Here is a 51,461-nt window from a genome sequence, read left to right as displayed (position 1 = left end):
GTCTCAGTCCCAGTGTGGCCGGTCACCCTCTCAGGTCGGCTACGCATCGTCGCCTTGGTAGGCCGTTACCCCACCAACTAGCTAATGCGCCGCAGGCCCATCTCCCAGTGACAGCTAAATGCCGCCTTTCCTTTCCGGATCATGCGACCCGAAAACCTATCCGGTATTAGCATAAGTTTCCCTATGTTATCCCGGTCTGAGAGGCAGGTTGCCTACGTGTTACTCACCCGTCCGCCGCTAGCCTCCGAAGAGACTCGCTCGACTTGCATGTATTAGGCACGCCGCCAGCGTTCGTCCTGAGCCAGGATCAAACTCTCCAATAAAGTTTGTTTCTGGTTCATCTCTTTTTCAAGCTGGCAAATCATTAAATGATAGACTCATCAACGCTTTCGCTGTTCAGTTTTCAAAGAACATTTTGTTCACTCGCCCAAAAGGCGACTTTTTAAGTATAACACATCGCATTCGACTTTACAAGAGGTTTTTTCAACCATCCGCGCTGTTCAGCAGCGGCGTGTTCTAATATAACAAATCACTGCACGTAACGTCAAGTACTTATTACGATTTATTGATCATATTTTTCAATGGAGCTCAATAATACGTGGCAGAAATTAAATATAACTGAAGCGCACCAGGAAGTCAACAAGAAACGAATAGGTACGTTCTTTTTATTTCAAACTATCCGGAGGCGATCCATACGCTTGCAGCGACAAAAAGAAAAGGAAGGTGGATCAGCATGGAGCCGCAACCAACCAATGCAGAACATGAAGATGAATATTACAGCGAACTGTCGACAGTAGAATCGCAGCGAAATGAAATCCTGCAGGAAGAGTTTCCCGAAGGGCCCTACGGTTCCGCCACCAACAGGGAAAGGCTCGGAAAATCAACCGACTGGGAGCCCGGGCAGCATTCCACGACGACACGTTTTACTTACGAGACCCGCAACATGCACCAGGACTTGCCTCGCCAAGATCCTTCCGCGCATCCGATCCACGATGATCCGAACGAAAGAGAATGAACGATGTGTCCATCGCTCTAAAATACCAATCCCCCTTCAAATAGGAGGGGGATTGGCGACTGCTGATTTCCTCGCGCTCTTACTCTTCTGCCTGAACCACATGAGTCGCCAGCGTGCCGATTCCTTCGATGGTCACGGAGACCTCATCACCTGGCCGCAGCTCTCCTACACCGGATGGGGTTCCGGTGAGAATGACGTCTCCCGGGAGGAGCGTCATCACCGCGGAGACGGCTTCCACCAGTTGTGGGATGGTGAAGATCATCTGGCTAGTGTTCGCATCCTGGCGCACCTCGCCGTTGACTTTGGTCACAATGCGCAGATTTTGATAATCCAGCTTGGCGGCAATCGCGGGTCCGAGCGGGCAGAAGGTGTCAAACCCTTTGGCGCGCGTCCACTGGCCGTCGCTCATCTGCAAGTCGCGGGCAGTCACATCGATCGCGCATGTAAAGCCGAGGATGTAGTCCTCGGCATCCTCTGCCTTGACCTGCTTCGCCTCTTTTTTGATGACGACTGCCAGCTCTCCTTCATAATGCAGGTTTTGCGTCAGCTTCGGGTAGACAATCGGTTCGCCTGGCCCGACGACAGTCGTGGAAGGCTTGAGGAACATCAGCGGCTCTTCGGGCAGGTCGATGTCCATTTCCGCTGCATGATCGCGGTAATTGATGCCGATGCAAACCACCTTGCTGGGAGCGCTGGGCGCTTTCAATACAATTTCGTCCAGCGGAAGCTCCAGGCCCGTCATGATCGGCTTCGCGGATTGAATCTTGTAAATATCCCCTTCAATGACCCTCACCTTGTTGTCCTCTTCCACCATCCAGCCGTGCTTCACTTTGCCATTTCGTTCATACCGAATAATCATGGCTGTTCCTCTCCCGTCATTGCCATTCTCTAAAACAGATCAGAAACGACTTCGCGCGGCTTCGTCGTAATTTCTTCGATCTCCGTCCGCTTCACTGCATCTTCTACCAATGCTTCCACGTCGAGAGCCTCTTCAAATTTTTCTGCAAGACGTACCTTGGGACGCGTCACCGGATTTTTCGGCGTGAAAATCGTGCAGCAGTCCTCGTACGGCAAAATCGAAAGCTCGTACGTATCAATTTTGCGGGAGATGTCCGTGATCTCGGTTTTATCCATCCCGATCAGCGGGCGCAGCATCGGAATGGAAATCACCTTGTTGATGGTGTCCATGCTCTCCAGCGTTTGCGAAGCGACTTGTCCGAGGCTTTCACCTGTCGCCAGCGCCAGCGCCTTGGTGTTCGCGGCGACTCGTTCGGAAATGCGCATCATGAAACGGCGCATGATCGTAATCAGATAGTCTTCCGGGCACTTTTGGCGAATAGCTGTTTGGATTTCCGTAAACGGCACGACGTGGAGACGGACCGTTCCGCCCCATCTGGCCAGCTTTTGTGCGAGGTCGCGCACTTTTTGCAAAGAACGCTCGCTCGTATACGGATAGCTGTGGAAATGAATCGCTTCGAGCGTCACGCCCCGCTTCATCATCATCCAGCCGGCCACAGGGCTGTCAATCCCGCCAGAGAGCAAAAGCAAGACTTTGCCGCTGACACCGACCGGCAAGCCGCCAGGTCCCGGAATCGTCTCACAGCTGATGTAGGTGCCTTCCGTGCGGATCTCGATGTTCACGATCGCTTCCGGCTCGTGCACATCGACTTTGATCGCCGGGAGCGCGCGCAAAATATGCGTACCGACGATGCGATTGACTTCCATGGAAGGAATCGGATAGCGTTTGTCGGCGCGGCGCGTGACTACCCGGAACGTGCGCGGCTGCGGGTTCATCTGCCGGATCAGCTCCAGTGCCCGGACTTTGATCGTCTCGATGTCCGGCTCCACGTGGATGGTCGGGCTAAATGAAGAAATCCCGAACACGCGCTTCAGCCGCTCCATGACTTCATGCGCGTCCTCCCCGTGCAGCTCTACGTACATTCGGCCGTAGTTGCGGCGAACTTTTATCTTATAGAAGGAACGTAACACGTTTTTTACGCTGCGCACCAATGTTTCTTCAAACATGTCGCGGTTTTTGCCTTTGAGGGCCAACTCTCCATAACGGATCAAAATAACATCGTAGTTCATGATGGGTCTCCTTTATCTTCTGGTTACGCTCTTTTGCTTCATCTTCATTTGACTGCGCAGGCTGCGGACACATTCGCCAAGGGCAGTGACGAATTGCTGGATGTCCTCGCTCGTATTTTCCCTGCCCAGGCTGATGCGCAAAGAGGACAACGCGCAGTCGCGCTCAATCCCGATCGATGTGAGCACGCGGCTTGGCTCATTGCTCTTGGAGGAGCAGGCCGACTTCGTGGAAATCAAAAAGCCACGCTCTTCCAAAGCGTGCAGCAGCACTTCCGCTTTTACTCCCGGAACCGATATATTCATGATGTGCGGCGCAATTCCGCTTCTCGGCGTGTTGATTGTGCAGCCCTCGATCTGGGCGATACCTGCTCGCAGCTGCTCCAATAGCGCGGACAGGCGGGTGCTTTCTCCCGGCCCCATGTCTTCGAGCAGACGGATCGCCTTGGCCATTCCGGCAATCGCCGGCAGGTTCTCCGTCCCGGAACGGACACCGCCTTCCTGACCTCCCCCCATCAGCAGCGGGGAAATGATCAATCCTTCGCGTTTATACAGGATGCCGACGCCACGCGGGCCGTAAAACTTGTGGGCAGATACGCTGAGCAGATCGATCCCCGAATCTTTCAGGCGGAGAGGAACTTTCCCGATGCCCTGCACCGCGTCCACATGGAACAGGACGCGGGGAAACTGCTTGAGCCATTGCCCGATTTCCGCTACCGGCTGTATCGTGCCCAGCTCGTTGTTTACATGCATGACGGAGACGAGAATCGTATCGGGGCGCAGCGCTTTTTGGACGTCCTCCAGCGAAACGCGTCCATCCCGGTCGACCGGCAAAAACGTCGTCGAGAAGCCGAGGTTCTCCAGCTGTTTGCACACGTCGTAGACGGCCGGATGCTCTACCTGTGTCGTAATGATGTGCTTCCCGCGGTTCTGATATTGAAAGGCAACGCCTTTGATCGCTGTATTATTGCTTTCCGTGCCGCCGGATGTGAAAATGACTTCTCCCGGCTTGCAGCCCAGGAACTTCGCCGCCACCTCACGCGCCTGCTTCAACACCGTTTCAGCCTCAACCCCCTTGTGATGCAGGGAGGAGGGATTGCCGTAATAGTTTTCCATCGCTCGTCTCACGGTCTCAACCACTTCGGGATGAGGCCGAGTCGTCGCACTGTTATCCAGGTAAATCACTAGTACACACCTTCCTCAGGGTCAAAATCCCCCATGTCTACGCTACATCATAACACGACTGTTCCACGAACATACAGGGCAAAGCTCTCTTTCATTCCTATTTTCCCCCACTTTACCAGGCAAGATAGCGGAAAGCGGCCATGCCTGAACATTCGTTCACACACTATTCATACTTAAAGCGCTTACATCCAGCGATAGGCTCTTTACACGCCAAAGGGTTTTCGTTAGAATTGTCAGTAAATTTACACAAAACAACCAAGGAGAGAACAACCATGACTACTCAAGCAATGCAAGAGAAAATCACCAAAATGGAAGCAGAACTGAAACGACTGCAGGCTGAACTGGCCAAGATGAGCAAAAGTGCCCCTCCGATCAACCGTTCTGACGTCGCATACCTAAATGAGGTGTACAACGGGTGACCTTTCGCTTAATTTGGATTTTATAGCGTGGACGAGGCGAGTAGCAAACAGCCGCGGCCCACGCTATTTTTGTGTCTGTACGCACTGTCGCAGCCATGCTCTCTCCTGCCTTGGTCACATTTCCCAAAAGAAAAAGGGAGTCGTCCTGAGCACATGTGGAAAATCAATCCAACTGAGGTTTCATTTCCCTGATGAAAGCCTTCCATGCCGCAATTTACAATAGAGGAGAAACATCCCAACCATTACGCTACGGCATCGAGGAGGCTATCATGTTCAAAACAACACGATGGAAACGTCTGACAGCGCAGTCTGTCCTGATCGCTGCGCTGCTCCCTGCCACATCCGCTTTTGCCCAGACCATCACCGTATCCACCGGCGATACGTTGGGAAATCTGGGGTACCGCTACCAGATCCCTGTCGAACAGCTGAAAATTGCCAATCATCTGCAAACAGACACCATCTACTCAGGACAAGCACTGTACATACCGCCGCTGTCCCAAGTCTACACCGTAAAATCCGGCGATGTCCTCTGGAAAATCGCCGCCGACCACCAGACAACGATCCCTGTGCTGATGGAAATAAACCAGCGAACATCGTATGATCTCATCGTCGGGGAAAAGCTGCTGGTCCCGAAAACAGATGCATCAGCGAACGAGTACACGGTAAAAAGCGGCGACGTGCTGTGGAAGCTCGCCAGCCGCTGGGGTGTGTCCATCCAGTCAATCGTGGACGCCAATCACTTGACCTCCACGGAAATCCTCGTCGGTCAAAAGCTGCTGATCCCGCAGGCGGATGGACAAGCCGACACCCAACCACCCAGAGAGGAAGAGCAGGCTACGTCTACGCAGCCCGCCGATACGACCAAGCCTTGGGTCGAAAATATCCGCTACCAGGTCGTGCGAGGCGATACGCCGTGGACCATCTCCATCGATCACGGCATCCCTATGACGGAGCTGCTTTCAGTGAACAGGCTCACCGAAAATTCACAGCTGCAAATCGGACAGACCCTGCTCATCCCGGTGCACCACATCCCCGAAACCAGCGTCAAAAGCGCGAAGTACGGAGAATATCTGGACTGGTTTGAGGCCGTTCAATACTTGTTTCCCATCAATGCCGTAGCGACCGTGACCGACTTTGAGACGGGGAGAAGCTTCCAGGTGAAACGCACGATTGGCGCCTCCCATTCCGATACGGAACCGCTCACCGCTGCTGACGCCGCTACGATCAAGGACATCTGGGGCGGCCAATACTCCTGGAGAGTCAGACCCGTTTTGGTAAACGTCAACGGCAGGCAGATTGCCGCATCGATGACTTCCATGCCGCACAGCATCGAATACATTTTGGACAACGATTTCACCGGCCATTTTGACATTCACTTCCTGAACAGCCGGCGCCACAATGACGACAAGATCGATCCCGACCATCAGGCAGCCGTCAAAATCGCTGCAGGACGTTCGTAATTTTCTTACAAAAAAACGTTCCAGTCTGCTTGCGCGACGGAACGTTTTTTTCTTTCTCTATTTGTAGGGGATCGGACCATGGTAGACGCCTGAAAACACTTCGGTCGCAGGCCCCGTCATGAAGACGCGATTGTCGGACTCTCTCCACTCGATGAGCAAGTCTCCCCCTGCCAGGTGTACGGTCACTTTGCGTTCGGTTCTGCCGCTCACAATCGCTGCGACTGCAGCTGCACATGCGCCGGTACCACACGCCAGTGTAACGCCGGAGCCCCGCTCCCAGACGCGGAACAAAATTTCTTCACGGTCGAGAATCTGGATGAACTCGACATTGGTCCGCTCCGGAAACCATTCGTGAAATTCGATTTTGGGACCGTATTTGAGCACGTCTTCGTCCAGCACCTCGTCCATGAACAAAACCGCGTGCGGATTGCCCATCGATACAGCTGTCATCGTGAAGGCTTCTCCGTCTACCTCGATTGTTTCCTCAAGCGCCTTTTCTTCCGGTATGCCCGTCATCGGGATCGAGGCACGCTCAAATCGCGGCTCGCCCATGTCAATCGTCACCAGATTCACCTTGCCACTCTCATCCAGCGAAACGACTGGCTTGACAATTCCTCCCAGCGTCTCCACGGAAAATGTACGTTGATCCGTCAAGCCGTAATCGAACACGTATTTACTGACACATCGCAAGCCGTTCCCGCAGTTTTTCGCTTCACTTCCGTCGTGGTTGAACACACGCATCCGAAAATCCGCGCGTTCTGAAGGCAGGATCAGTATCAGGCCGTCTCCGCCGATCCCGAAATGGCGATCGCTCACCCGCCTGGCCAGCTCGGGGAGATCCACACCTGTCAGGTCTTCCGCGAAACCGTTGACGTATACGTAATCGTTTCCTAGACCATGCAATTTGGTAAACTTCATGATCCTCTCCTCTTTTTCTCTTAAGATTTCTGTCTCTTGTATAAGCCCTATCTTAACACATCACACTCGTCTGTGGGGAAGTGGTATACTACCACTAGTTTATCGGCGTCAAGGAGGAGTGTCGCATGGATTTTTCCGCATATCGTTATGCGCTGGGCACCACGAACGAGGCCAAAAAGACGGCCGTCCGTCTGGCTACAGGCAGCGAGCCCATCTGCCTGTCTGTCCCGTCAGGCATATCTGCCCAACCGATGTCGGAGGCGGAGACGATCGAAGGGGCGATTCACCGGGCAAAAACGGTGCTCGCCCGTCTGCCCCAGTGCGATATCGGCCTCGGGCTGGAAGGCGGACTCATGTACGACGAGCGGTACACCAGGCAATGGCATCTTATCTCGGTGTGCGCCGCCTGGAACGGGTCAGAGCTGCAATTGGGACGGGGGCTGTCCTTTCCCATTCCCAACCGGGCCGTGGAGCGGATTCGGCAGGAACAGATCGAGCTGCGGGTGATTATCGACGAGTGGAGCGGAACGACAGGGAGCAATCATCAGGGAGGGGCGTACGGTTTGCTCACAAAAGACCGCATCCGTCGCGCTGACGTCTTTCGCGATGCCGTGCTTGCGGCGATCACGCCTTTTTTCTCCACGCTGTACCGTTGACAAGCAGAAAAGCCTCTCCAGTTACACTCTGGAGAGGTTTTTCCGGGAACAGGCTGCCTATCGGGCCGTGTAGAACGGATAGATCACCAGCGCACCCAAAATGGCGATTGCACCGACAATCATCGCCCACGCCCCCAGCGTTCGGGAACCGCGCCGATACGCCAGATAGCCCAGCACCATCCCAACGGGCGCAATGAGATACGGCATTAAAAACAGGGACAGGATGGACAAACCGAGCCCCGTCATCCCGATCCCGCTTGCGCCGCTCTCCCGGCTGTCTTCGTCAGGTGCCTCACGTGCAGTGCGTCGAACCGGAATGGGTTCGGCAATCTCTGCAGCCGTCTCGACGTCGTCATCCCGCACTTCCGAAGCGTGATAGCTCTCTTCGCGCGTGCGGTCGACTCCGTCCAGCCGCTCTGAAAAATCGTCCGCCTCGTCCACCTCGCCTGTATAGCGTTCGGTCCGTGTCAGCGGATCATACTGGATGTTTCGCTTCGCTGTCTGCCCCTCGTGTTCAGCAAAAGCAGCTTCGGTCCATGTCTCGGCAGCGAACTCGGCGTCGTGGGCATCTACTGTCTCGGAAAAGCCGGTATCTTCCTTCCGCTTCGCAGTCATACGTTCGTCTCGGTCCGCCATGGCATGCTCAGCCCCTTTTCACAAAGGATTTGTTAGTGAAGGAAGGTAGCCTTATTCTCTGCCTTCAGTGTACAATTTAAACTGGAGGCGAGAGGATGAAACCTGAGAAAGTCCTAACGATTGGCATTGATATCGACGGCACAGTGACGTCACCCAGCAGTATTGTCCCCCTGATGAACGAGAGCTTTGGCAAAGATTTGCGATACGAAGACTGCTACGAATACAACCTGGCCAACGTGTACCAGATCACGGATGAGGAATTCGACAGATGGCTGGACGAGAACGGGGAACGTTTGTATGACGAAGCGCCTGTCCACGGAAACGCCGATCACATTTTGCGGTCCTGGCACTCCCGGTTCAAGCTGGTCTACATCAGCGCGCGGGAATCCCGCCACCGCGATGTCACCATAAATTGGTTTGTCCGTTATGACATCCCCTATCATGAGATCGATCTGATCGGCTCCCACGACAAGCTGTCAGCAGCAAAAAGATGGGGGGTCGACCTGTTTTTGGAGGATCGGTTGGAAAATGCTCTCCAGCTCTCCGAAGGCTTGCAAATTCCCGTCTTTTTATTTGACACCCCTTACAACCAGGGAGCGCTGCCCCCGCTGATCCACCGTGTCGCTACGTGGAATGAAGTCCAGGAAAAAGTGCAGCTGCTGCAACAGGAGTGGACAAGCGTCTGAAGAGGAACGGCAAAAAGACGTATCGCCTCGACAAGGGATACGTCTTTTTTGCGCCGAATGCCCTACTTGCCGGATTTTTTCGGCCTGAATGTCAGGCAACAGGTTTCAGACGATTTGGTTGCCCGATCTTGGTGGTTGTTGTTCTCGGAAGCAAATTCCGTTTTGTAACCGGCGTTTGCATGTGCGTCGATTTCCACCATGATCTCGTCTGCACTGCACCGGTTGCCGTCCGCCCAATACTCACAATTCGCTACGCTGCATTTGACTGCTGGCATATGTTTTCACCCCCTAGGGGCTATCCTTCACCACTAAAGCATTGGATATACCATTCCGCGCAGAAAAAAGCGATTGGCTAAAATACGTAAGAAAGGACCCTCTCATGACCATGATCGGATCGAGAATTGTTGTCATTACCGGGGCGGCGAGCGGACTCGGCCGAGCGCTGACCCGCCTGCATCTGGAAAAAGGCGACGTGGTCATCGCCACCGGGCGGCGGGCGGAAAGCTTGCAAGCCCTGGATCTGGAGCATCGGCAAAACGAACGGCTGCACACCCGCCTGCTGGATGTCACGGACAATGATGCTGCCCGGCAGCTGGCTGCATGGGTGCAGGTCCGCTTCGGACGCTGCGACCTTTTATACAACAATGCAGGCATTGCTGTCTTTGCGCCTTTGTCCGAAATGCGGCTTGCAGAGCTGGAGGAGATGCTGGCGACCAACATCGACGGCGTCATGTACACGACCCGCGCCTTCTTGCCTGCGATGATGCAGCAGCGCAGCGGGCACATCGTCAACATCGCCTCGCTGGCAGGACATGTCGCTACCTCGAAGGCGGCTGTCTACGCGGCCAGCAAGGCAGCCGTCATCCGCTTCAGCGAAGGCTTGCGGCACGAGCTGTCCGGGCACGGCATTCACGTCACCTGCGCCATGCCAGGACCAATCGATACGCCTTTTCTCGTCCGGGCGGACCGGACAGGCACATATAGGAGCAAAGTAAGCCGCTACCTGCTCACTCCCGAGGAAACCGCCAGGGGAATCGTTCGTGCAGTAGACCGGCGCAAACCGGAAGTGGCGATGCCTTTGCGGCTCCATTCCCTGTCTTTACTCTACGCCCTCCTGCCGAATCGCGTGAAGCGGCTCCTCGCTCCCCTCCTCAACCGCAAGTGATTCGTCTTCGAGCCGCCGCAGCAGCACAAACGCGGCTCCCCCGCAAATCAGGCAGGCGACCGCTCCCGCACCAAACAAGCCTTGCACGCCTAAAAGCGGGATCAACAAGCCGGAGACCGCGGCTCCAATCGGCATGCCTGTACCCGTAATCGTTCGGATGCTGGTCATCACCCGTCCCAGCAGCGAATCGGGGACATGCTTTTGCAAAAAGCTTCGGTACAAAATGTTGTACGGCGCGAAGCTGAAGCCTGCCAGCGCCATAGCCAGCAAGGCGATATCCAGCCGTGAAAACAGAGCGAGCGGAAGCATCGTGATCCCCCACGCAGCGATAATCCCCGCCAGTGTCGCTCCCAGCGGATACTTCCACGTCATGGTCGAGAATAACAGGGAGCCCAGCAAAGCCCCCATCGCCAGAGAAGACCAGAGCATCCCCAGAGCCACTGACCCGCCGTCCAAATCTTGGCCCGCGTAAAGCGGCAAGGCGACCTCCACAGGTCCGTAAGCCATATTGAACAAAAAGGTGAAGATCACGAGCAGCAGCATCGGCCTGCGTCCAAACAGGTAACGGTATCCGGTCCGCATGTCACGTACCAGGGAGCGGACGTACGAGCCGGCTTTTTCCTGCACACCCCCCTCGGCAACTGCGGGCGTGGTCAATGACTTCGGCAGGCGCGAAAAGCAGAGCGCACAGACGAAAAAGCTCACCGCATCGATCAGCAGCACGTACGCTTCCCCGATCCAGCCGATCAAAACGCCAGCCAGAGCAGGCCCAAACATATACACGATCTGCCACTGGCTTTCCATGACCCCGTTTGCCTTGACCAAATGGCGTGGGTCGGGCACCAGCCGCGGCAGCAGCGTCTGCGCCCCGGCTGCACTAAGCGGGGACAATATTCCTGCGATGACGATCAGCAGGTAGATCGCCTCAAGCCGCATCTGCTCGATCTGCAGCAAAACGACGAGGCTGACGAAGATCGTCCCCCGGGCGGCATTGTCGAACATGATCAGTTTTCTCCGGTCGTACCGATCCAGCAGCACACCCGCAACCAGTCCCGAGAAGACAGCTGGCAGCATGTACGCGAGAATCACCCCGCCCATCGCAGCTGAGGACCCAGTCTTTTTCATGACAAACCACGTCAGCCCCATCCAGCCAAACTGATCGCCCAGACTGGACAAAAACATCCCCAGCCAGTACCAGCGAAAGGCGCGTTGTCCCCACAGTTCTCTCATCCGCATCTTCCTGCTCTTTCCATTTTAATTCATTGTATAGTATGTTGTCATACTTTTTCAACAGTTATATTTAGTAATCAGGCATGTGTCTGCGCTTGTGGCTAGAACTGTCCTGTGGCCCAGGCCAAAACGGCACAAACAAAAATCCCTCTGACCGCTGTTTCGGCGGCAAAGGGATATCCTGTTTCCTCGTATTTGTTTGTGGTTAGTAATTTGCTCTCTGTCGTTCCATCCGATGTCCGCTCCATAGCCAGAGCAGCCCTGCCGCCAGCCCAAAGGCGGCCAGCCAGCCGGAGACAACGGCACTCCCCACGTGCTCTGCCCCGTACCCGCTGACGACGAGTGTGCGCTTTTTGCCTTCCTTTTGGTTATTTGGACGGACGATAGCTGGCAGAACGGATGACGTATTTCCCCACCGCCTGCGGGTTGACGGCGTAGCCGATGCCGGGCTGATCCGGTACGGCGAGCTGCCCAGGAGCGACCAGTTCGACGCCAGGCTCGATAATATCCTGCTCCCAGTAGCGGCTCGAAGCGGCTGTATCGCCCGGGATGGTGAAGTTCGGCAGCGAGGTGATGGCGACGTTGTGGGCGCGGCCAACGCCGGACTCGACCATGCCTCCGCACCATACCGGAATGCCATGCGATTGGCAAAGATCGTGGATGCGTTTGGACTCCGTCAGTCCGCCGACGCGGCCGATCTTGATGTTGATGATGCCGCAGCTGCCCAGTTCGATCGCTTTTCTCGCATCTTCGGCGCTGTGGATGCTCTCATCGAGGCAGATCGGCGTTTTCAGCTGCGCCTGCAGCTTGGCGTGGTCGATGATGTCGTCGTGCGCGAGCGGCTGCTCGATCATGATTAGCCCGTACTGGTCCAGCTCCTTCATGATCGCCAGATGCTCCAGCGTATACGCCGAGTTGGCGTCTGCCATCAGCGGGACGTCATCGCCAAAGCGTTTGCGGATTCCTTCGACGACCTGTACGTCGAAGCCCGGCTTGATCTTGACCTTGATTTTTTTGTAGCCGTCCGCGAGCGCCCGCTCCACTCGCTGCAGCACGTCATCGGCGGTCGGCTCGATTCCGATGCTGATGCCCACATCGATCAGCGACCTTGTCCCGCCCAGCGCTTTCGCCAGCGAGATGCCTTTCTGCTTGCTGGAAAGGTCCCAGATCGCGCCTTCCAGGGCTGACTTCGCCATGTTGTTACGCCGGATTGGTGCGAAGAGCTTCTCGACATCTTCCGGAGTCTCAATCGGCTGGGCAAACAGGCGCGGAATGAGAAACTTCTCAAGCATATACCAGACAGTCTCGGTCGTCTCCTCATTGTAAAAAGGATCGGGCATGGCCACGCTCTCGCCGTATCCGACAGCCCCCTCGCCGTATACGGAAATGAGCAGGAAGTCTTTTACAGTTGTAGTGCCGAAGCTGGTCTCAAAGCGAAAGCGCAGCGGCATTTGCAAATGCTGCACTTCAATCCGTTCGATTTTCATGCTTTCACCCTTTCTCGCAGACAAACGGGGATCTTTGCCGACTGGCGACCTGCCTGGGCTCAGTCAAATTAGACTTTGCCGCCAGCCTCTGCTGATTCGTCAGTTTGGGAAAATATTTGCGGATTCTCTCATTTCGTTTCTTATGTATATTTTCCAGTTTTGTCTCTACCTGAAGTATAGTGCTATTTTTCCGAATATTCAACGCAGTTGTAGCCAGTAAACCTGTGTCGACCGTCTATCGGCGCAAAAAAACACCCCTCTTCCGATTCAGAAAAGGAGTGACTCTTTTCCATGGTCAGCTCAGGACGTTTTCCACTTCGCCAGTTCGGCCGGGAATTTGTCGTTCAGCACCTTGATATAGGTGCCTTTCATCCCCAGTGAGCGGGACTCCAGCACGCCGGCGCTCGCCAGTTTGCGCAGCGCGTTGACGATGACTGAGCGGGTGAGACCTGCCTGATCGGCCAACTGGCTGGCGACCAGCAGCCCTTCCTTGGCATCGAGTTGCTCCATAATTTTTTCGATGGCGATCTGTTCGCTGTAGGAGAGGGACGACAAGGCAATCTTCGCAAAAGTTTTGTCACGCACTTCGTTTTCGATCTGCTCCGTGCGCTGACGGACGATTTTCATGCCGATGACAGTCGCGCCGATCTCGCCCAAAATGAGATCCTCGGTTTCAAAGTGACCGTAGGCGCGCTGCAGAACCAATGTGCCAAGACGGCTGCCTCCTGCGTGAATCGGTACGATTGTGGTCATCATCTGCGGGAACAGCGAGCTCATTTCCGCCGGCACCATGCTGTACGGGCTGTTGATCGGCTCGTTCGCCAGCGTCTGGTTCACTTCCAGCAGCCTTTGATGCATGTCTTCCTGCATATAGCTCGCGGATCGTCCTTCCTCGTTCAACGAGATTTCCTGATTCACCCCGCTGCCCAGGATCGTCCCGTCCGCCGTAATGATGTACACATTTGCTGCAATGACCTCCGACAAGAGTCGCGCGAGGTCTTGATAGCCTACGCCGCTGCCGCCCATTGTTTTTTGTAACATCACATTAATTTTTCTTGTTTTTTCCAACAAATTCATGAATCATTTCCTCCTTGGATTCTTCATGGTCACAGTATTGTCAGAAAAATCCAAGGCTATACATGCAAATCAAAAAATTGGAAAGACGCCGCACGGACAGGGAAAAGCCGGAGAGCTGATAGAGCTCGGAAGATGGGTTGACGCCTGGACACCGATGTGTCTATCTGCTAATACCCTATAGGGAAAAGCAGATCAAGTGTCAGTAGGAGGGGAAACGATGGGGTTATTTAATGGCGGAAATGGTATCGCGCTTATTCTCGTCCTGTTCATTCTGTTGGCTATTGTCGGCGTCGGCGATGAGTGATCCCCCAAAAAATGCTGCCTGTGCGAACAAGTCAGGCAGCATTTTTTTGTTTTCGCCCGATCAGCGGAGTTGTTTGCGAATCATCTGTTCGATCGCCCCGGCAATCTCGCTGGCGGTGCGATGCAAATCTTCCTGGTGCAGGCGGAAACGCACGAAACGTTCGTCCAGGCTGAAGGCTTCTTCAAGCGCCCCAAAAAAGCCGCGCGCCCGTTTGTCCAGCTCCATGAATACTTCGAGGCTGTCTTCCCGCAGGAAAAAGACGATCTCCAGCTCTTCCAGACGGCTGCGGTACGAGCCTGTCGGACGGAACTCAAATTCCTGCACGAACGGATACGTTTTGCCCAAATGGCGATTGTATTCGCAATCGACCTTGAACAGCTGAAAGCCGAGCTGCTGAACCGCATCCAGCACCTTCGTCATCAACGGATGCGGACGGACCTCGATGTAATCCGAGTCGCCCGGGTCGATGGCGTTCTTGATATCCAGCCCGGTCCGCAAATACACCGGCTGCCGTCCCATCGTCAGCGGCGTCTCGTACGGGAGACGGAACGCAAAAGGCAGCACGCGGTGTTCCCTGGGGGACAGGACAATCCGCTCCGTCAGGCGATGCTTGAGCAGCACGCACTCTTCCTTTACTTTATTGTTATTCGTCTCCCGTTCGTAATGGGTGATGACGTACATGTAAATCTCGTCGATCTCCTGGGCCACGTCTCCTCCGGTCAAATGGACCTCGCCCGACAATACCTCCCCAGGCGCCAGAGAGTCCTGCTCCAGACGCGTATCCACTTGCGCAGAGCCAATCCCTACGCTGGCCAACAATTTTTTGAACATCGACATGTCCTGCTCTCTCCTTTTCGTTCACCCTGTAAAAAGCGCCTGTCTGCTCATCAGGTGCTTATGTAGAGGTATACGAACCGAGAAAAAGAAAGTTTCGGGCGACCCGCTTGAGCACGTCGTCTTTTTTGACTTCTGCCGTGACGAACAGGTGCAGCGTCCGCCCGATGACGACTGTCTTGACCCGAACCTCCACCATCGTGCGGTCTGGCAGGACGTATTCGCGGCGCCGCAGCATTTCATGCAGCACCTGATGCACTTCGGCGACCTGTTCGACTTTTTTTCCTTTCAAGGAAGCAAGGTCTTTTTCCATCCACTCGACCACCTGCACCTCGATCGTCGGGTGCGGCTTGGGGTCCAGGACCGTTACCCGGACATCCTCGATGCCGACTGTCTGCTTTCTGCGCGCGACGTTCTGGCTTTTTTTCAGCTCGAGGTTTTCCTCGTACAGCTTCTTGTTCTGGAACTCCAGACTTTTCTTTACGAGCATCATCTCTTCCATTTCCTTCCCGTACAAAAACAGCACGACCGTCCCGCCCAAAAGCAGGCCGAGTACCCAGATCGCAATATACCGTTTCCAGTGCTTCCTGCTCATGAGCGCACCTGCACCAGCCACTGCACACAGATCGTCCCGATATGCGCACCCAAAAAGGCGACGACGATCATCACGAGCTGCTTGAAGACGGGAGAGAAGTTGCCCATTAAAATTTTCTCGATTTGCAAAAAGGAATCAAAAGTGCCGCCGAGCGCTCCGACAAGTCCCCAGATTTTCAGCTGGTCCGCAAGCTGGGCCACAGACAGGAGCGGGGGTTTGTCCGTCAGAAAAGCGCCCAATCCTCCCGAGAGCGAACCGCCTACCACGATCCCGAACGCCACAAAAAACGTCAATATGACCTGCGCCATCCTCCATCCTCCAGACTGCGAGAGCTTATGCTTATCCCTACGCGGCTTGTCTGGCAATTATGAACGAGTCATGCTGCCCCCAGCACGTCCGCTGAAACAGACAACGGCATGCTGGATGGGGCATGCCGCTTTCTCTCTCATTTTTTGTTTCGCGCGTGCCTGTGCAGCCTCTTTTCGATCCGGGGCGCATTCATGACCATCAGATCCATGAACAGATTGACCATGTTCGGGTTGCGCAGCAGCTGTTTGAAGACGTTCGGGTTTTCCTTGAACCACTGCTCGTTCGCCTTGATCCACGCCTTGAAGCCCTCATTGGACTTGTAGTATTGGTTTAATCGTCGAATCGGCCGGTACGCGCACATTTCAATCTATCCCTTCGTCAAAGAATATGGAGAGGAGAAAGATGATGATTACGATCCAAATCACCACTTCAAAGCCTTCTTGCCCCAAAAAACCTTTCATTTCCGTCCCCCCTTCATGCGCTCACACTCCTTGCCCACGGTGCTCTTCCTTATAGGTATATGTCGCAGAATTGTCGCTGGATTGGACACTTGCCCGCCATCTCTTTCATTTTCCGCGCACACCCAGTCAGGTGCATAGAGAGGCTCCTGTTGCACTCATACTAATCGGGAGATGGACGGAGAGGAGACGATCATGCAAACCTCGGCAAGTACACTGTGGCGCAACAAACCTTATTTGCTGCTGCTATCTATTGTGTTTTTTATGCACCTGGCCTCTTATCTGGTCATCCCTGTCTTCCCTGTCTTTCTGGAAAAGGCTCGCGCACTCTCGCTCAGTCAGGTAGGGCTGGTGCTCGGGGCAGGGAATATCATGTACCAGCTCGGCAGCCTGCTCGGCGGGCCGTTGTCCGACCGCTTTGGCAGACGCAGCATCCTCATGGCGGGGGCGCTCCTGCAAGGTGCTGCCATGGCCGGCTATCACTACGCCGTCCCGTACTGGCTGTTCCTTGCCCTATCTTCCGTAAATGGCATGGGACTCGGGCTGCTGGCTCCTACGATCAAAGCGATGATCGCCGATGAAGTCGACGAGCGGCAACGGACGTCCGCCTTCTCGTGGCGCGGCATACTCGCTCATTTTGGCATTATTGTGGCTGGCGTGATCATCGCCTGGATGACTGCGCTGCACCACCGCCCCTTTTTGCTGGCGTCGCTCGTCTTTTTCGCACTGGCTGCCCTCACCCGGTTCAGCCTCCCGGACGATCGCTGCATCGGCCCTGACTGTCAGCGCACGCCGCTGTCGGAGTACCGGCAACTGCTGACTCACCGCAGCTTCCTGCTCTTTTCCTTGATTACCCTGGTGATCTGGGCGCTGTACGCACAATTCGCGCTGATTCTCCCGTTGCGGGGAGAGCATGTCCTGCACTCTGCCACGATGATCGGGCTGGTCTGGACGATCAACTCCACCAGTGTTGTGCTGCTGCAAGGCTTGATCGCCCGCTTCGTCCTGCAGCGCGTCAACCCGTATGTCTCTCTGACGGTCGGCACTGCGCTTTTGGGGACCGGTCTGACCGCTATGGGCTGGGCGGAGCAGTTTGTCTCCTTGAGCGGAGCAGCTCTCCTGTTCATTTTGGGAGAAATGTTGTTCATGCCGGTTCAGGACAGCCTCGTCAGCCATTTTGCCAGGGACGAATGGCTCGGTGCCTATTACGGCTTTTCCAATTTCGTATCGGGAATTGGCACGGCGGTCGGAACGAGTCTCGGCGGAGTCATGGTGGAAAAGCTCGGGGGCGTAGGCAGTCCCTCTCCGTGGATCGCCTACGGGGTCATTACGCTGTTTGTCGCCTCTGTGCTCGGCTTGTTCGCCATCTATGCCAGCGCCCGCTACAAACAGCCAGACAGCCGCAATACCGCAGCCAGAACCAGGAAGAAGGAGGGAGCTACATGAACGCGCAGCTTGGGGGGGAACTGCAGGAAAATGCGGACCGGACTGTTCTGTCCCGAAAAATGCCGCTGTCGTCGCTGCTGATTCAACTCGAGGATCTCGCTTGTACGCGGCGATCCCTGCGGTCTGTAAAATCCCCGCAGAATACTTGGCGGTAACGAAAGGAGGAGCGACATGAGCAAGCAAAACACGAACGATACTTCATCCGCCCAGCACAAACAGCGGCATCGCCAGCAAGATGACGTCAAAAACAACGCGCCCGGTTACGGCGACAAGAAGCTGGAAGGTCCCAACCGCCCCTCTACCTGAACGTTTTTCGGGAGGATTCACCATCGTGAATGCTCCCTATTTTCGTTAACCCGACAGCGGTTGAAACTTCGACAATATTCGTAATTTTTCTTGAAGGTTATGTGGAGATCGCCTATTATGAAAGGACAGAAACCCAATTCTCGGAAAGGACGTAGAGCCTTGCCAATCCAATCGACGACCAAATCCCATCTGTATCCGTTGTTCCTCGTTCTCCTTCCCGTACTCTTCACCGTGGTCGTGGTCATCGGGTATTCGCAGGCAAAGCTGATCTACTACGAATCCGGAGTACGCGCGATGGACCGGCAGTTGAACACCGTAACGCAAATCCTCTCCCTGTTCAACAGCCAGGTGAAGGATGGCATTTTAAGCTATACGGAAGCCGAAAATCAAATCCGAGACATGATGGTAGGTCCCAGGCTTGCCAACCAGACTCGCGACCGCTCGCAGGCAAAACTGACTCTCGCCAATGGGGACGAGCTGTTCGCTTTCAACTCCGAGGGCACTCTCATTGTGCACAGCACCCTCGAAGGGCAGAATATGTATAACCTCCCGAATCCGGGCGACCGTTTTCTGGTCAAACAAATCCTGGACGAGGGCAAAACGGTGACGACGTACCGCTGGACGCCGACCGACAGCTCTCCCGGTGTCGAAAAGATTGCTGTGATCCGCTATTTCCCGCAATGGGACTGGTACTTGTGCCTTGTATCGACGGAAGATGACTTTTATGGGCAATTCAGCGAGGTTAAATTCTTTCTGGCAATTATCACTGCCGCGAGCTACCTCATTGCGGTAATCTTGTTCATTCTCACCTATCGAAAAGAAAGGGCACTGCTCTCCTCCACTCTGCGCGGAGAACAGCTGGCTCAAGTCAACAAAAGCATCCTGAAATCGCTTGCCGTCGCTCTCGAGGAGCGCGATGCGTACACATCCGGACACTCGCAGCGGGTCGCCTACTACATGTGCGTCATCGGAAAGCAGTTGGGACTGGATGAACAGACGCTCGACCTGATGTACACGGGCGGGTTGCTCCACGACATCGGCAAAATCGGCATTGAAGACAGCATCCTGCTGAAGCCTGGCAAGCTGACGGATGAGGAATTCCAGATCATCCAATCGCATCCTGTCCGCGGAGAGGCTCTCCTGCGAAAGCTGTACGCCCAGGTAGACAAGCGGGATGCCTACAGTATCCAGTCGATCCTCACCATCACCCGCCATCATCACGAGCGCTACGATGGCAAAGGCTATCCTGATCAGCTGCAGCAGGAAGACATCCCGCTCATTGCCCGTGTGTCGGCTGTGGCTGACGCATTTGATGCCATGACCTCCTCCCGGGCATACCGGAAAGGGCTCTCCTTTTCCAAGGCCTGTGACGAAATCCGCCGCAATGCCGGTACCCAGTTTTGCCCCAAAGTCGTGGAAGCCTTCTTCCAAAGCGTAACGGAAGAGACATTCCACCAGGCCCACCAAATCTCGTGGGAAAACGAGCTCCTCAATCCGCTCGCTGGAGAAAAGCACACGTATCCTGCCTAGCAGTGCGGGAAAAATGCCGTATAAAAAAGCCATGCGCCCCCGGAGAATCGGGAGTTGCATGGCTTTGCTTTTTGGCATGATCTACATAATCGGGACGAGCCGGTATGGCAGGGAAAACGATTCGAGCCTCTCCAGGAACTTGTCGCTTGCAGAACTGTCCGGGGCGATCAGCTGCAGGTAGCGGGTGAAGTAAAAGACGATGCGGTCCGCTTCCCCTTCCTGCAAACGGTAATGGGCCAGTGTCGCAATATCCTTGAGGTTGTAAAAATAGTCGTAGCGCTCCTTTGTCAGCGATGCGCGGAAGGTGCGGCTGAACACCGCGCCGTTGCTGACGTTGTCCCGCGTGTTCTCCCTGGTCGCCCCCAAAAAGCGGAGCAGCTCGCCTGCCCGGCGCACCCCTATTTTATCCGCCATCATGCTGTCGTTGTACTCGATCTCTACATCACTCAGGCATTGCCGGACCGATTCCAGCATCGCCATGAAGACCTTGCGCACGGCCAAATTTTCCGTCGCGAACTGGTTGTCGAACAAATTAAACTCAAAAGATGTGGCTTGACCGATCCTTTTTGTATACAGCGTAATTGCATTCATTCGCGCCACTTCCTCTTATCGCGGCAGGATGGACTCCCACGTCTTCCGGTCCAGCTTGCGGATGACGCTGAAGAGCAGTCGCTTCGCTGCCTCGTAGTCAGCGGTGTCAATGATCGACGCATGGCTGTGAATGTACCGGGACGGGATGCCGATAACGGCGGAAGGAACTCCGATGCCGTGATTTTGCACGACGGCTGCATCCGTGTATCCTTTGGCTACATAAATCTGGTACGGAATGTTTTCTTCTTCGCAGGTTGTGATCAACAGCTCTCTTAGTCCAAGCGGCATGACTTGCATCGGATCGTAGATGCGCATCAGCAGCCCGCCGCCAAGTCTGCCTCCCTCATCGCGCACTCCCGGAATGTCCCCGGCCGGGCTTGCATCCAGTGCCAGAAACAGATCAGGATTAATCAGCTCGGCTGCCGTCTTCGCCCCTCGCGCTCCTGTCAGCTCTTCCTGCACCGTCGCTCCCACGTAAACGACGTTCGGATGTTCGGGATTCTCATGCAGCTCTTTGGCCAGTTCGACTGCCAGGCTGCATCCGTACCGGTTGTCCCATGCCTTTGCCATGATGCGGCGCGGGTTGGCCATCACCTGGAACGGGCAAATCGGCAGGATCGGCTGCCCCGGCCGGATGCCCAGACGCTCGGCTTCTTCCCGGGTGTCTACGCCGATGTCCACGTACATGTTGCGGACATCCATCGGACGATTGCGCTGGTCGTCGCTGAGCACATGCGGCGGAATGGAGCTGATGACGCCCTCGACGATCCCCTGTCCGGTGACGATCTGCACGCGCTGCGCCAAAAGAACCTGCCCCCACCATCCGCCAAGTGTCTGAAAGGAAATAAAGCCTTTATCGGAAATGCGTGTGACCATGAATCCTACTTCATCCATGTGTCCCGCAACCATGATGTGCGGACCGTTCTCGTCGCCGCGCATGATGCCGAACATGCTCCCGAGATTGTCATAGACGATCTCGCTCGTATACTGGCGTATGTATTCCCGCATGATTTCGCGTACCGGCCCTTCAAAGCCCGGTGCACCCGGCGCTTCTGTCAAGCGCTTCCACAACTCGCGCTGAAATTCGCTCGCCATTTCACTCATGCCTCCTCGATCTACAGCCATTTTTTATTCGTACTCTATTATCGGCGAGGGGGCGCAGCGATGCAACCGCCTGAATGCAGGAATGCCCATTGGCAATCCCGAATGCTTACAAATAACCAATGCGCAGGAGGGAACCCGATGTCGATCACGTTTCGCAAACTGACAGAACCTGCCGAGCTGCAGATGCTCGCTGCTCTGGAAGGTGCCGTCTGGAATACGAAGGAAGTCATTCCGTATCATATGACCATTACTGTCGCCAAATTCGGCGGGCTTTTTTTGGGGGCCTTCGATCAAGACCAAATGATCGGCTTCCTCTACAGCTTTCCCGGCTACACCCATGCAGAACCCCATCTGTGCTCGCACATGCTCGGATTTTTGCCGGCCTACCGCAAGCAAGGGCTGGGCATGCAGATGAAGTGGCGGCAGCGCGAGGAAGCACTCACGCTCGGTTATAAAAAAATTACGTGGACGTATGATCCGCTGGAGACCGTCAACGGCATTCTCAACATCGTGAAGCTGGGGGGAATCGTCCGCACCTACTTGCCGGACTGCTACGGCGAGCTGAATGATGAGTTCAACCAAGGGCTTCCGACCGACCGGTTCCTCGTGGAATGGTTTCTGGAGAGCGGTCGCGTAAATTGCCGCCACCCAGGGCCTGCTCCATCGCCGAAGCAGCTCGAACACGCTCCCGAGGCGCTGCACTATGAGCTTGTCGAAGGCGTGCCGCGTCCGCTCTCCACACAGTTGAACCTCGAGTCCCCCGTGCTGCTGGTCCCGGTCCCTGCCCACTTCCAGGAGGTCAAGAAGGCTGACATGGACACTGCGCGCGCCTGGCGGCAGATGACCCGTGACATTTTCCAGACGTATCTGGAACGCGGCTACACCGTGACGCATCTCGTACGCGACCAGGACATCGTCCGTTACGTTCTTGACAAACAGCCGCTGACCGCGATCCTGGGCGACTCTGCCCGCAGCTGACGAGGCACGGGAGCGAAGGAGCGGCAGCTTGTGATACAATGGGTGAGGTCTACCCTATACGAAAAAGGACGAGAACAAGCCATGCACACATCTTCACGCGATTATGATGTCATTGTGATAGGAGGCGGTCCATCCGGGTTGATGGCCGCTGTCGCCGCTTCCAGCCAGGGTGCGCGCGTCTGCCTGGTGGAAAAAGGCGGCAAGCTGGGCCGCAAGCTGATCATCTCCGGCGGCGGCCGCTGCAACGTGACGAACGCCAAGGAGCAAGATGAGCTCATCAGGCAAATGCCTGGAAACGGCCGGTTCATGTACAGCGCCTTCGCCCAGTTCAACAACCGGGATATTGTCCGGTTTTTCGAGGAACTCGGGGTCGCGCTGAAGGAAGAAGACCACGGGCGCATGTTCCCTGTGACCGATAAAGCCGTCACTGTCGCCCAGGCCCTGATCGACAAGCTGAAACAGCAGGGCGTGACCATCCGGACGAACAGCCCTGTCCAAAGGGTCCTCTACGAAGGCGGACGCACCGTCGGGATTTTGCTGCAGTCAGGCGAAACCTTGTCTGCTCCCTGCGTCATCATTGCTGTCGGCGGATGCTCGGTGCCGCAGACCGGCTCCACGGGCGACGGCTACGCCTGGGCGCGGGAGGCAGGCCATACGATTACAGATTTGTATCCGACGGAGGTGCCGCTGGTGGCAAGCGATCCGTTTATTCGCGATCACTCGCTCCAGGGTCTCTCGCTGCGCGACGTGGAATTGACGCTGTATGCCCCCAACGGGAAGAAGATCAGCACGCAGGAAGGGGACATGATCTTTACCCACCGGGGCATCTCTGGTCCCGCTGCCCTGCGGATGGGCCACTACGTCTCCATTACACAGCGCAAACACGGTCCCGTGCCGCTCCCCCTCACCATCGACCTGATGCCGTCCAAATCGGCGGATCAGATCGCTGCGGAGAGCTGGTCCCTCCTGGAGGAGCAGCCGAGAAAGGCCGTAAAAAACGTCTTGAAAGGTTATTTGCCCGAGCGATTGATTCCGCTGCTGCTCGCTCTCGCCGCGATACCCGAAGAGACGACGTTCAGCCATATGCGCAAGCAGGTATGGGCAGAACTGGCGAAACGGATCAAGGCATTTCCGCTGACGATCACCGGTACCCTCTCCCTGCAGGAAGCCTTTATCACAGGCGGCGGCGTGAGCGTAAAAGAGATCGATCCGCGCACGATGCAATCCAGATGCATGGAAGGTCTCTTCTTTGCCGGCGAAGTCATGGACGTGCACGCACATACAGGCGGCTACAACATCACGATCGCCTTTTCATCCGGTCATGTTGCCGGTACGCACAGCGCCCGGTTGGCATTGGAAAATTATTCTGTAAATCAGGTTTAGCCTTGCTTGATACGGGGAAGCTGATAAATGGGTACTCTTTTGGAAAAGAGTGATCAGCAACCTCCTCCCCCTGGTTGCAAGCTGCTGGTTCTAACACCATACTCCCTTTCATCTTCCTTTTTATGGAGCGCCAGGCGAAGGCGCTTCTTTTTTCACGCGAAAAACACCCGATACCTGCACTTCGGGCATGAATGTGCACGGCATGGGTGTTTTTTTCCCCTGATTGAGTCACGCGACTACCGCCTGATACAAATACGCCAGACCTGCCATGATAAACGCAAAGCCGAGCAGGAAAAACGTATTCGCCCGCTGCTTGATCCGTTTTTCGTCCCCGTGGAAATGGGCGGCCATCCGGGATTGCCAGCGTCTGGTGCGCGGCTGCAGCATCACGATGACCCCGACCAGAAGCAAAAACAGAGCCAGATTCAACATCGCCTCACCCCTTTTTCTTCCGACGCAGCAACCAGCGCGTCTCTGCCTCTTCGGGTGCCCCTTCGACAACGAGCCGCGCTTCTTCGGCTAACTGATAGGCTTCCGCGAATGCCAGCTGTCTAAACGACTGCTCTGCTTTCGTCAGCAATTCGTTTACCTTGCGATTTTGTCTGCGGTAACGGTTGGTGTACTGAATAGCCCCCTCCGCCAGCTGGCATGTGGAAATGATCCGCTCCGCCAGCCGCTCGGTCTCGGCTGTCAGTTCGCCTGCATCCTGTAGAAGCATGGCGACCTCCTCCAGATCATAGCGATATTGATCCATTCTGGAAGTGATCTGCGCCAACGTCTGCACCACTTCTTCAAACATATATTTCAGCTGATCGGGAATCCCCGGCAAATAGCTTCTCTTGATCCTTTGGCGAATCCGGACGAGAGTGCCCGAAATGCGTTCCAGCTCGTCCAGGGCGTCGTCCTCGGTCTCGATCAACAGCTGCACAGGCGCCGGCTCTGGCTTGGCTTCTTCCCGGTCCGGCTGACGCTTGGGAATGACAAGCTCATACTCGTCTTCCTGCAGCTCCTCTGCGGCTTCTGACGGAACCGCCGCTTTCTTGGGAGGGGCAGCGAACGGAATTGTCTTTGCGTTCAGCAAAACTTCCCGCTCTGCCTTGCTCAGCTCTGCAGCAGAGGCTGCTTCCGGCTGGCGGAGCGGCGCGTCTTTCTTCCCGTCCTCTTCCTCGAAGTCGTAGATGACAGCTCTTGCTTGATCAGACTGCTGCTCCTGATGAGCAGGGAATGCTGCTGCCTGCTCCACAATCGGTTCTACGGCGAATGGCTCGGCCTCGTCATGCGGCGCGGCTTCGCCCGCAACAGGAGTGAAGCGGCCAGGGTCAGGAGTGATCCATTCGTCATCAGGCGCGAGAGGATCTGCCTCGGCCGCTTCTGCAAGCTCATCGGCAGGACGCTCTTCGCTGCGGGAAGCCGTTACCCGCTCTGCCTGCCTGGCTTGAGCGGCCACAGCTGCTTCCTTCTGCGCCACCGCTATTTCCTCCAGGCTCTGATAGGTCGCATCCATTAACACCTCAAACGCTTTTTGATGGGTCGCAACCATTTCGAGGCTGCCTTCTTCCAGGGCGCTCTTCGCCGCTGTGAGCAGCTGCTTCGCCTGCATCATGGATTTTTCCAGGCCGTCCTGCTCCAGCGCGAAGCCGTCCCGCATCGCTTGCTCGATGCCGTCCTCCAGCTGCCGGAACTCTTCCGGCATCTCTTTATTGACCTGCGTTACCATCGCCGGGATTTGCTCCATCGCCTTGTTCACTTGCTCGAGCAGCTGCTGTGCTTTGAGCGTCGATTCGTACGCCTGGATGTCATCGCCTGCCGCACGGGAAGTCTTGACCTGCCTGCGCAGCGTCTCGACTTCATCCAGCTTCGCTTTCAGTTCGTGAAAGGACAGGCCGTACTCCAGACGAAGATCGGACAGGCGCCGCTCGACCTGCTCCACCTGCTTGCCGATTTCCGGAATGACGACCTTGGTCTCCTGCCTGGATGCAGCGACCTGTGTCGTATCGCTCTTCAGCTCTGCCAACTCCTGCTCGATCTCGGCGATGGTCTCTCTCGCTTCCTCGAGCATCCCAAGGGCCAGCGAAAAGCGGAAACGGTCACACGCCTCCTCCGCATCGAGAATCATCATTTCCACGTCAGGGATGCGGATGCGCAGCAAGTTTTCCTTTTTGTCGGCGATGTGATGGTAGTGCACCTCCGTCATGCCGCTGGAGCGCCGCAGCGGCTTCTCGACCTCGATCATGTTGATCTTTTCCACTACCTCGTCCTTCCAGTCTTCCACATCATCCACCTGGGCAAAAATGGAGCGGCGGCGAATCATGGCGTAGATCAATCCCACCGACAGCCCGGCAAAGACGAGTCCGATCAGGTAGATCCACCACGGAATGCCGCTCGCGCCTGAGCTGTCCTTTTCCTTCGGCTGCGCAGCGGCCTGCTCCCCCTCTGTGGTGCCCACAGCCGCCTGCTTGGTCTGGATGCGGTCCAGCTCCGAATTGACTTCCGCGATCATCGTCTGGATTCCGGTCAAATATTGCTTCTGGTTGCGAAAAGGCTCGTAGTAGGAAGTGATCTTGTCGTGAAGCATCTCCAGCGTGGCGCCTTTCGCCTGCAGAGCAGGTCCTGCATATACGCCCAGCTGCTCCGTATCCTCGTCCAGAACGAGCATCAAGGCGTCGTCAGCCAGGTTGTAATTGTCGAACAGCTTTTGCGCGTACACATCGGGAGACTCCGCTTCCGGCGACGTGCTTTCCACGACGACGACCTTGTAGCTGCCCGGGGTGTCTTTCAGCTCTTCGGCAAACTTCGCTTTGTCTTCCTTTTTCAAATAGTTGTCCGCGTCCTGGACCACTTCGTCTGTTTTGTCGGGAAACGGCGTCGCAAAAGCCGGATTGGCATATAGCAACATGCCTGCAAGGCAGAGCATGAATAATGATCGTTTCACTTGTCTTACAACCCCTTAGCGTATGGATTCATGGGCGAGGGCACTGCCTTATGCGGGAAGCAGGCACGCTTGTAAATAACGCATGATGGAAGCCTGCAGCCATAAGGCGAACTCCTCGGAGTACGGCTCCAGATCGTAAACCTGGCGAACCATTTGCGCTTGCAAAAAAGGATACGTCATCTGGCTGATCACAGCCAGGACGATGCGATCGGCAGGAACGGGCAAAAACTTGCCCTCCGCAATACCCGCTTCAATGATGCGGGACAGTCCATGCTTCCAGCGGCTGATGTACAAGGTCAGGACTTCTCTGGCCAGCATCGATTCCACGCTTAGCTCGCGCTGAATCAGCCGCGTGATCGGGGCATTCTCGCACTGAAAGCTCACGTACAGCCTGACGACCCGCTCCAGCCGTTCGTAGGGCGCAGCGTCCTTGTCCTGCTCTTCCTGTGCCGCGACTCTGCGGAATAGCGTATCGAAATAGGAGGCGATCAAGGTTTCCAGTACACCTTGCTTCCCGTGGAAATGATAGGAGATGAGCGCAGAGTTTACTTGTGCCTCCTCGGCGATATGGCGAACCGAAGTGCCTTTGTAGCCATATATGTCAAACAGCTTTGCCGCTGCAGACAAAATGCGCATTTTCGTCTGATCCATTGCCATCCGTATACCCTCCTGTATTGGCTCCATTCCAAGGCCAAGTCAGGCATCTTGTCTATTGTACAGAGGATTCGACGCAAAAAGATAGTCTGCTTTGTTAGTTCGACAAAGTTTTCCAGTATTCCTCCTGTGCGCAGACACGTTATGATAAAAAAAGCTTCCATTTCCGCGACTCGCAAAGGAGGTTCCATGCGCAAAAAATGGCTTCCGCTCTCCTTGTGCTTCACTCTGTTTTTCTTTCCGTCAGGCGGGACGGTCGTGCGCAATCTCGCAGACTTGCCGCCGCCTTCTGTCAGTCTTTACGCTCAACCGCTCACTGTCGTTACGTACAATACGCGCGGATGCCGCACCGATGCTGGCAGTGCTGACCCGGCGCTGATCGTCGCGGCACTGCGGCCGCTCGCTGCCGATATTATCGCCCTGCAGGAAGTCGACGTCCGTCTGCCGCGTTCGCAGTTCGTCAACCAGATCGCCGCCATCGCTTCCGCCCTGAAAATGAACTACGCGTTCGGCCCTTCGATCGACTTTGCCATCGGCAGCTACGGCAATGCCGTGCTCAGCAAATTTCCCATCTTGCACGCGAAGACCATTCCCCTGCCCGCCGAATGGGAGCCGCGCAGCCTCCTCGATGTGACCGTCGACTGGAACGGTGCTCCGCTGCACGTCCTGGCCACTCATTTGGGGGTCAAACAGTCAGAACATGGCGAACAAATCGAATCGTTGCAAACCTATTTGCAAGAAAAGTCGTACAATAACAGCGTTTTGCTGGGCGATTTCAATATGCTGCCGGGCGATTCCCTGTTCGCTTCCCTGCGCACCCTCTACACGGACACCCTGTTCGACGAAAACATCGTCCTGCGCACACTGAAGGGGACAGGAGCGGCAAAACAGATCGACCGTATCATGCACACGCCAGATCTCGCCTGCCTCGAAGCATCGGCTCCTGCCGTCGGTCCTTCGGATCATTATCCGGTGCTGATGAAGCTGGCACGCGCTGCCTTTCCCTCTCCCCATGGAGATGACCGCGTTGTTGACCGAAGCCGTTCCCAGCCGCTTTCCTGAAAAACGCCCTGCTGCCGCCGCAGAAAAAGGCGATCTCGTCCGGCTGATGCGGCTGCGAAGATCGCCTCTGACTACACGCTTATCTGGCTGTCTGGCCCTCGTGCGGATTCGGGATCGGCTTGACCTTCCCGTAATTTTGCAGGTACGTATCCACCTGCGAATGTTCCTGTATGCGATGGCCATTGACATCGTACTCCGAGTGGATCGACATGGTGATGTTTGTCGGGAGCATGCTGGTCCGGTTGTAGTAGACGGTGCACTCCGCATTGACGTCCATCTGGTCGACGATTTCATTGACGTTCGGCGCGGCCTGTGATTGGATGTGCGGACCTTTTTGAGCTGTCGCGCTCTTCTTCCAGGAGCCGTCCGACAAAGCCATGGCCAGCTTCAGCCGCGGCTTGTACGCGGTGTCTGCCGTGGACTGGACACGCGGCCCTCCCCCTCCCGTCTGCTCGTGCATCTGGGTGACCAGCCAGTTTTTCAGCTTCGCCGGATCGAGGGTGACGCGCAGCGCCTCGATATCGTCATTCGGGTTATCGTCCGGCAGCATCCGGACATTCTTCTTCATCTCCGCCATCTGCTCGAAGCAAAACGCAGGGTCCCAGTTGTTCATCTCCTGCCGGTAGGCTGACTGCGTGTGGGCGACGCTCTTCCATTCGCGATCGCTGCCCTGCTTTGCGTACAGCTTGTTTCCTTGATGCAGCAAGCTGAGATTGTCGACCCGCTTTTCGTCCGGCATTGACAGCTTCACATTCATAAACACGGCGTCTTTGTCCTTGCGCCCCGAAAAATTGACGACGTTGGCATTGGTGCTGTTCTCTGTGAGCAGCCTGGTGTTGCCGTAGAACGCGTATGAATCTTGAACGGAAAAATGATCGCGCACCTGATCAAATGCAGAACTCGCGTTTTGCTTGACACCCATCTGATTACAGCCGCTCATCGCCGTACACAAAAGAGCCGCGAGACAAATCGTCCAACCTTTGCGCATTCTTTCCCCTCCTCACGCTACTTTGGGAAGCCACACCCGGGTGACCGTCTCCCTTAGCGTTTCCGGGGAAGAATAAGGTTATTCTGCCGCCAACAACCTCGCTGCTATTTCCTAGACCGAGTAATACAGGATGCCGCCTTCCTCCCGCACGTCCACTTGATGCAAAATCGTCAACAAATCGATATGGCCCAATGTTTCCGACAACGTCAGCGGCAATTCCTTTTCGTACAAGGTCGGAAACAGCAAGGCCGTCAACTCGTACGCCGTCTTTTCCCCGCCGCCGAGCATGCGCCGGAGAGTGTCCGTCCGCTCCCAATTTTTGCGCAGCCGGGCGAAGATCAGCTCGCGATGGTCGAGCACCGGCTCCCCGTGTCCCGAAAGCACCTGCTCGATGTCCATATCCGCGCACATCTGCAGGGCAGTCCGGTACTGGACCAGCGTCAGCGGCCGGACGCCGGAACGGTCGCGCGGCGGTTCGATAAAGGCATTGGAGGAAATATGTTTGATGATATGGTCTCCCCCGATCATCAGGCGGTCAGTTGCCCGGTACAAAGACAGATGGCTTTGACTGTGGCCCGGCGTGTACAGCACTTGCCATTGCGGCAGGCCCGGTACGATCTGCTCGTGCTTCAGGTGGACATCGATCCGGCTCGCCTCGGAAAAGGTGTTGATCAACTGGTGGAAGCGTTCGATGATGTACATTTTCTCTTGCGGCACGCCGCTTTGCCTGTAGAGCTCCGTGAAAAAGCGGTCGTGAAAGTCCATGAACTCCTCGTCGAGTTCGATGTACGGGGCCGCCAGCGGATGCGCCAGCGTCTTCGCACCCGAGATTTTCCGCACTCGCTCCAATAGACCGCAATGATCCACGTGGTGATGGGTCAGAAGAACCTGCTCGATCTCTTCCACGCTCACCCCGATCTCATCCAGGCCGGTCGTGAGTGCCCGCCAGGCTTCCCCGGTGAGCGGTCCCACATCTACGAGCGTCAGTTTTTCCCCTTTGACGAGGTACACGTTGACAGCTCCGACGTTAAACGGTGTCGGCAACTCCAATCGATACACATCCGGCGCCATTTCCTGCGCAATTCTTCCTTGCTGCCCCTGTGAAGTCATTTGATTCCCTCCTGCAAACGGCTCCTATCGTTTCCGTAATTTTCCGCAAAAGAAAAGAGCCATCGTCTGGCTCTATGCTAACACAACCTGGTTACGCCCTGAATTTTTGGCTTCGTACAACGCGACGTCTGCTTGATGGAACAGCGACTCGACGCTAAGATTCGCACCGGATTCCCGGCTCCATTTGGCCAGGCCGCAAGAAATCGTCACCCTTGGGGAAGTCTCGTTCTCCACGCAAAGCCTGATTCTCTCCGCGACGCTGTGCGCCGTTTCCTTGTCCACGCGAGGCAAATATACAGCCAGTTCTTCGCCGCCCCAGCGCGCGGCGATATCGCTGTCGCGGATGCTGTGGCGAATCAGGTTGGACACCTGGATCAGCACCTCATCTCCAACCTGATGGCCAAAGGTGTCGTTCACGGACTTGAAGTAATCGATATCGATCAAAATGAGCGAGCCGTACGAGTCCTTTTCCAGCGAGGCCCGCACTCTTTCGTTCAAATGCTTGCGTGTGTAAAGGCCGGTCAGGTTGTCCGTGATGACCATCCGCTCCATCTCGTTGTGCAGGACCGCATTCGTCATGGCGAGACTGGCGTGTTGGCCGAAAATTTCGAGTAATTTGTAGTCGTCAAAACTGAAAAAATGATAGCGTGAATCAGAGACGAGCAGGACCCCGTTGATTTCGCCGTCCACGATCAACGGCACACCCATCAGCGAACAACACGGCCGAAGGGAAAACGGCAGCGGTCCAGTCCCTGGCTGGGCGAGCAGCAGCGCCTGTCTGTTTTGCAGGATCTCCTGAAACGGCTTTTCGTCCGTCTGCACCGTCATCCCGTTGTACTCCGGAATGGATGACGACAACACGTCGAAGCAGTCCTCGCCCGGCACCTTGCTCAAAATGGCGCAAAACTCGGCATCGAAGGTTGCGCCCATCATCGTCGTCACGAAATCGAGAATTTCCTTCAGATCGAGGCTGCGGTTCAGCTGTTTGGCCATCTCGTTGATCAGCCGCAGCTCGCGGATCAGGTTGCGGGATTGCTGATACAGCTGGGCGTTTTCAAAAGCCGTGCCTGCCGTGTCCGCCAAAATCCCGATGTAGTCCGTCTCGTGCTTGCTGAGGGATACCCGCTGATCCCCCGTGACTTGCAGCACGCCATAAATCCCTTGCTTGCCAAGAAGCGGCGCAGCGATCACCGTCTTGGTCTGCCCGCCTTCCTCCACATGGTCCACAATCAGGCGGCCCTCCAAATACGCCCGCGTGCTGGTCGACGGCTCCGCCTCCTGAAAAGTGAGCTGCTTGACCGGCGTAGTCGCATCCGGTTCAACCGTCAGAAACAGCTCGACCGCCAGATGCGGATACAGGCTGGGAATGCTCGTCACGATCTCGTGCAGCACTTCGTTGACATCGATCGAAGCCTGAATCTTGGACATGAGCTGGTATAGCAAGTCCTTCTTGCCTGCCTCCCTGCGCAGGTTGTCGGATACGACGGATCGCCACAGTGCACTGCTCGCCTTTTCTGCGACCTCCTGCAAAAATACGATATCCCGTTCATCGTAGTAGACGTCCGTCTCGTCGGGCGCCAAATGAAGGACGAGGGCGTAGAGAGGGGTGGAGTTGCAGTTGATGGGAACAATGGCGATCCGGTTCTGCTCGAGCACGATCGTCGACAGGACGTCCTGTCCGAGACGCGCGGCGATCCCGGCGATCTGGCTGTCGCCCGCCTCGGCCTGCTCTGTAGTCACGCAGTCCTGGGGAATGCACTGCCCTTTCTCCGACAACCGCACTGCTGAACAATAGCCTTTTTGGATGATCCCGCTGATCCGGCAGATCAAGTTGTTCAGCAGCTCGTTCGTGGTGTCATATAGATTCAGATCCATCACAATCTGGCTCGTCGCATGCTGGATGTACGCATCATAGCCCATCCGGATCATGGGTTCCAGCCCGAGCAGGTAAGAATGAAGATGAAATGTAATCTCCGCCCCGGGTGTCACGATCCCGATGACGGCACGGACGCGTCCGTCGTTCTCGCGGAGCGGGATGGCCCCGTACAGGCAAGGATCTTCCTCCCACTCTTTCACGACGATGTCCTTGCTCCCGATCGCGCTCTCAGCCAGCTCGTACACATGCCCAGTCAGAGGCGAGTGAAGCAACAGGTCAAGTCCTTGAGGGTTCCAGGATTGGCCTTCTTGCATCTTCATGAAGTTGATCACACGTCCCCCGGAATCTGTCAGGAAAAGGATGCCTGGGCGCTTTTCCGGCCATGATTGAAGAATAAAATGGGCCGTGTAGGAAAAGACCGTTTCTAACTTCCCCAACATTTTACTTGACACGAGATACTCCCTCTCTCAGCGTTTTTCTCACATTTTCAAATGGTCTGTATTGTTCACTTGCAGCACTTCCCAGCGATGGTCGGCGTAGCGCAACACCGTGACGCCCGTATTGTCAATCCGCGTAACGCCCGTTCCTTGCTCCCCGCCCGTCACATAGTGCAAAAAGCTGTTGATAAGCCCGCCGTGCGACACGACGACCACCGCTTGATTCGGGTGGCTGCGGGCCAGCTTTGTCAGTTCGTTCACGGCTCGCTGCTGCATGTCTTCAAAGGTCTCAATCCCGCAAGCGGCTTCGTCCTGGGCTGCAAAACGGGAGCGGATTTCCTCGTAGGTCAAGCCTTCCCACTCTCCGTAACAACGCTCCCGTAAGGAAGGAAGAGTGGAAACGGTCGAGCCCGCCTCCGTGGCAATTAGCATGGCAGTGACCCGGGCGCGACTCAAGTCGCTCGAATAGACGGCCTGGATTGCTTCGCCCCGGAACCGCCGGGCCACCTGCTCTGCCTGGCGCAATCCCTGCTCATTCAGGGTGATGTCACTGTGCCCCTGAATGCGCCGGGTCTGGTTCCATTCCGTTTCTCCGTGGCGGATGAGGTACACGATGGTTTCCAAAACAGCAGTCTCCTTTGGCAAGCTCTCTTTATTTTCTTAATGATAGTACTCTTTATTATATAAGAAGCGATTACGCAATTCTAGATTGACAAAAAAACATTTGGGACAAATTTACTAATTTTTCTCTCACACTTTTTTCCTGCTCCTCTTTTGCCTCTTTTTTTCTTCCCGCAATGAAACAGCCCGGCCTGTTTGCTCGTCAGAGTGGTAAGTGAACAATTTGACATCGTTGGAGGGATTTTCGTGAAACCATGGTTCATACGCTCGAGTTCCTTTTTATTGACCGCCAGCCTGATACTGCCTGTCGGTTCGGCTTTTGCCCAAACGCCGCTTCCCATATCCGCTCCAGCGGTTTCCGCCAAGACCGGGCTGTCCGGCAGCCTGCTCGCTGCTGCAAGCAAAGTAAAGCTGTCAAAGGAGGATGCTCTCGTGCGCGCCCAAAAGCTTGTCCCTGCAAAAAATCTGGAATTGACCAACGTGTCCTTCCGCTCCGCCGACCCTTGGCGGCCGTTCCCTGAATGGTCGTTCAACTGGGAGAAAAAGGCGGCGAACAGCGAGGAGATCGATCTCGCCTACACCGTCAGCATCCATGCCGACACGGGAGAGCTCAGCGCTTACTCCCGCTACGTGCAGGGAGCCTCGAACATCCCTTACGCCAAGCGTATTTCCTACGAGGATGCGCGCAAGAAGGCGGAGAGCTTCCTGGCGCAGTACAACCCCGGCAAAGCGCAGCAGACACGGCTGTACATGCGTGACATGCCTGCCCCCAAGACGCCGCTGAACGCCGACGTCTCCTATTACTTCCGGTTCGTCCGGGTGGCAGACGGCGTGCTCTTCCCGGACAACAGCGCGGACATTACAGTCAACAGCGCCGGAGATGTGGTCGGGTATTCGCTGACGTGGAACGACGTCCAGTTTGACAAACCAGCCAAGACGATTACCCAGGAGGAAGCCGAAAAGCGGATGACGGCCCAGGCGACTGCCAGCCTCACCTATGTCCTGCCCTGGGAAAAAGAGGGCGAGGATCGCAACAAGCCTGTCCTGGCCTACCAGGATCCGTTCACGTTTTACATCGACGCCGCAGACGGCACTGCCCTGTCTGCTTCCTCCCTCGCTCCGCTCGATACCGCGCAGGAGCCCGAACCGGTGAGCGAAAAAGCATTGCCTGCCCGCTACAGCGGCCCGACGCTCTCGCAGGATGAAGCGGCCAAACTGGCTTCCGCGACTTTTGACCTTAGCCAGTACGAGCTGCGCTCTGCCAATTACAGCGAAAAGGATTACCGGGGGAACCGCCCTGTCTGGAATCTGGAGTACGGGGAAAAAGACAATCGCAACGGCGGCTACGCGTACGTGTCGATCGACGCCAAGACTGGCGACGTTTACGCTTTCAACAAGGACGTGCGGTTGCTGAAGACGGATGACAGCCCGGCCAAAAAAGTCAATGCAGACGCGTTCAAAGCCAAGGCGATCGAAATGGTCCGCAAATGGACCCCGACCGCAGCCAATCAGCTCTACTGGGTCGATCGCAACCAGGACGATGCGTCCTACGGCTCCCCGGATCGTTACAGCGTGTCCTTCAGGCGCTATCTGGATGGCATCGCAGCCGCTTCCGGCTCCGCTTCCCTGACCTTTGATACCCGTACGGGCGAGCTTGTCTCCTACTTCTCCGAATTCGGCAGCGAGACATATCCGGCCAAGCCGGGCGAGCATCTGTCACAAGAGGAAGCCGTATCCGCCTGGGAAAAGGAAACCCAGATCGAACCTGTATACGTACTGACACCGCTTGCCGACGAAGACCGCAAACGAATGGAAGCGACCCCGTCCTACGTGCCGCAACGCTCTGCCAAACTGGTGTACCGGGCGACTGTCACGCCGTATGAGCAGGCGTACTATCTGGACGCCGCCACAGGGGAATGGCGCTCCCAGTCGTCGGGCAAAGTCATCAATCTGCATCGGATCGAGCCGTCTGACCTGAAAGGGCATCCCGCCGAGAAAGAGCTGATGTTGATGTACGAATACGATGCGCTCTCCCTGATCGACGGCAAAATCATGCCGCAAAAGCAGATTACACGCGGCGAGATGATCGAAATGCTGATGATCAGTCTGAACAACGGCCGCTTTTTCCCGACGTACACGGCACAGCGCAAGGCAACCTACAGCGACGTAGCAACCGGCTCCCGCTACTTCTCTGCCGTAGAAGCCGCCGTGGACCGCGGCCTGCTCAACAAGAGCGCGGCCAAGCTGAATCCGGATGAGCCGATCACTCGCGAAGAGCTGGCAGACATGATCGTACGTGCACTGGGCTACAGCAAGCTCGCAAACTATTCGTCCATGTTCCAGTCCAACCTCACGGACATCGCAGGCACGCAGCACCGCGGGGCGATCGTCATCGCCACGACCTTGGGCATCATGACGGCTGACAAGCAAAAGTTCCAGCCGAAAGCGGCCGTCTCCCGTGCCGATGCTGCCATAGCCTTTACCCGCTTCCTGGAAAAACGGGGAGAGCAAGACGCGCAGCCTGTCGCTTCTGCCGCGATGGAGGCCAAATCCGACTGAAACACCTGCTCCGGTGCCGGACGGATCTTTCTTTTCCTTGACTTCTCTCTATCTGCCCTTGTATTATTGATAGTATGTGTACAGGGTAGCATTGATTGCAGGTAAAAACGGAAGGATCAACCCTCTTAGTTTCTTCCCTTTCAGGCAGCGGCTGAACTACCTGCGAGGAGCACGATGCGGAAACGCTACCGTCCGAAGTTCGTGTAGATAAAGAAGGAACTAACCTGCCGGAAGTAAACACCTGCGAATCCACATTAAAGGAGAATGAAAACATGTCACGTTACACAGGACCTCGTCACAAGCTGGCCCGTCGTCTGGGTATCTCCCTCGATGGTACAGGAAAGGACATCAAACGCAACTTCCCTCCAGGTCAACATGGTCACAACAACCGCCGCAAAATGAGCGAGTATGGAATCCAGTTGCAAGAAAAACAAAAACTGCGCCATATGTTTGGCTTGAACGAAAAACAATTCCGCCGCACGTTTGAAAGTGCTAGCAAAATGGCTGGCGTAGTGGGCGAAAACTTCATGAAATTGCTGGAATCCCGTCTGGATAACTTGGTATACCGCATGGGCTTCGCTCCAACTCGCCCTGCTGCTCGTCAGCTGGTAAACCATGGCCACTTCCTGGTAAACGGCAAAAAGGTGAATATCCCGTCTTACCGCGTACAACCAGGCGACGTGATCTCCATCCGCGAAAAATCCCGCGGTCTGGAAATCATCAAGAACTCCCTGGAAAGCCGCAGCTTCCTGCCAAACTACATCTCTTTCAACGATGCTGCAGCTGAAGGTACCTTCACTCGTCTGCCTGACCGTGAAGAAATGCCAGCTGAAATCAACGAAGTTCTGATCGTTGAGTTCTACAGCCGTTAATCGACGGAAAGAGCAAAAAAGAGTAGCGCCGCTCGTCGGCCTACTCTTTTTTTATTTGTTATAAGTCCGCTTTGTGCTGACGACATCCATAATCTTGCACTCCTAACGCCGGAAAGAGTTGCGCGCGGCAAAAAAAGGTGTCAGTGCAGCCGTTTGCGCTGCTCCCAGACACCTTTTTCCCGATCACAAACCCATTTGCCTCAGCTTAACTTCACCTTGGCGAATTTGCGCTTCCCTACTTGAACGACCATGCCGTCCTCCAGTTTCACGGTGCGGTTGATGTCGTCCACTTTCTCCTCATTCACCTTCACGGCGCCCTGCTGCACCATGCGGCGGGCATCCCCTTTGGATGCAACGAGCTTCAGGTCAAAAGCGAGATTGACGATGTTCGCCTCCCCGTTTTCGTAAGCCGACAGGTCGACGGTGACTTCCGGAATATCGGTCGGCAGGGCGCGCTGCTGGAATACGGTCTTGAAGTAGTTTTCTGCTTCCTGCGCCGCTTCTTCTCCGTGGAACATGCGCACGAACGTTTTCGCCAGGTTCATTTTCGCATCGCGCGGATGGATGCTGCCGTCTGCAAGGCCATTGCGCAGCGCCTCCAGCTCCTCGTTGGAGATGTCTGTCGCCAGCTCGTAGTAGCGGAGCATCAGCTCGTCCGGCACAGACATCGCTTTGCCGTAAATCTCATTCGGCGCTTCGTTGACGCCGATGTAGTTGCCCAGGCTTTTGGACATTTTCTGCACGCCGTCCAGCCCTTCCAATAGCGGCATGGTGATGATGACCTGCGGCTCCTGGCCGTATTCCTTTTGCAGATTGCGACCCATCAGCAGGTTGAATTTCTGGTCGGTTCCGCCCAGCTCGATGTCGCACTCCAGCGCAACAGAATCGTAGCCCTGCATCAGCGGGTAGAAAAACTCGTGCACGGAAATCGGCAGGTTGTTGTTGTAGCGCTTCTGGAAGTCATCGCGCTCCAGCATGCGCGCGACGGTCGTCTTGGCCGCCAGCTCCAGCACGTTCTCGAACGTCAGCGGAGCCAGCCAGGTCGAATTGTAATGGACCGTAATGCGGTCTGCATCCAGCACTTTGCCGAATTGCTCCACGTAGCTTTGCGCATTGACCTTCACTTGCTCCTCGGTCAGTTGCTTGCGCGTCTCCGATTTGCCTGTCGGGTCGCCGATCCGTCCGGTGTAATCGCCGATCAAGAGCTGAATGGTGTGACCCAGCTCCTGGAATTGGCGCATTTTTTGCAGCACGACGGTATGCCCGACGTGGATGTCAGGCGCCGACGGGTCCAGCCCCAGCTTGACCTTGAGGGGTTGTCCGGTCACGACGAAGCGCTCCAGCTTGCGGCGCAGCTCCTCCTCCGGGATGATTTCCATTACGCCGCGGCGGATGATCGCCAGCTGGCGCTCCACTTCCTGCTTCTGTGATTCGGTCAGCACAAACTTCTCCTTGTTCTCTTGCACAACTTCACTCATCATGGACAGCTCCTTTGACATGCGATAAATAAAAAATCCCGCCCCTCCAAAAAGGGACGAGATTAAACCCGCGTTACCACCCTAGTTGAAAAGATGCTGCTGCATCCTTTCCGCTCGATACAGAATAACGGCCTGCTCCGTCCGGCTCTGACCGGAAGACTCCCGACTTGTAATTCGCGATGTGCAACGGGCTGGTTCGCACCGACCACCAGCTCTCTGGGCAGGAAGACCGCCACCGGCTCCCATTTTGCTCCGACTGTCACTCGCTACTTGTGCCGTTCAACGTCCACTTCATTTGCAAACATATAACGTTATTCTTACACAGCGACTCCCCGCTTGTCAACTTCTCCGCTCCTATCCTCCAGGTTCCTCCTATGGTATAATCAGGGTGTATGCTAGGGGGTCATAGACTATGTCGAACAGCCACAATTCTTCCTCTGAACCGACGAAGAAAAAACGCCGCAGAAGCCGTGGCAGAACGATCTGGATGGTCGTTCAACTGCTGTTTCTGCTGGGGCTCATGGGAGGCTTCGTTGCAGGAGGAATCGTGACAGGTTATGTCGCCGCACTGGTGAAGGACGAGCCTGTGCGCAGCAAGGAAGAGTTGGAGAAAAAGATTTTCACGAACTATCTGACTGGCTTCGCCTATTACAACGACGGCTCCTTGATCGGCCAGTTGCGGGCCGAAGAGGGCGACCGGCGATTGGTGAAAAAGGCAGACGTTTCACCCTATTTGATCAATGCCATCATCGCTACGGAAGACAAAAACTTTTACCACCACAACGGGATCGTCGTACAATCAACCATCCGCGGAGCACTCCAGGACTTCACCAACCAGCCCGTCGTCACGGGTGGAAGCACCATTACCCAGCAGCTCGTCAAAAATACGATTCTTTCGGCGGAAGTCAGCCATACCCGCAAAGCACGGGAAATCTTCGACGCCTTGCGAATCGAGCGCATGTTTTCCAAAGATCAGATTCTGGAAGCCTACATGAACGAAATCTATTTCGGGAAAAATGCGAACGGTTCCAATGTCTACGGTGTACAGGCTGCCGCCAAAGGGATATTTGGCAAGGACGTCAAAGAGCTGAACCTTAGCGAAAGCTCCTACCTGGCCGGGATGATCCAAAACCCCGGGGCCTACTCCCCGTTCGGAACCGAAAGCTATCAGCGCGGCAAGGAGCGCCAGAAGATGGTGCTCGATCGGATGCTGGAAAACGGATATATCACCCAGGCCCAGTACGATACCGCGAGCAAGACCGATCTCAAGGCATCGCTGGCCCAGCCTACCGAGCAGGCTTACCGCGAATTGCCGTTCCTGATGATGGAAATCGAGGATCGCGCGGCGCGCCAGCTCGTCGATGCAGACCTCGCGGAAAAAGGGAGAGACAAGGAATCGGTCGACCGCAACGAGTACCGCCAGCTAATAGAAGAAAAGCGGCGCGACATTTTGCGCAACGGCTACAAGGTCTACACCACCATCGACAAAAACGTCTACGCCACCATGCAAGCTGTCGCCAACGATCCGAACAACTTCGGAAAAAACCGCTCCTACACGATCAAACGCTCCAACGGCAAGACGGAGAGAATCGAAAATGCGCTGGAAGAAGTCGGCGCCATGCTCATCCAGAACAAAACCGGAGCCATCCTGGGCATGATCGGCGGACGCGATTTCAAAGTCGAACAGACGAACCACGCCACGGTCCCTCGTCAGCCCGGATCGTCGATGAAGCCGCTCGCTGCGTACGCTCCCGCCTTTGAGCTGGGCCTTCTGCAGCCGGCGTCGCCGATCGACGACTCGCCTGTTCTGCTGGCGGACGGGCAGAAAGGCACCCACCTGCCGATGAACTGGAACAACAAGTGGCAGGGCATGATGAGCGCGCGCGAGGCATTGCGCATGTCGTGGAACATCCCGGCGATCAAGACCTACCTGAAAGTCGGCATCCCGACCGCGCTCGAGTACGTGAAAAAAATGGGCATCACCACCTTGGTTGATGCGGACAACTACGCTTCCACCGGGGTAATCGGCGGCCTTACATACGGCACCACCGTCGAAGAAATGACCAATGCCTACGCTACTTTCGCCAACCACGGCTCGTTCGTGGACGCTTACCTCATCGAACGGATCGAGGACAGTCAGGGCAAGGTCATCTACAAGCACGAGTCGCAGCCGGTGCAAGTGTACAGCGAACAGACCGCCTACCTGATTACCGACATGATGCGCACCGTCGTCAACTCCGGTACCGGTACACACATCCGCAAGTACGTGCCGCAAAAAGTGGACGTCGCGGGCAAGACGGGTACGACCAACAGCAGCAACGACCTCTGGTTCATCGGCTACACGCCGGAGCTGTCCATGGGCGTGTGGGTCGGCTTTGACGAGCCGTATCCGATGCCGGACTCCGACAAGTACGTGCCGATGGGCGTCTGGGGCAAGGTCATGAAGGAAATTTTGGACAAGCAGCCGAATCTGTCGCCGCCGGATGCCAAGTTCGTCAAGCCGGAAGGAATCGTCACGGCGACCGTGGACTCCAAGTCCGGCCTGCTGCCGAGCGACCTTTCCAAAGAAGCCGGCCATCTGATTACCGACATTTTCAATCGCCGCTTCGTACCGACCAAGGTCGACGATTCCCATCAGAAGGCTCGCGTGGTCACCTACAACGACGAGCGGTATTTGGCCAAGGAAGGCACGCCGGATGACTTTGTCACCGAAGGAATTTTCTACCGCTCCCCCGATCCGCTCGCGACCAAAGAGCAAATTCAGGAGAAAAACAATAAGGTGGCGCTCCATCCGCCTGACTGGGAGCAGCGGCTTCCGGAAAAGGAAGACCCGCGTACCGATCTGCCAGGCGCGCCGCAAGCGCCAACCGGTCTCGTCGCAAGCAAATCGGACAAGCAGAGAGTGCTCTCCTGGCAATCCGCCAAGGAAGCCGATCTGCTCGGTTACCGCATCTACCGCGCCGACAGCCAGAGCGGCTTCACGCGCATCGGCACGGTCAAGGACCCGTCCGTCCTGACCTTTACGGACACAAGCGCGCCAGGCGGAGATGTCGGCTACTACGTGACCGCCGTAGACGTGGCGGGCCACGAGTCCCCGCCATCTGCCGTCGCCGCGAATGGCTCGGCGCAAACGTGGCAGCTCCCTGATCCCAGTGCGGCTGTCGGCCATGCAGAGCCCGGCCAGCCAGAGGATACGAACGATTCGACCGGCAATTCGACACCGGCAGAGCCTGCGCAAAACCCCGGAGAGGCTCCGGCGGGCGCAGGAGATGTCTCCACTGCTCCTCCGTCTACCCCGAAAGCCTTGACGATCCGGGCAGAGGGCGGTGGCTGGAAACTGCAGTGGAAAGCCAACGCAGCCGCCGAACAAGTCATTGCCTACAACATTTACTTCAAACCGGATGCCACGAGCGGTTACCTGCTCCTCGACACCGTGTCCGCCACAAGCTACACGCATGTAACGGATGCAAAAAACGGAAGCTACTACGTCACCGCCGTGAACAGTTACGGAGAATCGTCACATTCCAACAGCGTAACAGCCAGCGGCCAGGAATAAACTGACAGAAAATGCAGAGATGGTTGCTTCTAGCCATCTCTCTTTTTCTACAAGCACCAAGGAGTGATTGGATGGACCACATCAAGCGTTATCATTCGGCGAGGATGACCGCAAATGGCAAAGAACTGCTGATCGAAGGCCCGATATCCGGAAGCGAGCTTGCCGCCCTCCGCTTTGATGAAGGGCTCAAGGCATTTCGCATACCGGAGCAGCAGCATCAGGCCCTCATCGAAATCGCTGATCTTCCGGAAGGCCGCATCATCGTAGCGCGGGAAGAAGAACTCGTCCTGGGATACGTCACATTCCTTCACCCGGACCCGCTCGAACGCTGGTCGCAGGCCAGGCTGCCTGATCTGCTGGAGCTGGGAGCCATTGAAATCAGCCATTGGATTCGCGGGGCCGGCGTCGCCAAAAAGCTGTTGGAGGTTTCGTTTGCCGACGATGCCATGGAGGATTACGTCATCATCACGACAGAGTATTACTGGCATTGGGACTTGAAAGGGACCGGACTGGACGTATGGCAGTACCGGAAAGTGATGGAAAAGGTCATGGGGAGCGTCGGCATGACCTGGATGGCGACTGATGACCCGGAGATTTGCTCCCATCCCGCCAACTGCCTGATGGCCAGAATCGGCAAGCGCGTGCCGCCGGAGACGGTAGAAGCCTTTGATGCGATGCGGTTTCAAAACCGCTTTATGTATTAATGACGCTCTCTCGGAGAAAAAAGGAGGCTGCTCATATGCGTATTGAGGATATTATGCGGAAACAGGTCATTACGGTAAGTCCCTCCACCACGATCGGGGAGGCGCTCTTGCTGCTCCGTACCAATCGAATCCGGCATTTGCCCGTGCTGGAGCAGGAGCAGCTGGTGGGGCTCGTCTCGGACCGCGACCTGCGCGACGCCCTCCCTTCCCATCTGCTGACGCACGAAGACGACGACACGGTCTTCCACAAGCCCGTTGCGGACATCATGAGCCGTCAAGTCATCACAGCCCATCCCCTCGACTTTATCGAGGATGCCGCCGCACAGGTGTACGAGCACAAAATCGGCTCGCTGCCCATTGTCGACGGCGGCAGGCTGGTCGGAATGATTACGGAATCGGACCTGTTTTCCAGCCTGATCGAGTTGTTTGGCGTCAACAAGCCGAGTTCGCATATCGAGGTGGAGGTCGATGACCGTGTGGGTGTGCTTGCCGAGGTGACAGAGGTGTTTCGTGACGCTCACGTCAATATTTGCAGCGTACTCGTCTACCCGGGCAAAAATCCGCCCTTGAAAAACCTGGTCTTCCGCGCACAGACGATCGACCCTCGCCCCCTCATCCAGAAGCTCACCGACAAAGGCTTTGCCGTCGTCTGGCCGACCAAAGGAGGGAGACTTCTTTGAGCCGCAACGCACGCCTCATCTACTCGCCTGACTACACGAACTACTATTTCCATGACGAACATCCATTCAACCAGCGCCGCCTGCTGCTCACGCACGATTTGATGAGCATGTACGGCATCCTCGATGCGGGGGACATCCTGCCTCCGCGACCGGCGACCGATGAGGAGCTCGCTCTCGTCCACGACCCTCGCTATATCGAGTTCGTGCGGGAACAAGGTCACAGCGAAGCCGAACTGCCCCTTGCTGCCAGCTACGGGCTGGGCACAGAGGACGTCCCTTGCTTCGCCAACATGCATGAGTCCGCCGCGCTGATCGCCGGTGGAACGCTCAATGCGGTAGATGCCGTGATGAACGGGGAGGCCGAGCACGCCTTCAATCCGGCAGGCGGCCTGCACCACGCCTTTCGCGGTCGCGCGTCCGGCTTTTGCATTTACAACGATTGCTCGGTCGCAATCGCCTACATGCGCAAAAAGTGGAACGTGCGGGTTCTCTACATCGACACGGACGCCCATCACGGCGACGGAGTCCAATGGGCGTTTTACGACGATCCGAACGTGCTGACCGTGTCCATCCACGAAACGGGCAAATATTTGTTTCCCGGCACGGGCAATCTCACGGAACGCGGAGATGGAAGCGGTTACGGCTACTCGGTGAATGTCCCTCTCGACGCGTTCACGGAGGACGACTCGTTTCTGCACATTTATCACGAGCTGGTGGGCAAGCTCGCCCGCGGCTTTCGGCCCGATGTGATTTTGACGCAAAACGGCTGCGACGCCCATGCGTACGATCCGCTCACCCATCTGTCCTGCTCCATGAAAATTTATCAGGAGATTCCCCGCCTGGCTCACCAGCTGGCGCACGAGCTTTGCGGCGGACGCTGGATTGCTGTCGGCGGCGGCGGCTACGATATTTGGCGAGTCGTCCCCCGCGCCTGGACGCTGCTGTGGAGCGAAATGACCGACCAGCCGTTGACGGACGGGCCCCTTCCCCAGGCCTGGCTCGACCGCTGGCAGCCGCATTCCGAGCTGGCGCTGCCCCGGCGGTTGTTCGATGATCCGTTTCCGGCCATTCCCCGGCGGGCGGAGATCACGCAAAAAAATCTGCTCACTCTGGAGCGTGCGATGATGAATGCGCCGATTCAGGCAGACTGAACAGCAGCCGTCATGGACCAGAAAATCATGTCCGCGACGGCTGCTGTTCTTTTGTCGGCGATAATGTTCTCGATAGGTTCAGGAGCCTATCCTGTCTCGAATTTCCCCTGCTCTCTGCCGGATTCTCCGACCCATATTGAACCCAGTAACAAGACAGCCCCGACAAGCTGCAGCAAGGTCATCTTCTCTCCGATAACCAGAACCGAGATCAATAAAGAAGTCAGGGGGTCGATGTAGCTCAAAACAGCGATGCTTTGGGCGTTTAGCCCTTTCATTCCGGCAAAGTAAAGATAAAAACCGATCCCGCCGTGCACGATACCAAGCACAAGGAGCATAATGACCGTGTTTCCGGTGACTGAACCGAGTTGGAAGCCTTCCGTAACCAGCACAAATGCGGATAGCATCACAACGGACAGCCCTAGCTGCAGAAGCGTATTGGCAAGCCCGTCCAGGTCCCGAATAAACTTGCCTACCAACGTCAATCCGGCATAAAAGCCCGCTGCGACCAGTCCATAGCCGATCCCAAGCAGATGGTGACCGGTTGTTTCCTCCGAAGCGTTTTGGACAATGAAGTACAGTCCCACCAGCGCGACGCCGATACATATCGCCTTTTTGATCGACAGCTTTTCTTTCAACACGACAGGCGAAAGCATAATAACCAGCACAGGAGCAAAATAATAGCTCAATGCCGCACTGGCAATCGTTGTTTCCTTGTAGGCCTGAAACAGAAAAATCCAGTTACCGCACATGGCGATGCTCGCAGCGAGCAAAGCGGCAGCATTTTTCTTTACGCTTCCCCACGATACTCTCTGCCGGGTCCACACGAAGACGAGAAGCAGAAAAAATACGCCGATCAAGCTCAGGAATAGCGCAATTTTACCGGAAGAAATCTCGATCCATTTTGCAAACACGCCCACTGCGCCGAAAATAATCATGGACAAAATGAAATAGATTTTTTCCTTCATCTCTCATCACTGCTTTCTGAATTTTGCGTCACAAGCGAACTGTAATTGGCGTAAATTTCACTTACGAAAATCATCGTTCCTTTTCCTTTCATTTGAGTTCTGTTGCCATGTAGTGTATCATTCCTTTTATCATCACAAAAGCGAATGTTTCTCACGGTTATCATGAGAAAACCAGATAGAAGGGGCTTGGGTATTCGCGTGGATAAAAATATCCAAAAATATTTGGCTTTCATCAAAACAGTGGAGTACGGGAGCTTTACGAAAGCAGCCGAGCGATTAAACTACTCGCAATCAGGGATCAGCCGAATGATTGGCGACCTGGAAGCTGAGTGGAAGATGGTTCTTCTTGAACGCGGTCGATCCGGCGTGCGCCTGACTTCAGAGGGCCTGAAAATCCTTCCGTACGCAAAAAGTGTGGTAAATGAATATCAGCGGTTGCAAACGCAAATTGACGAATTACACGGACTCCAGTCAGGACTCATTCGCATTGGGACTTTTTCGAGCGTCGCTACCCATTGGCTGCCGAATATGATCAAGGCCTTTCAAAAAGAGTACCCGAATATCGACTATGAGCTGTTGCTTGGTGATTATACGGAAATTGAAGGCTGGATTATGGAAGGGCGTGTGGACTGCGGTTTTTTGAGGCTCCCCACTTTGCCAGAACTGGATACCTTCTTTTTGGAGCAGGACAAGCTGCTTGTGATCCTGCCGGAAAATCATCCGCTGGCCGGCTGCGATCGTTTTCCTGTTCATGCATTGGGCGAAGATCCGTTTATGCTCCTGGAAAAAGGCGCGAAGGCCGAAATATCGGAAATATTTGAGCGGTACCGTATTACACCAAACGTACAGTTTACAACGTGGGATGATTACGCCATCATGTCGATGGTGGAAAGCGGGTTAGGGATCAGCATTTTACCGGAGCTCATTTTGCAGCGTATTCCTTACCAAATCGTAGTCAAAGAACTCGACGTCCCGGCCTATCGCAAGATCGTCTTTGCCATGAAAGACAAGGAATCCGCCCCACTTGTGGTGAAGCGGTTTTTCGATTATTTGCCCTATAGGACGCATGAGAAAACCTAGTGCCGGGTATCCGTTCCTGCCTGTGCAAAAAAAGCGTGCAGAGCGCGTATCCGAATCGATACGCTGCCTGCACGCTTCTTCATGTGGCTGGAAGCCGGTTCCGGATCAGGACAAGCTGCCGACCAGCTGCTCCAGCTCCTGCGGCTGGTAGCCTTTGACCGCCTTGTCTCCGACGACGGTCACCGGGACGCCCATGAATCCGAAGCGCTCCACTTCTTCCTGATAGGCCCGGCTGGTCATGACGTCGCGCACTTCAAAGGCGAGACCTTTCGCCGTCAGCCACTGCTTGACCAGATTGCAGTCGATGCAGTTTTGCGTGGAATAAACGATGACCGGTGCTGTTTCCTTCATAGCAGCCAGCATTTTGCGGACGATGGCGTAGGAACGCTCCGATGCGAGTTTGGTAAATTCCACGAAATTGACATGAGCCGAACCATCGGCTTTGTCCGACATAGAGCGGACGACGACGAACGGCACTTCGTTCATGGCGCACACCTGTCCGACCGACGCGCCCTCCATCTCCGTGCAATGAGCGGCGAACTGTTCATGCAGCCATTTGACCTTTTCCCGGCTGGCGACGAACTGGTCCCCCGACAAAATGCGTCCGCTGACGACCTGCACGCCTGCCTCCAGCTCTCTGCCGGCGTCGATTGCCAGCTGCCGCAGCTTCTCATCCGCTTTCCACACCCATGTTTCCGTAAACGGAATCTGCCCGGGAGCAAAGCCGAGCGCCGTTACGTCGATGTCGTGCTGCAGGCAATCTGTTGAGACGACGATGTCGCCGATGTTCAGATCCGGGTGTACCGCCCCTGCTACCCCGGTAAAAATAACCCGCTCCACCTGGAACGTGTCGATCAAAATTTGCGTGGTGACGGCGGCATTGACTTTGCCTACCCCGGATTTGCACAGAACGACGGACTGTCCTTCCAGCTCGCCCTCGTAGTAGGTGATTCCTGCCTTTACCGTCTGTCTGGTCTGTCCCATCGCTTCCACGTAGAGCGCGATTTCTTCATCCATCGCTCCGATGATCCCGATGCGCATTGCTTGTCCTCCTCTGGCTGCTCGATTTCGCTACTGTCCCTGCCCGGGTCTGGTGCTCTCTCTGTATTCGATACGGTGCGGCAACATGACGACATGCTCCTCCACGTGCTCGTTGTTCATGTACTTGGTCAGCAGGCGCATCGCGACAGCTCCGATGTCGTACATCGGCTGAACCACGGAAGTCAGGCGCGGCCGCACCATTTCCACCAGGCGGATGTTGTCGTGCCCGATGACTTCGATATCGCCCGGCACGTTCAGCCCGGAGTCCTGAATCGCGTGGATCGCCCCGATCGCCATTTCGTCATTGGCCGCGAAGATAGCGGTCGGCGGCTCCGGCAGCTGCAAAAATTGTTTGGTCAAGCTCAGACCGGACTCGTAGAAGAAGTTGCCGCTTGCGACCAGCTCTTCCAACAGCCCGATTCCGGCATCGACCAGCGCTTTTTTGTACCCTTCAAAGCGCATCAGCCCGCTCAAAGGGTCGTTCAGCGGCCCGGTAATCATGGCGATCCGCTTGTGCCCGCGATCGAGCAAAGCACGGGTCGCATCGTAACCGGCCTGAAAATGGTCGATGCTGACAGACGGCAGGACGTTATCCGCATCCCGCGTTGCCGCCAGTACGGTTGGTACGGAGGTGCTGGTCAAGGCCTGCAAATGGTCTTCCTTGATTTCGGCACCCATGAACAGCAGTCCGTCCACCTGTTTTTCAAGCAGCGTATTAATCAACTGCAACTCCTTTTCCATACGTTGGTCGGAGTTGCAGAGAATGATGTTGTACTTGTACATGGTCGCGATGTCTTCAATTCCGCGGGCCAACTCGGAAAAAAACAAACTGGAGACGTCCGGGATAATGACACCGACCGTTGTTGTTTTTTTGCTGGCGAGTCCGCGCGCAACCGCGTTCGGCCGATAGCCCAGACGCTCAATTGCAGCCAATACCTTTTTTCTCGTCAACGGCTTCACGTTCGGATTTCCGTTCACTACCCGCGAGACCGTCGCCATCGAGACCCCCGCTTCTCTTGCCACGTCGTAGATCGTTACCGGCATCACACACCCTCACTTTCCCCATTTAATGGTTTTCATACTCATTTTCATAAATGTATGCACCTATGATACGACAGGCTTTGCGCGGTTGCAATCGTTTTTCACTTGCCCAAGCCGCGTTACTTCATTAATTTATTCATCGTTTTCAGCAGCTCGTCGATCACTTCATGATCCCCTTGCTGAATGCGTTCCATCACACAACTGCGCATGTGTCCTTCCAGAAGAATCTTGCCCACAGCGTTCAAGGCGGACTGCACCGCGGCGATCTGGTTCAATATGTCGTCACAGTACACATCTTTCTCTACCATTCCGCGTATTCCGCGAATCTGCCCTTCTACCCGATTGAGTCGGGACACAAGGTTCGACTTGGTATTATCCGGGCGCACCGTGGCGCGTTCTGACGAGCAGCATGCTGCGTCGTGTTCATTCATCCCGCACATCCCCCTTCTCCGTTGCAGCACGTATTTCTAGCTTACTTTGTCGCCTCTCTTTCGTCAAATGAGAAGAGGGCCTCTCCCGCTCGGCAGGAAAGACCCTCCATATGACCAGTATGGAATTTATCCGCGCACCGCGACCGCTTCGCCTTTGTACAGGCCGGATGCGAGCAGCGCGTCCAAAAATTTGTTGAAATCCGGGATGTTCAACTGCTGCTTCGCATCCGAGAGCGCCACGTCCGGATCAGGGTGAACTTCGACCATGATGCCGTCGGAGCCGACAGCGATACCGGCTTTTGCGGTTGGCAAGAGCAGGTCGCGGCGTCCGGTGGAGTGGGTCACGTCGACGAAGACAGGCAGGTGAGTCTCTTGCTTGAGAAGCGGTACTGCCGAGATGTCCAGCGTGTTGCGGGTCGCTTTTTCGTAGGTGCGGATACCGCGCTCGCACAGCATGACCTGGGTGTTGCCTTCGGACAAAATGTATTCAGCTGCGTAAATGAATTCTTCGATGGTAGCAGACAAGCCGCGTTTCAGCAGGATCGGCTTGTTCAAACGGCCGGCTGCTTTCAGCAGTTCAAAGTTTTGCATGTTGCGCGCACCGATCTGGATGACGTCGATGTACTCGCTCGCCATTTCCAGGTCGGCAGGAGTGACGATCTCGCTGATGGTCACGAGGTTGAACTCGTCGCCAATGCGCTTGAGAATTTTCAGCCCTTCTACGCCAAGGCCCTGGAAGTCGTATGGAGAAGTGCGCGGTTTGTAAGCGCCGCCGCGCAGTGTGCGCAGGCCGCGTTTCACGTGGTTCTCCGCTACAGCCCGCACTTGCTCGTAGCTCTCTACCGAACATGGTCCTGCAATCAGAATCGGATTGCCGCCGCCGAACTCGACGCCCTTGACCGTAATGACAGTGTCCTCTGCCTGTTTTTTGCGGCTGACGAGCAGCACCTTCTTCTTGTCGTCGTTTTGCAGGTCGAGCGACACCTGGAAGATTTGCTTGAACAGATGGCGAACGGTATTGTCGTTGAAAGGGCCTTTGTTGTGTTCCACCAGCAGGTTGAGCATTTGCCGCTCGCGCTCCGGATCGAAACGGTTGCTGCCCTGTTTTTCTTTTTCCTTGCCCAGCTCCTGGACCAGCGTCGCGCGTTTATTGATCAGATCGAGAATTTGCAGGTTGATCTCATCAATTTGTTTGCGCATGCTGTCAATCAGATTTTGTGCCATAACTCTCCACTCTCCTCTTTTTTTCACAAATGAGACAATTTCCCATCCCATCTGCCGTAAGTACAACGCAGGCTTCCCCAAGAAAGCTTGGTGCAGCCAGGTTTCTTGTCAGTAGGTTCGGGTGTTTCTTGATAAATTAGGGTTATTATAATCGATTCATTTCCCCTTGTCAGCAGTTTAGTGCCAAAAAGCGCGAAAGTAAATTGTAAATGTTGGGCAATGCGCGGAAGATTCCTTGTTTCGACAGGATTCTCCTTCATTCAAGTCGAATCAGTCAGGTAGAGTTTCATATTTTTGCATGATATTCAACCGGAACGAGGAGTGACTTTACCGTTGTCTGTGCATACAGAAACAGCCAAGCCAGAGCTGATCTTTTCACTGGATATCGGAACACGCAGCGTGGTTGGTCTGATCGTGGAGACGGCCGGGGAGCAGTACCGCGTCCTCGACTGCGCCATCCGCGAGCATGACGAGCGCTCCATGCTGGACGGCCAGATTCACGACATCGTAGCTGTGGCGAAGGTGATCGGGCAGATCAAGGAGGAACTGGAGCAAAAGTACGGCCCCCTGCATCAGGTAGCGGTGGCCGCAGCGGGACGTTCCCTGCGCACTCGCCGCGTGCGAATAGACATGCCGCTCGCCCCGCACGCCTTCATCAGTCGGGAAGACGTCCTGACGCTCGAATTCGCAGCCGTCCAGGAGGCGCAAGCCGAGCTGGCCAAGGAGCTGAAGGACCAGGATGTAACGCGCTACTACTGTGTCGGCTACAGCGTCGTCAACTACTACCTGGACGGCGAGCTGATCGGGAGCCTGATCGACCAGCGCGGGGATACGGCGAGTGCCGATGTGATCGCAACGTTCCTGCCGCGCGTCGTCGTCGATTCGCTGATTGCTGCCCTGAAGCGGTGCGAGCTGGACATGCAGGCGCTGACGCTGGAGCCGATCGCGGCGATCAACGTGCTCATCCCCGTGACGATGCGCCGTCTCAACATCGCGCTCGTAGACATCGGGGCGGGGACTTCCGACGTCGCCCTGACCGAGGAAGGCGCCATCACCGCCTACGGCATGGTCCCGGTCGCCGGGGATGAGATTACCGACGCGCTCATGAACGCGTATTTGCTGGACTTCCCGATGGCCGAGGA

50 protein-coding genes, 1 rRNA gene and 1 other annotated feature (1 of these 52 only partly in view) are annotated in these 51,461 nt (G+C 55.7%); of the genes, 22 read left to right on the top strand and 29 right to left on the bottom strand.

Annotated features, from left to right (window positions below; translation table 11 throughout):
• Positions 1 to 323 (bottom strand): 16S ribosomal RNA (locus ACFSO0_RS13320); the annotation flags it as partial.
• Between the two features lie 410 nt (positions 324 to 733).
• On the opposite strand from ACFSO0_RS13320, the gene ACFSO0_RS13315 reads away from it, so the two are divergent.
• Positions 734 to 1,015, top strand: a complete 282-nt coding sequence (locus ACFSO0_RS13315; RefSeq protein WP_376881060.1) for a hypothetical protein — start codon at positions 734 to 736, stop codon at positions 1,013 to 1,015.
• A gap of 79 nt (positions 1,016 to 1,094) precedes the next feature.
• Here the strand turns inward: ACFSO0_RS13315 and ACFSO0_RS13310 are convergent, their stop codons facing one another.
• The 3 genes from ACFSO0_RS13310 to ACFSO0_RS13300 are packed head-to-tail and all read right to left on the bottom strand — an operon-like array spanning position 1,095 to position 4,285.
• The gene (locus ACFSO0_RS13310; protein ID WP_376881058.1) at positions 1,095 to 1,874 is read right to left on the bottom strand and encodes a fumarylacetoacetate hydrolase family protein; all 780 of its coding nucleotides are present in this window, start codon (positions 1,872 to 1,874) and stop codon (positions 1,095 to 1,097) included.
• A gap of 29 nt (positions 1,875 to 1,903) precedes the next feature.
• Entirely contained in the window at positions 1,904 to 3,103 is a 1,200-nt protein-coding gene (thiI, locus tag ACFSO0_RS13305; protein WP_376881055.1) for a tRNA uracil 4-sulfurtransferase ThiI, read from the bottom strand.
• 12 nt (positions 3,104 to 3,115) lie between these two features.
• On the bottom strand, positions 3,116 to 4,285 hold the full coding sequence (locus tag ACFSO0_RS13300; protein ID WP_376881052.1) for a cysteine desulfurase family protein: 1,170 nt from the start codon (positions 4,283 to 4,285) through the stop codon (positions 3,116 to 3,118).
• 272 nt (positions 4,286 to 4,557) lie between these two features.
• Between ACFSO0_RS13300 and ACFSO0_RS13295 the strand changes: the two genes are divergently transcribed.
• Positions 4,558 to 4,704 (top strand): hypothetical protein, encoded by a 147-nt coding sequence (locus ACFSO0_RS13295; RefSeq protein ID WP_376881049.1) that lies wholly within the window; start codon positions 4,558 to 4,560, stop codon positions 4,702 to 4,704.
• A 269-nt stretch (positions 4,705 to 4,973) separates the two neighbouring features.
• Positions 4,974 to 6,164, top strand: a complete 1,191-nt coding sequence (locus ACFSO0_RS13290) for a LysM peptidoglycan-binding domain-containing protein (protein ID WP_376881046.1) — start codon at positions 4,974 to 4,976, stop codon at positions 6,162 to 6,164.
• Positions 6,165 to 6,221: 57 nt separating this feature from the next.
• On the opposite strand, the gene dapF is transcribed toward ACFSO0_RS13290, so the two are convergent.
• A complete protein-coding gene (gene dapF / locus ACFSO0_RS13285) occupies positions 6,222 to 7,082 on the bottom strand; it encodes a diaminopimelate epimerase (RefSeq protein WP_376881043.1) in 861 nt (286 codons plus the stop codon).
• A gap of 125 nt (positions 7,083 to 7,207) precedes the next feature.
• Here dapF and ACFSO0_RS13280 point away from each other — a divergent pair, with 125 nt between their 5' ends.
• Positions 7,208 to 7,738, top strand: coding sequence for a DUF84 family protein (locus tag ACFSO0_RS13280; protein ID WP_376881040.1), 531 nt, complete (start codon positions 7,208 to 7,210; stop codon positions 7,736 to 7,738).
• Positions 7,739 to 7,795: 57 nt separating this feature from the next.
• Here the strand turns inward: ACFSO0_RS13280 and ACFSO0_RS13275 are convergent, their stop codons facing one another.
• Positions 7,796 to 8,374, bottom strand: coding sequence for a DUF456 domain-containing protein (locus ACFSO0_RS13275; RefSeq protein ID WP_376881037.1), 579 nt, complete (start codon positions 8,372 to 8,374; stop codon positions 7,796 to 7,798).
• Between the two features lie 95 nt (positions 8,375 to 8,469).
• On the opposite strand from ACFSO0_RS13275, the gene ACFSO0_RS13270 reads away from it, so the two are divergent.
• Positions 8,470 to 9,060 (top strand): hypothetical protein, encoded by a 591-nt coding sequence (locus ACFSO0_RS13270; RefSeq protein ID WP_376881034.1) that lies wholly within the window; start codon positions 8,470 to 8,472, stop codon positions 9,058 to 9,060.
• Positions 9,061 to 9,122: 62 nt separating this feature from the next.
• Here the strand turns inward: ACFSO0_RS13270 and ACFSO0_RS13265 are convergent, their stop codons facing one another.
• Positions 9,123 to 9,335, bottom strand: coding sequence for a DUF1540 domain-containing protein (locus ACFSO0_RS13265; RefSeq protein ID WP_376881031.1), 213 nt, complete (start codon positions 9,333 to 9,335; stop codon positions 9,123 to 9,125).
• A 104-nt stretch (positions 9,336 to 9,439) separates the two neighbouring features.
• Between ACFSO0_RS13265 and ACFSO0_RS13260 the strand changes: the two genes are divergently transcribed.
• Complete coding sequence (locus tag ACFSO0_RS13260; RefSeq protein ID WP_376881029.1) at positions 9,440 to 10,225, top strand: SDR family NAD(P)-dependent oxidoreductase; 786 nt, start codon at positions 9,440 to 9,442, stop codon at positions 10,223 to 10,225.
• Here ACFSO0_RS13260 and ACFSO0_RS13255 read toward each other — a convergent pair.
• The 3 genes from ACFSO0_RS13255 to codY all read right to left on the bottom strand — a co-directional run bounded on the left by ACFSO0_RS13255 (position 10,160) and on the right by codY (position 14,019).
• Positions 10,160 to 11,455 carry an MFS transporter gene (locus ACFSO0_RS13255; protein WP_376881026.1) on the bottom strand — a complete coding sequence of 432 codons (1,296 nt, stop codon included), beginning with the start codon at positions 11,453 to 11,455 and terminating at the stop codon, positions 10,160 to 10,162. The genes ACFSO0_RS13260 and ACFSO0_RS13255 overlap by 66 nt on opposite strands.
• 368 nt (positions 11,456 to 11,823) lie before the next feature.
• On the bottom strand, positions 11,824 to 12,942 hold the full coding sequence (gene menC / locus ACFSO0_RS13250) for an o-succinylbenzoate synthase (RefSeq protein WP_376881024.1): 1,119 nt from the start codon (positions 12,940 to 12,942) through the stop codon (positions 11,824 to 11,826).
• Between the two features lie 300 nt (positions 12,943 to 13,242).
• Positions 13,243 to 14,019, bottom strand: a complete 777-nt coding sequence (codY, locus tag ACFSO0_RS13245; protein WP_376881021.1) for a GTP-sensing pleiotropic transcriptional regulator CodY — start codon at positions 14,017 to 14,019, stop codon at positions 13,243 to 13,245.
• Between the two features lie 217 nt (positions 14,020 to 14,236).
• Here codY and ACFSO0_RS13240 point away from each other — a divergent pair, with 217 nt between their 5' ends.
• A complete protein-coding gene (locus tag ACFSO0_RS13240) occupies positions 14,237 to 14,323 on the top strand; it encodes a YjcZ family sporulation protein (protein ID WP_376881084.1) in 87 nt (28 codons plus the stop codon).
• 60 nt (positions 14,324 to 14,383) lie between these two features.
• Here ACFSO0_RS13240 and ACFSO0_RS13235 read toward each other — a convergent pair whose 3' ends face one another.
• The 4 genes from ACFSO0_RS13235 to ACFSO0_RS13220 form a co-directional block, all read right to left on the bottom strand.
• A complete protein-coding gene (locus tag ACFSO0_RS13235) occupies positions 14,384 to 15,160 on the bottom strand; it encodes a sporulation protein (protein ID WP_376881019.1) in 777 nt (258 codons plus the stop codon).
• 58 nt (positions 15,161 to 15,218) lie between these two features.
• Positions 15,219 to 15,752, bottom strand: coding sequence for a sporulation membrane protein YtrI (locus tag ACFSO0_RS13230; protein ID WP_376881016.1), 534 nt, complete (start codon positions 15,750 to 15,752; stop codon positions 15,219 to 15,221).
• Complete coding sequence (locus ACFSO0_RS13225; RefSeq protein ID WP_376881014.1) at positions 15,749 to 16,060, bottom strand: YtrH family sporulation protein; 312 nt, start codon at positions 16,058 to 16,060, stop codon at positions 15,749 to 15,751. The genes ACFSO0_RS13230 and ACFSO0_RS13225 overlap by 4 nt, the downstream gene beginning before the upstream one ends.
• Positions 16,061 to 16,197: 137 nt before the next feature.
• Complete coding sequence (locus ACFSO0_RS13220) at positions 16,198 to 16,422, bottom strand: hypothetical protein (protein WP_376881012.1); 225 nt, start codon at positions 16,420 to 16,422, stop codon at positions 16,198 to 16,200.
• A 292-nt stretch (positions 16,423 to 16,714) separates the two neighbouring features.
• On the opposite strand from ACFSO0_RS13220, the gene ACFSO0_RS13215 reads away from it, so the two are divergent.
• From ACFSO0_RS13215 to ACFSO0_RS13200, 4 genes are all read left to right on the top strand, one after another.
• A complete protein-coding gene (locus tag ACFSO0_RS13215) occupies positions 16,715 to 17,965 on the top strand; it encodes an MFS transporter (RefSeq protein WP_376881009.1) in 1,251 nt (416 codons plus the stop codon).
• Positions 17,962 to 18,120 carry a hypothetical protein gene (locus ACFSO0_RS13210; RefSeq protein ID WP_376881006.1) on the top strand — a complete coding sequence of 53 codons (159 nt, stop codon included), beginning with the start codon at positions 17,962 to 17,964 and terminating at the stop codon, positions 18,118 to 18,120. Before ACFSO0_RS13215 ends, ACFSO0_RS13210 begins: the two co-directional genes overlap by 4 nt.
• 16 nt (positions 18,121 to 18,136) lie before the next feature.
• The gene (locus ACFSO0_RS13205) at positions 18,137 to 18,271 is read left to right on the top strand and encodes a hypothetical protein (protein WP_376881004.1); all 135 of its coding nucleotides are present in this window, start codon (positions 18,137 to 18,139) and stop codon (positions 18,269 to 18,271) included.
• A 159-nt stretch (positions 18,272 to 18,430) separates the two neighbouring features.
• Positions 18,431 to 19,801, top strand: coding sequence for an HD domain-containing phosphohydrolase (locus ACFSO0_RS13200; RefSeq protein WP_376881002.1), 1,371 nt, complete (start codon positions 18,431 to 18,433; stop codon positions 19,799 to 19,801).
• Between the two features lie 81 nt (positions 19,802 to 19,882).
• Here the strand turns inward: ACFSO0_RS13200 and ACFSO0_RS13195 are convergent, their stop codons facing one another.
• Positions 19,883 to 20,392, bottom strand: a complete 510-nt coding sequence (locus ACFSO0_RS13195) for a hypothetical protein (RefSeq protein ID WP_376880999.1) — start codon at positions 20,390 to 20,392, stop codon at positions 19,883 to 19,885.
• A gap of 15 nt (positions 20,393 to 20,407) precedes the next feature.
• Entirely contained in the window at positions 20,408 to 21,487 is a 1,080-nt protein-coding gene (locus tag ACFSO0_RS13190; protein WP_376880997.1) for a M42 family metallopeptidase, read from the bottom strand.
• Positions 21,488 to 21,634: 147 nt separating this feature from the next.
• Here ACFSO0_RS13190 and ACFSO0_RS13185 point away from each other — a divergent pair, with 147 nt between their 5' ends.
• A complete protein-coding gene (locus ACFSO0_RS13185; protein ID WP_376880995.1) occupies positions 21,635 to 22,474 on the top strand; it encodes a GNAT family N-acetyltransferase in 840 nt (279 codons plus the stop codon).
• Positions 22,475 to 22,555: 81 nt separating this feature from the next.
• Positions 22,556 to 23,857, top strand: coding sequence for a BaiN/RdsA family NAD(P)/FAD-dependent oxidoreductase (locus ACFSO0_RS13180; protein WP_376880992.1), 1,302 nt, complete (start codon positions 22,556 to 22,558; stop codon positions 23,855 to 23,857).
• Positions 23,858 to 24,085: 228 nt separating this feature from the next.
• Here ACFSO0_RS13180 and ACFSO0_RS13175 read toward each other — a convergent pair whose 3' ends face one another.
• The 3 genes from ACFSO0_RS13175 to refZ are packed head-to-tail and all read right to left on the bottom strand — an operon-like array spanning position 24,086 to position 27,440.
• Positions 24,086 to 24,289, bottom strand: a complete 204-nt coding sequence (locus tag ACFSO0_RS13175) for a hypothetical protein (RefSeq protein ID WP_376880990.1) — start codon at positions 24,287 to 24,289, stop codon at positions 24,086 to 24,088.
• A gap of 4 nt (positions 24,290 to 24,293) precedes the next feature.
• Entirely contained in the window at positions 24,294 to 26,789 is a 2,496-nt protein-coding gene (locus ACFSO0_RS13170) for a septation ring formation regulator EzrA (protein ID WP_376880987.1), read from the bottom strand.
• Positions 26,790 to 26,837: 48 nt separating this feature from the next.
• On the bottom strand, positions 26,838 to 27,440 hold the full coding sequence (gene refZ, locus ACFSO0_RS13165; RefSeq protein ID WP_376881081.1) for a forespore capture DNA-binding protein RefZ: 603 nt from the start codon (positions 27,438 to 27,440) through the stop codon (positions 26,838 to 26,840).
• Positions 27,441 to 27,632: 192 nt separating this feature from the next.
• Here refZ and ACFSO0_RS13160 point away from each other — a divergent pair, with 192 nt between their 5' ends.
• Positions 27,633 to 28,505 carry an endonuclease/exonuclease/phosphatase family protein gene (locus ACFSO0_RS13160; RefSeq protein WP_376880984.1) on the top strand — a complete coding sequence of 291 codons (873 nt, stop codon included), beginning with the start codon at positions 27,633 to 27,635 and terminating at the stop codon, positions 28,503 to 28,505.
• A gap of 79 nt (positions 28,506 to 28,584) precedes the next feature.
• Here the strand turns inward: ACFSO0_RS13160 and ACFSO0_RS13155 are convergent, their stop codons facing one another.
• The 4 genes from ACFSO0_RS13155 to ACFSO0_RS13140 form a co-directional block, all read right to left on the bottom strand.
• Positions 28,585 to 29,493 (bottom strand): hypothetical protein, encoded by a 909-nt coding sequence (locus ACFSO0_RS13155; RefSeq protein ID WP_376880981.1) that lies wholly within the window; start codon positions 29,491 to 29,493, stop codon positions 28,585 to 28,587.
• Positions 29,494 to 29,604: 111 nt separating this feature from the next.
• Positions 29,605 to 30,603, bottom strand: coding sequence for an MBL fold metallo-hydrolase (locus ACFSO0_RS13150; RefSeq protein WP_376880978.1), 999 nt, complete (start codon positions 30,601 to 30,603; stop codon positions 29,605 to 29,607).
• A 72-nt stretch (positions 30,604 to 30,675) separates the two neighbouring features.
• Positions 30,676 to 32,919: a sensor domain-containing diguanylate cyclase gene (locus ACFSO0_RS13145; RefSeq protein ID WP_376881079.1), complete on the bottom strand. Its 2,244-nt coding sequence runs from the start codon at positions 32,917 to 32,919 to the stop codon at positions 30,676 to 30,678.
• A 39-nt stretch (positions 32,920 to 32,958) separates the two neighbouring features.
• The gene (locus tag ACFSO0_RS13140; RefSeq protein ID WP_376880975.1) at positions 32,959 to 33,540 is read right to left on the bottom strand and encodes a histidine phosphatase family protein; all 582 of its coding nucleotides are present in this window, start codon (positions 33,538 to 33,540) and stop codon (positions 32,959 to 32,961) included.
• Positions 33,541 to 33,783: 243 nt separating this feature from the next.
• Here ACFSO0_RS13140 and ACFSO0_RS13135 point away from each other — a divergent pair, with 243 nt between their 5' ends.
• Together ACFSO0_RS13135 and rpsD are read left to right on the top strand one after the other, a co-directional pair.
• Complete coding sequence (locus tag ACFSO0_RS13135; RefSeq protein ID WP_376880973.1) at positions 33,784 to 36,096, top strand: S-layer homology domain-containing protein; 2,313 nt, start codon at positions 33,784 to 33,786, stop codon at positions 36,094 to 36,096.
• Between the two features lie 272 nt (positions 36,097 to 36,368).
• Entirely contained in the window at positions 36,369 to 36,968 is a 600-nt protein-coding gene (gene rpsD, locus ACFSO0_RS13130; protein ID WP_376880971.1) for a 30S ribosomal protein S4, read from the top strand.
• Positions 36,969 to 37,168: 200 nt separating this feature from the next.
• Here rpsD and tyrS read toward each other — a convergent pair whose 3' ends face one another.
• Entirely contained in the window at positions 37,169 to 38,446 is a 1,278-nt protein-coding gene (gene tyrS / locus ACFSO0_RS13125; protein ID WP_376880969.1) for a tyrosine--tRNA ligase, read from the bottom strand.
• Between the two features lie 49 nt (positions 38,447 to 38,495).
• Positions 38,496 to 38,738 (bottom strand) — a binding site (T-box leader).
• A gap of 120 nt (positions 38,739 to 38,858) precedes the next feature.
• On the opposite strand from tyrS, the gene ACFSO0_RS13120 reads away from it, so the two are divergent.
• The 4 genes from ACFSO0_RS13120 to ACFSO0_RS13105 all read left to right on the top strand — a co-directional run bounded on the left by ACFSO0_RS13120 (position 38,859) and on the right by ACFSO0_RS13105 (position 44,537).
• A complete protein-coding gene (locus tag ACFSO0_RS13120; RefSeq protein ID WP_376880967.1) occupies positions 38,859 to 42,002 on the top strand; it encodes a transglycosylase domain-containing protein in 3,144 nt (1,047 codons plus the stop codon).
• A gap of 71 nt (positions 42,003 to 42,073) precedes the next feature.
• A complete protein-coding gene (locus tag ACFSO0_RS13115; RefSeq protein ID WP_376880965.1) occupies positions 42,074 to 42,706 on the top strand; it encodes an N-acetyltransferase in 633 nt (210 codons plus the stop codon).
• A 35-nt stretch (positions 42,707 to 42,741) separates the two neighbouring features.
• Positions 42,742 to 43,386 (top strand): acetoin utilization AcuB family protein, encoded by a 645-nt coding sequence (locus tag ACFSO0_RS13110; protein WP_376880963.1) that lies wholly within the window; start codon positions 42,742 to 42,744, stop codon positions 43,384 to 43,386.
• On the top strand, positions 43,383 to 44,537 hold the full coding sequence (locus tag ACFSO0_RS13105) for an acetoin utilization protein AcuC (RefSeq protein ID WP_376880961.1): 1,155 nt from the start codon (positions 43,383 to 43,385) through the stop codon (positions 44,535 to 44,537). The genes ACFSO0_RS13110 and ACFSO0_RS13105 overlap by 4 nt, the downstream gene beginning before the upstream one ends.
• Before the next feature lie 86 nt (positions 44,538 to 44,623).
• Here the strand turns inward: ACFSO0_RS13105 and ACFSO0_RS13100 are convergent, their stop codons facing one another.
• Complete coding sequence (locus ACFSO0_RS13100; RefSeq protein WP_376880958.1) at positions 44,624 to 45,502, bottom strand: DMT family transporter; 879 nt, start codon at positions 45,500 to 45,502, stop codon at positions 44,624 to 44,626.
• Between the two features lie 198 nt (positions 45,503 to 45,700).
• Here ACFSO0_RS13100 and ACFSO0_RS13095 point away from each other — a divergent pair, with 198 nt between their 5' ends.
• The gene (locus ACFSO0_RS13095) at positions 45,701 to 46,582 is read left to right on the top strand and encodes a LysR family transcriptional regulator (RefSeq protein WP_376880956.1); all 882 of its coding nucleotides are present in this window, start codon (positions 45,701 to 45,703) and stop codon (positions 46,580 to 46,582) included.
• 105 nt (positions 46,583 to 46,687) lie between these two features.
• Here the strand turns inward: ACFSO0_RS13095 and ACFSO0_RS13090 are convergent, their stop codons facing one another.
• The 4 genes from ACFSO0_RS13090 to ACFSO0_RS13075 form a co-directional block, all read right to left on the bottom strand.
• Positions 46,688 to 47,623 (bottom strand): 5'-methylthioadenosine/adenosylhomocysteine nucleosidase, encoded by a 936-nt coding sequence (locus tag ACFSO0_RS13090; protein WP_376880954.1) that lies wholly within the window; start codon positions 47,621 to 47,623, stop codon positions 46,688 to 46,690.
• A gap of 30 nt (positions 47,624 to 47,653) precedes the next feature.
• Positions 47,654 to 48,667: a catabolite control protein A gene (ccpA, locus tag ACFSO0_RS13085; protein ID WP_376880952.1), complete on the bottom strand. Its 1,014-nt coding sequence runs from the start codon at positions 48,665 to 48,667 to the stop codon at positions 47,654 to 47,656.
• Positions 48,668 to 48,783: 116 nt separating this feature from the next.
• Positions 48,784 to 49,095, bottom strand: coding sequence for a metal-sensitive transcriptional regulator (locus tag ACFSO0_RS13080; RefSeq protein ID WP_376880950.1), 312 nt, complete (start codon positions 49,093 to 49,095; stop codon positions 48,784 to 48,786).
• A 126-nt stretch (positions 49,096 to 49,221) separates the two neighbouring features.
• The gene (locus ACFSO0_RS13075) at positions 49,222 to 50,319 is read right to left on the bottom strand and encodes a bifunctional 3-deoxy-7-phosphoheptulonate synthase/chorismate mutase (RefSeq protein ID WP_376880948.1); all 1,098 of its coding nucleotides are present in this window, start codon (positions 50,317 to 50,319) and stop codon (positions 49,222 to 49,224) included.
• Positions 50,320 to 50,652: 333 nt separating this feature from the next.
• On the opposite strand from ACFSO0_RS13075, the gene ACFSO0_RS13070 reads away from it, so the two are divergent.
• Positions 50,653 to 51,461, top strand: partial view of a cell division protein FtsA gene (locus ACFSO0_RS13070; RefSeq protein ID WP_376880945.1) — the 5' end (the start) only. 1,369 nt of this gene lie beyond the right edge of the window; the window shows 809 of its 2,178 coding nt (coding positions 1–809); the start codon lies at positions 50,653 to 50,655; the stop codon falls past the right edge of the window.

The sequence above is a fragment of the Brevibacillus sp. GCM10020057 genome (assembly GCF_042683565.1).
GTDB lineage: Bacteria > Bacillota > Bacilli > Brevibacillales > Brevibacillaceae > Brevibacillus.
The sequence above is the reverse complement of the archived record's forward strand: the minus strand, read 5'-3'. Positions and strand labels throughout refer to the sequence as shown.

Excerpts from the sequence above, each read along its gene's own strand:
- ACFSO0_RS13315 (WP_376881060.1), top strand. The coding sequence starts at position 734 with ATGGAGCCGCAACCAACCAATGCAGAACATGAAGATGAATATTACAGC.
- ACFSO0_RS13310 (WP_376881058.1), bottom strand. The coding sequence starts at position 1,874 with ATGATTATTCGGTATGAACGAAATGGCAAAGTGAAGCACGGCTGGATG.
- thiI (WP_376881055.1), bottom strand. The coding sequence starts at position 3,103 with ATGAACTACGATGTTATTTTGATCCGTTATGGAGAGTTGGCCCTCAAA.
- ACFSO0_RS13295 (WP_376881049.1), top strand. The coding sequence starts at position 4,558 with ATGACTACTCAAGCAATGCAAGAGAAAATCACCAAAATGGAAGCAGAA.
- ACFSO0_RS13290 (WP_376881046.1), top strand. The coding sequence starts at position 4,974 with ATGTTCAAAACAACACGATGGAAACGTCTGACAGCGCAGTCTGTCCTG.
- dapF (WP_376881043.1), bottom strand. The coding sequence starts at position 7,082 with ATGAAGTTTACCAAATTGCATGGTCTAGGAAACGATTACGTATACGTC.
- ACFSO0_RS13280 (WP_376881040.1), top strand. The coding sequence starts at position 7,208 with ATGGATTTTTCCGCATATCGTTATGCGCTGGGCACCACGAACGAGGCC.
- ACFSO0_RS13275 (WP_376881037.1), bottom strand. The coding sequence starts at position 8,374 with ATGGCGGACCGAGACGAACGTATGACTGCGAAGCGGAAGGAAGATACC.
- ACFSO0_RS13270 (WP_376881034.1), top strand. The coding sequence starts at position 8,470 with ATGAAACCTGAGAAAGTCCTAACGATTGGCATTGATATCGACGGCACA.
- ACFSO0_RS13265 (WP_376881031.1), bottom strand. The coding sequence starts at position 9,335 with ATGCCAGCAGTCAAATGCAGCGTAGCGAATTGTGAGTATTGGGCGGAC.
- ACFSO0_RS13260 (WP_376881029.1), top strand. The coding sequence starts at position 9,440 with ATGACCATGATCGGATCGAGAATTGTTGTCATTACCGGGGCGGCGAGC.
- ACFSO0_RS13255 (WP_376881026.1), bottom strand. The coding sequence starts at position 11,455 with ATGAGAGAACTGTGGGGACAACGCGCCTTTCGCTGGTACTGGCTGGGG.
- menC (WP_376881024.1), bottom strand. The coding sequence starts at position 12,942 with ATGAAAATCGAACGGATTGAAGTGCAGCATTTGCAAATGCCGCTGCGC.
- codY (WP_376881021.1), bottom strand. The coding sequence starts at position 14,019 with ATGAATTTGTTGGAAAAAACAAGAAAAATTAATGTGATGTTACAAAAA.
- ACFSO0_RS13240 (WP_376881084.1), top strand. The coding sequence starts at position 14,237 with ATGGGGTTATTTAATGGCGGAAATGGTATCGCGCTTATTCTCGTCCTG.
- ACFSO0_RS13235 (WP_376881019.1), bottom strand. The coding sequence starts at position 15,160 with ATGTCGATGTTCAAAAAATTGTTGGCCAGCGTAGGGATTGGCTCTGCG.
- ACFSO0_RS13230 (WP_376881016.1), bottom strand. The coding sequence starts at position 15,752 with ATGAGCAGGAAGCACTGGAAACGGTATATTGCGATCTGGGTACTCGGC.
- ACFSO0_RS13225 (WP_376881014.1), bottom strand. The coding sequence starts at position 16,060 with ATGGCGCAGGTCATATTGACGTTTTTTGTGGCGTTCGGGATCGTGGTA.
- ACFSO0_RS13220 (WP_376881012.1), bottom strand. The coding sequence starts at position 16,422 with ATGTGCGCGTACCGGCCGATTCGACGATTAAACCAATACTACAAGTCC.
- ACFSO0_RS13215 (WP_376881009.1), top strand. The coding sequence starts at position 16,715 with ATGCAAACCTCGGCAAGTACACTGTGGCGCAACAAACCTTATTTGCTG.
- ACFSO0_RS13210 (WP_376881006.1), top strand. The coding sequence starts at position 17,962 with ATGAACGCGCAGCTTGGGGGGGAACTGCAGGAAAATGCGGACCGGACT.
- ACFSO0_RS13205 (WP_376881004.1), top strand. The coding sequence starts at position 18,137 with ATGAGCAAGCAAAACACGAACGATACTTCATCCGCCCAGCACAAACAG.
- ACFSO0_RS13195 (WP_376880999.1), bottom strand. The coding sequence starts at position 20,392 with ATGAATGCAATTACGCTGTATACAAAAAGGATCGGTCAAGCCACATCT.
- ACFSO0_RS13190 (WP_376880997.1), bottom strand. The coding sequence starts at position 21,487 with ATGGCGAGCGAATTTCAGCGCGAGTTGTGGAAGCGCTTGACAGAAGCG.
- ACFSO0_RS13185 (WP_376880995.1), top strand. The coding sequence starts at position 21,635 with ATGTCGATCACGTTTCGCAAACTGACAGAACCTGCCGAGCTGCAGATG.
- ACFSO0_RS13180 (WP_376880992.1), top strand. The coding sequence starts at position 22,556 with ATGCACACATCTTCACGCGATTATGATGTCATTGTGATAGGAGGCGGT.
- ACFSO0_RS13175 (WP_376880990.1), bottom strand. The coding sequence starts at position 24,289 with ATGTTGAATCTGGCTCTGTTTTTGCTTCTGGTCGGGGTCATCGTGATG.
- refZ (WP_376881081.1), bottom strand. The coding sequence starts at position 27,440 with ATGGATCAGACGAAAATGCGCATTTTGTCTGCAGCGGCAAAGCTGTTT.
- ACFSO0_RS13160 (WP_376880984.1), top strand. The coding sequence starts at position 27,633 with ATGCGCAAAAAATGGCTTCCGCTCTCCTTGTGCTTCACTCTGTTTTTC.
- ACFSO0_RS13155 (WP_376880981.1), bottom strand. The coding sequence starts at position 29,493 with ATGCGCAAAGGTTGGACGATTTGTCTCGCGGCTCTTTTGTGTACGGCG.
- ACFSO0_RS13150 (WP_376880978.1), bottom strand. The coding sequence starts at position 30,603 with ATGACTTCACAGGGGCAGCAAGGAAGAATTGCGCAGGAAATGGCGCCG.
- ACFSO0_RS13145 (WP_376881079.1), bottom strand. The coding sequence starts at position 32,919 with ATGTTGGGGAAGTTAGAAACGGTCTTTTCCTACACGGCCCATTTTATT.
- rpsD (WP_376880971.1), top strand. The coding sequence starts at position 36,369 with ATGTCACGTTACACAGGACCTCGTCACAAGCTGGCCCGTCGTCTGGGT.
- tyrS (WP_376880969.1), bottom strand. The coding sequence starts at position 38,446 with ATGAGTGAAGTTGTGCAAGAGAACAAGGAGAAGTTTGTGCTGACCGAA.
- ACFSO0_RS13120 (WP_376880967.1), top strand. The coding sequence starts at position 38,859 with ATGTCGAACAGCCACAATTCTTCCTCTGAACCGACGAAGAAAAAACGC.
- ACFSO0_RS13115 (WP_376880965.1), top strand. The coding sequence starts at position 42,074 with ATGGACCACATCAAGCGTTATCATTCGGCGAGGATGACCGCAAATGGC.
- ACFSO0_RS13110 (WP_376880963.1), top strand. The coding sequence starts at position 42,742 with ATGCGTATTGAGGATATTATGCGGAAACAGGTCATTACGGTAAGTCCC.
- ACFSO0_RS13100 (WP_376880958.1), bottom strand. The coding sequence starts at position 45,502 with ATGAAGGAAAAAATCTATTTCATTTTGTCCATGATTATTTTCGGCGCA.
- ACFSO0_RS13090 (WP_376880954.1), bottom strand. The coding sequence starts at position 47,623 with ATGCGCATCGGGATCATCGGAGCGATGGATGAAGAAATCGCGCTCTAC.
- ccpA (WP_376880952.1), bottom strand. The coding sequence starts at position 48,667 with ATGCCGGTAACGATCTACGACGTGGCAAGAGAAGCGGGGGTCTCGATG.
- ACFSO0_RS13080 (WP_376880950.1), bottom strand. The coding sequence starts at position 49,095 with ATGAATGAACACGACGCAGCATGCTGCTCGTCAGAACGCGCCACGGTG.
- ACFSO0_RS13075 (WP_376880948.1), bottom strand. The coding sequence starts at position 50,319 with ATGGCACAAAATCTGATTGACAGCATGCGCAAACAAATTGATGAGATC.